General features: G+C 42.2%; 60 protein-coding genes and 1 pseudogene (2 of these 61 cut by a window edge). 23 read left to right on the top strand and 38 right to left on the bottom strand.

Annotated elements, in window-relative coordinates; all coding sequences use genetic code 11:
- A protein-coding gene (locus PQO05_RS10240; RefSeq protein ID WP_273632738.1) for a nucleotidyltransferase family protein crosses the window boundary here: on the top strand, positions 1–230 show its final stretch. Its footprint begins 349 nt before the window's first position; only the last 230 of its 579 coding nucleotides appear in the window; its start codon lies beyond the left edge, outside the window; its stop codon occupies positions 228–230.
- Here PQO05_RS10240 and PQO05_RS10235 read toward each other — a convergent pair.
- The 10 genes from PQO05_RS10235 to PQO05_RS10190 form a co-directional block, all read right to left on the bottom strand.
- A complete protein-coding gene (locus PQO05_RS10235; RefSeq protein WP_273632736.1) occupies positions 219–2,540 on the bottom strand; it encodes a xanthine dehydrogenase family protein molybdopterin-binding subunit in 2,322 nt (773 codons plus the stop codon). The two genes, PQO05_RS10240 and PQO05_RS10235, sit on opposite strands and share 12 nt — an antisense overlap.
- The gene (locus tag PQO05_RS10230) at positions 2,537–3,520 is read right to left on the bottom strand and encodes an FAD binding domain-containing protein (protein WP_273632734.1); all 984 of its coding nucleotides are present in this window, start codon (positions 3,518–3,520) and stop codon (positions 2,537–2,539) included. Before PQO05_RS10230 ends, PQO05_RS10235 begins: the two co-directional genes overlap by 4 nt.
- 10 nt (positions 3,521–3,530) lie before the next feature.
- A complete protein-coding gene (locus PQO05_RS10225; RefSeq protein WP_273632732.1) occupies positions 3,531–4,169 on the bottom strand; it encodes a (2Fe-2S)-binding protein in 639 nt (212 codons plus the stop codon).
- A gap of 948 nt (positions 4,170–5,117) precedes the next feature.
- Positions 5,118–7,292 carry a TonB-dependent receptor gene (locus tag PQO05_RS10220; RefSeq protein WP_273632730.1) on the bottom strand — a complete coding sequence of 725 codons (2,175 nt, stop codon included), beginning with the start codon at positions 7,290–7,292 and terminating at the stop codon, positions 5,118–5,120.
- A 106-nt stretch (positions 7,293–7,398) separates the two neighbouring features.
- Positions 7,399–7,713, bottom strand: a complete 315-nt coding sequence (locus tag PQO05_RS10215) for a hypothetical protein (RefSeq protein WP_273632728.1) — start codon at positions 7,711–7,713, stop codon at positions 7,399–7,401.
- Positions 7,714–7,857: 144 nt separating this feature from the next.
- A complete protein-coding gene (locus PQO05_RS10210) occupies positions 7,858–8,133 on the bottom strand; it encodes a transcriptional repressor (RefSeq protein WP_273632727.1) in 276 nt (91 codons plus the stop codon).
- A 50-nt stretch (positions 8,134–8,183) separates the two neighbouring features.
- Positions 8,184–8,945: a hypothetical protein gene (locus tag PQO05_RS10205; RefSeq protein ID WP_273632724.1), complete on the bottom strand. Its 762-nt coding sequence runs from the start codon at positions 8,943–8,945 to the stop codon at positions 8,184–8,186.
- A 59-nt stretch (positions 8,946–9,004) separates the two neighbouring features.
- Positions 9,005–10,267, bottom strand: a complete 1,263-nt coding sequence (locus PQO05_RS10200; RefSeq protein ID WP_273632723.1) for a sensor histidine kinase — start codon at positions 10,265–10,267, stop codon at positions 9,005–9,007.
- Positions 10,264–10,941 (bottom strand): response regulator transcription factor, encoded by a 678-nt coding sequence (locus PQO05_RS10195; RefSeq protein ID WP_273632721.1) that lies wholly within the window; start codon positions 10,939–10,941, stop codon positions 10,264–10,266. Before PQO05_RS10195 ends, PQO05_RS10200 begins: the two co-directional genes overlap by 4 nt.
- A gap of 65 nt (positions 10,942–11,006) precedes the next feature.
- A complete protein-coding gene (locus tag PQO05_RS10190; RefSeq protein WP_273632719.1) occupies positions 11,007–12,626 on the bottom strand; it encodes a PAS domain S-box protein in 1,620 nt (539 codons plus the stop codon).
- Positions 12,627–12,790: 164 nt separating this feature from the next.
- Between PQO05_RS10190 and PQO05_RS10185 the strand changes: the two genes are divergently transcribed.
- Complete coding sequence (locus PQO05_RS10185; protein ID WP_273632717.1) at positions 12,791–13,276, top strand: VIT1/CCC1 transporter family protein; 486 nt, start codon at positions 12,791–12,793, stop codon at positions 13,274–13,276.
- Between the two features lie 4 nt (positions 13,277–13,280).
- The gene (locus PQO05_RS10180) at positions 13,281–13,952 is read left to right on the top strand and encodes a cytochrome b/b6 domain-containing protein (RefSeq protein ID WP_273632715.1); all 672 of its coding nucleotides are present in this window, start codon (positions 13,281–13,283) and stop codon (positions 13,950–13,952) included.
- Positions 13,953–13,955: 3 nt separating this feature from the next.
- Here the strand turns inward: PQO05_RS10180 and PQO05_RS10175 are convergent, their stop codons facing one another.
- The 5 genes from PQO05_RS10175 to PQO05_RS10155 form a co-directional block, all read right to left on the bottom strand.
- Positions 13,956–14,645 (bottom strand): VIT1/CCC1 transporter family protein, encoded by a 690-nt coding sequence (locus PQO05_RS10175; protein ID WP_273632713.1) that lies wholly within the window; start codon positions 14,643–14,645, stop codon positions 13,956–13,958.
- Positions 14,646–14,647: 2 nt separating this feature from the next.
- Entirely contained in the window at positions 14,648–15,877 is a 1,230-nt protein-coding gene (locus PQO05_RS10170) for a DUF3570 domain-containing protein (RefSeq protein ID WP_273632711.1), read from the bottom strand.
- A 17-nt stretch (positions 15,878–15,894) separates the two neighbouring features.
- On the bottom strand, positions 15,895–16,008 hold the full coding sequence (locus PQO05_RS10165; RefSeq protein WP_273632709.1) for a DUF4266 domain-containing protein: 114 nt from the start codon (positions 16,006–16,008) through the stop codon (positions 15,895–15,897).
- 115 nt (positions 16,009–16,123) lie between these two features.
- Positions 16,124–17,080 carry an FAD:protein FMN transferase gene (locus PQO05_RS10160; RefSeq protein WP_273632707.1) on the bottom strand — a complete coding sequence of 319 codons (957 nt, stop codon included), beginning with the start codon at positions 17,078–17,080 and terminating at the stop codon, positions 16,124–16,126.
- Complete coding sequence (locus PQO05_RS10155) at positions 17,067–17,498, bottom strand: thioredoxin family protein (RefSeq protein ID WP_273632705.1); 432 nt, start codon at positions 17,496–17,498, stop codon at positions 17,067–17,069. Before PQO05_RS10155 ends, PQO05_RS10160 begins: the two co-directional genes overlap by 14 nt.
- Positions 17,499–17,634: 136 nt before the next feature.
- Between PQO05_RS10155 and PQO05_RS10150 the strand changes: the two genes are divergently transcribed.
- From PQO05_RS10150 to PQO05_RS10140, 3 genes and pseudogenes are all read left to right on the top strand, one after another.
- Entirely contained in the window at positions 17,635–18,609 is a 975-nt protein-coding gene (locus tag PQO05_RS10150; RefSeq protein WP_273632703.1) for a group II intron reverse transcriptase/maturase, read from the top strand.
- A gap of 112 nt (positions 18,610–18,721) precedes the next feature.
- A pseudogene (locus PQO05_RS10145) lies at positions 18,722–18,937 on the top strand (tyrosine-type recombinase/integrase); the annotation flags it as partial.
- 345 nt (positions 18,938–19,282) lie between these two features.
- A complete protein-coding gene (locus tag PQO05_RS10140) occupies positions 19,283–20,170 on the top strand; it encodes a LysR family transcriptional regulator (protein ID WP_273632701.1) in 888 nt (295 codons plus the stop codon).
- Between the two features lie 40 nt (positions 20,171–20,210).
- Here PQO05_RS10140 and PQO05_RS10135 read toward each other — a convergent pair whose 3' ends face one another.
- On the bottom strand, positions 20,211–21,098 hold the full coding sequence (locus PQO05_RS10135; protein ID WP_273632699.1) for a helix-turn-helix domain-containing protein: 888 nt from the start codon (positions 21,096–21,098) through the stop codon (positions 20,211–20,213).
- Positions 21,099–21,162: 64 nt separating this feature from the next.
- The gene (locus PQO05_RS10130) at positions 21,163–21,981 is read right to left on the bottom strand and encodes an SDR family NAD(P)-dependent oxidoreductase (RefSeq protein WP_273632696.1); all 819 of its coding nucleotides are present in this window, start codon (positions 21,979–21,981) and stop codon (positions 21,163–21,165) included.
- A 306-nt stretch (positions 21,982–22,287) separates the two neighbouring features.
- On the opposite strand from PQO05_RS10130, the gene PQO05_RS10125 reads away from it, so the two are divergent.
- The 8 genes from PQO05_RS10125 to PQO05_RS10090 all read left to right on the top strand — a co-directional run bounded on the left by PQO05_RS10125 (position 22,288) and on the right by PQO05_RS10090 (position 28,034).
- Complete coding sequence (locus PQO05_RS10125) at positions 22,288–23,037, top strand: MBL fold metallo-hydrolase (RefSeq protein ID WP_273632694.1); 750 nt, start codon at positions 22,288–22,290, stop codon at positions 23,035–23,037.
- Between the two features lie 21 nt (positions 23,038–23,058).
- Positions 23,059–23,583, top strand: coding sequence for an FUSC family protein (locus tag PQO05_RS10120; RefSeq protein ID WP_273632693.1), 525 nt, complete (start codon positions 23,059–23,061; stop codon positions 23,581–23,583).
- A gap of 117 nt (positions 23,584–23,700) precedes the next feature.
- Positions 23,701–24,381: a GNAT family N-acetyltransferase gene (locus PQO05_RS10115; protein WP_273632691.1), complete on the top strand. Its 681-nt coding sequence runs from the start codon at positions 23,701–23,703 to the stop codon at positions 24,379–24,381.
- A gap of 138 nt (positions 24,382–24,519) precedes the next feature.
- A complete protein-coding gene (locus PQO05_RS10110; protein ID WP_273632689.1) occupies positions 24,520–24,732 on the top strand; it encodes a hypothetical protein in 213 nt (70 codons plus the stop codon).
- 256 nt (positions 24,733–24,988) lie between these two features.
- Complete coding sequence (locus PQO05_RS10105) at positions 24,989–25,600, top strand: NAD(P)-dependent oxidoreductase (protein WP_273632688.1); 612 nt, start codon at positions 24,989–24,991, stop codon at positions 25,598–25,600.
- A gap of 43 nt (positions 25,601–25,643) precedes the next feature.
- The gene (locus tag PQO05_RS10100) at positions 25,644–26,222 is read left to right on the top strand and encodes a TetR/AcrR family transcriptional regulator (protein WP_273632686.1); all 579 of its coding nucleotides are present in this window, start codon (positions 25,644–25,646) and stop codon (positions 26,220–26,222) included.
- A 92-nt stretch (positions 26,223–26,314) separates the two neighbouring features.
- Positions 26,315–27,184: an alpha/beta fold hydrolase gene (locus PQO05_RS10095; RefSeq protein WP_273632683.1), complete on the top strand. Its 870-nt coding sequence runs from the start codon at positions 26,315–26,317 to the stop codon at positions 27,182–27,184.
- A gap of 7 nt (positions 27,185–27,191) precedes the next feature.
- The gene (locus PQO05_RS10090; protein ID WP_273632681.1) at positions 27,192–28,034 is read left to right on the top strand and encodes an enoyl-CoA hydratase/isomerase family protein; all 843 of its coding nucleotides are present in this window, start codon (positions 27,192–27,194) and stop codon (positions 28,032–28,034) included.
- Between the two features lie 102 nt (positions 28,035–28,136).
- On the opposite strand, the gene PQO05_RS10085 is transcribed toward PQO05_RS10090, so the two are convergent.
- The 10 genes from PQO05_RS10085 to PQO05_RS10040 all read right to left on the bottom strand — a co-directional run bounded on the left by PQO05_RS10085 (position 28,137) and on the right by PQO05_RS10040 (position 37,402).
- Positions 28,137–28,925 (bottom strand): SDR family NAD(P)-dependent oxidoreductase, encoded by a 789-nt coding sequence (locus PQO05_RS10085; protein WP_273632679.1) that lies wholly within the window; start codon positions 28,923–28,925, stop codon positions 28,137–28,139.
- 168 nt (positions 28,926–29,093) lie between these two features.
- Positions 29,094–29,663: a sigma-70 family RNA polymerase sigma factor gene (locus tag PQO05_RS10080; RefSeq protein WP_273632677.1), complete on the bottom strand. Its 570-nt coding sequence runs from the start codon at positions 29,661–29,663 to the stop codon at positions 29,094–29,096.
- 39 nt (positions 29,664–29,702) lie between these two features.
- Complete coding sequence (gene trxB / locus PQO05_RS10075) at positions 29,703–30,659, bottom strand: thioredoxin-disulfide reductase (RefSeq protein ID WP_273632675.1); 957 nt, start codon at positions 30,657–30,659, stop codon at positions 29,703–29,705.
- Between the two features lie 11 nt (positions 30,660–30,670).
- The gene (locus PQO05_RS10070; protein ID WP_273632673.1) at positions 30,671–31,114 is read right to left on the bottom strand and encodes a protein-disulfide reductase DsbD domain-containing protein; all 444 of its coding nucleotides are present in this window, start codon (positions 31,112–31,114) and stop codon (positions 30,671–30,673) included.
- A 28-nt stretch (positions 31,115–31,142) separates the two neighbouring features.
- Entirely contained in the window at positions 31,143–31,655 is a 513-nt protein-coding gene (gene msrB, locus PQO05_RS10065; protein WP_273632671.1) for a peptide-methionine (R)-S-oxide reductase MsrB, read from the bottom strand.
- Positions 31,656–31,662: 7 nt separating this feature from the next.
- Positions 31,663–32,301, bottom strand: coding sequence for a peptide-methionine (S)-S-oxide reductase MsrA (gene msrA, locus PQO05_RS10060; RefSeq protein WP_273632670.1), 639 nt, complete (start codon positions 32,299–32,301; stop codon positions 31,663–31,665).
- Between the two features lie 25 nt (positions 32,302–32,326).
- Positions 32,327–33,451, bottom strand: coding sequence for a TlpA disulfide reductase family protein (locus PQO05_RS10055; protein ID WP_273632668.1), 1,125 nt, complete (start codon positions 33,449–33,451; stop codon positions 32,327–32,329).
- Between the two features lie 15 nt (positions 33,452–33,466).
- The gene (locus PQO05_RS10050) at positions 33,467–35,155 is read right to left on the bottom strand and encodes a protein-disulfide reductase DsbD family protein (RefSeq protein WP_273632667.1); all 1,689 of its coding nucleotides are present in this window, start codon (positions 35,153–35,155) and stop codon (positions 33,467–33,469) included.
- Between the two features lie 85 nt (positions 35,156–35,240).
- Positions 35,241–36,710, bottom strand: a complete 1,470-nt coding sequence (locus PQO05_RS10045) for a HAMP domain-containing sensor histidine kinase (protein WP_273632665.1) — start codon at positions 36,708–36,710, stop codon at positions 35,241–35,243.
- The gene (locus PQO05_RS10040) at positions 36,707–37,402 is read right to left on the bottom strand and encodes a response regulator transcription factor (protein WP_273632664.1); all 696 of its coding nucleotides are present in this window, start codon (positions 37,400–37,402) and stop codon (positions 36,707–36,709) included. The genes PQO05_RS10045 and PQO05_RS10040 overlap by 4 nt, the downstream gene beginning before the upstream one ends.
- Positions 37,403–37,652: 250 nt before the next feature.
- Here PQO05_RS10040 and PQO05_RS10035 point away from each other — a divergent pair, with 250 nt between their 5' ends.
- Both PQO05_RS10035 and PQO05_RS10030 read left to right on the top strand, forming a co-directional pair.
- Positions 37,653–38,957 carry a spondin domain-containing protein gene (locus PQO05_RS10035; protein WP_273632662.1) on the top strand — a complete coding sequence of 435 codons (1,305 nt, stop codon included), beginning with the start codon at positions 37,653–37,655 and terminating at the stop codon, positions 38,955–38,957.
- A gap of 58 nt (positions 38,958–39,015) precedes the next feature.
- A complete protein-coding gene (locus PQO05_RS10030; RefSeq protein WP_273632660.1) occupies positions 39,016–39,549 on the top strand; it encodes a carboxymuconolactone decarboxylase family protein in 534 nt (177 codons plus the stop codon).
- A 36-nt stretch (positions 39,550–39,585) separates the two neighbouring features.
- Here PQO05_RS10030 and PQO05_RS10025 read toward each other — a convergent pair whose 3' ends face one another.
- Positions 39,586–39,879 carry a putative quinol monooxygenase gene (locus PQO05_RS10025; protein ID WP_273632656.1) on the bottom strand — a complete coding sequence of 98 codons (294 nt, stop codon included), beginning with the start codon at positions 39,877–39,879 and terminating at the stop codon, positions 39,586–39,588.
- A gap of 201 nt (positions 39,880–40,080) precedes the next feature.
- Here PQO05_RS10025 and PQO05_RS10020 point away from each other — a divergent pair, with 201 nt between their 5' ends.
- From PQO05_RS10020 to PQO05_RS10000, 5 genes are all read left to right on the top strand, one after another.
- Entirely contained in the window at positions 40,081–40,281 is a 201-nt protein-coding gene (locus PQO05_RS10020; RefSeq protein ID WP_273632654.1) for a hypothetical protein, read from the top strand.
- A 67-nt stretch (positions 40,282–40,348) separates the two neighbouring features.
- Positions 40,349–41,038, top strand: coding sequence for a peroxiredoxin-like family protein (locus PQO05_RS10015; protein ID WP_273632652.1), 690 nt, complete (start codon positions 40,349–40,351; stop codon positions 41,036–41,038).
- On the top strand, positions 41,013–41,501 hold the full coding sequence (locus PQO05_RS10010; RefSeq protein ID WP_273632650.1) for a thioredoxin family protein: 489 nt from the start codon (positions 41,013–41,015) through the stop codon (positions 41,499–41,501). The genes PQO05_RS10015 and PQO05_RS10010 overlap by 26 nt, the downstream gene beginning before the upstream one ends.
- A 92-nt stretch (positions 41,502–41,593) precedes the next feature.
- Positions 41,594–42,196 carry a sigma-70 family RNA polymerase sigma factor gene (locus tag PQO05_RS10005; protein WP_273632647.1) on the top strand — a complete coding sequence of 201 codons (603 nt, stop codon included), beginning with the start codon at positions 41,594–41,596 and terminating at the stop codon, positions 42,194–42,196.
- Positions 42,197–42,198: 2 nt separating this feature from the next.
- On the top strand, positions 42,199–42,495 hold the full coding sequence (locus PQO05_RS10000) for a zf-HC2 domain-containing protein (RefSeq protein WP_273632646.1): 297 nt from the start codon (positions 42,199–42,201) through the stop codon (positions 42,493–42,495).
- A 243-nt stretch (positions 42,496–42,738) separates the two neighbouring features.
- Here PQO05_RS10000 and PQO05_RS09995 read toward each other — a convergent pair whose 3' ends face one another.
- On the bottom strand, positions 42,739–43,596 hold the full coding sequence (locus PQO05_RS09995) for an SDR family oxidoreductase (protein ID WP_273632643.1): 858 nt from the start codon (positions 43,594–43,596) through the stop codon (positions 42,739–42,741).
- A 104-nt stretch (positions 43,597–43,700) separates the two neighbouring features.
- Complete coding sequence (locus PQO05_RS09990; protein WP_273632642.1) at positions 43,701–44,288, bottom strand: Crp/Fnr family transcriptional regulator; 588 nt, start codon at positions 44,286–44,288, stop codon at positions 43,701–43,703.
- Between the two features lie 195 nt (positions 44,289–44,483).
- Here PQO05_RS09990 and PQO05_RS09985 point away from each other — a divergent pair, with 195 nt between their 5' ends.
- Positions 44,484–45,077: a Crp/Fnr family transcriptional regulator gene (locus tag PQO05_RS09985; protein ID WP_273632640.1), complete on the top strand. Its 594-nt coding sequence runs from the start codon at positions 44,484–44,486 to the stop codon at positions 45,075–45,077.
- Between the two features lie 96 nt (positions 45,078–45,173).
- A complete protein-coding gene (locus PQO05_RS09980) occupies positions 45,174–45,941 on the top strand; it encodes an oxidoreductase (RefSeq protein ID WP_273632638.1) in 768 nt (255 codons plus the stop codon).
- Positions 45,942–46,518: 577 nt separating this feature from the next.
- Here PQO05_RS09980 and xseB read toward each other — a convergent pair.
- The 8 genes from xseB to PQO05_RS09940 all read right to left on the bottom strand — a co-directional run.
- Positions 46,519–46,728 carry an exodeoxyribonuclease VII small subunit gene (xseB, locus tag PQO05_RS09975; protein WP_273632636.1) on the bottom strand — a complete coding sequence of 70 codons (210 nt, stop codon included), beginning with the start codon at positions 46,726–46,728 and terminating at the stop codon, positions 46,519–46,521.
- Complete coding sequence (gene xseA / locus PQO05_RS09970) at positions 46,703–48,082, bottom strand: exodeoxyribonuclease VII large subunit (RefSeq protein ID WP_273632634.1); 1,380 nt, start codon at positions 48,080–48,082, stop codon at positions 46,703–46,705. Before xseA ends, xseB begins: the two co-directional genes overlap by 26 nt.
- The gene (locus tag PQO05_RS09965) at positions 48,082–48,564 is read right to left on the bottom strand and encodes a hypothetical protein (protein WP_273632632.1); all 483 of its coding nucleotides are present in this window, start codon (positions 48,562–48,564) and stop codon (positions 48,082–48,084) included. The genes xseA and PQO05_RS09965 overlap by 1 nt, the downstream gene beginning before the upstream one ends.
- A gap of 627 nt (positions 48,565–49,191) precedes the next feature.
- Complete coding sequence (locus PQO05_RS09960; protein ID WP_273632630.1) at positions 49,192–50,151, bottom strand: NAD-dependent epimerase/dehydratase family protein; 960 nt, start codon at positions 50,149–50,151, stop codon at positions 49,192–49,194.
- Between the two features lie 7 nt (positions 50,152–50,158).
- Entirely contained in the window at positions 50,159–51,577 is a 1,419-nt protein-coding gene (locus tag PQO05_RS09955) for an alpha-L-fucosidase (protein ID WP_273632628.1), read from the bottom strand.
- An 8-nt stretch (positions 51,578–51,585) separates the two neighbouring features.
- Positions 51,586–53,889 (bottom strand): GH92 family glycosyl hydrolase, encoded by a 2,304-nt coding sequence (locus PQO05_RS09950; RefSeq protein WP_273632626.1) that lies wholly within the window; start codon positions 53,887–53,889, stop codon positions 51,586–51,588.
- Positions 53,890–53,913: 24 nt separating this feature from the next.
- Entirely contained in the window at positions 53,914–56,199 is a 2,286-nt protein-coding gene (locus tag PQO05_RS09945) for a GH92 family glycosyl hydrolase (protein ID WP_273632624.1), read from the bottom strand.
- A gap of 364 nt (positions 56,200–56,563) precedes the next feature.
- Positions 56,564–56,789, bottom strand: partial view of a RagB/SusD family nutrient uptake outer membrane protein gene (locus PQO05_RS09940; RefSeq protein ID WP_273632622.1) — the 3' portion only. 1,424 nt of this gene lie beyond the right edge of the window; only the last 226 of its 1,650 coding nucleotides appear in the window; its start codon lies off the right edge, out of view — the gene reads right to left on this strand; the stop codon is at positions 56,564–56,566.

Genomic DNA, 56,789 nt, shown 5'->3' with positions numbered 1-56,789 from the left:
CAGAAACTCAGAAGGCAATTGTTGCTTGTGCATACAATGGCACAACTGGTGTACCCGTCTTATTCGACAGTAAATTATTTGGAGAGCTACTATTACTTAAAGGTAAAGAAGGCGCAAAAAAAATCCTAAAAAATCACGCTGCTGAAATTGCAGAGGTTGTATTTGAAAAAGGGGGCATCGATATCGATACCCCGGAAGATTATGAAAACCTTTTAACCCTAAGCGATTAATTTATCAGGTGTGATCGGGAGGTCTCTAACCCTCTTACCAGTGGCGTTATAAATTGCATTAGCTATGGCGGCCGCCATACCGGTAACGCCTATCTCACCGATGCCCCTTGCGCCGATCGGTGAAATATATGGATCTGGCTTAGCAATGAACTGCACGTCAATCTCGGGAATATCCGCATTAACAGGAACTAAGTATTGCGCCATATCGCGTGTTACGATGCGGCCGTTATTCGGGTCATATCTGGTCTCTTCCATCAAAGCCATGCCCATACCGAAAATAATTCCACCCATGATCTGGTTAGTAGCGGTTTTCAAATTCATTACCGTGCCGATATCCATTACGCTGGCAATCTTTTCAACGCGAATAGTTCCCAGGTCAGGATCAACCAGTACTTTGACAAACTGCGCACCAAACGAATGGAATACATAGTCTTTACGGTCAGTTTTTTCATCTGCCTGCACAGCGGCATTGCTTTTGCTTTCCTCTTCTATTTTGGCTTCCGGACTTCCATCGGGTGCCGGGGCAGATTGCTGCTGACGGGTTGACACATTAGTTTTAGCTTGTGCTTCAACTTTATCGATTCCTTTACGGCGTAATACATCTGCGAAAGATTCGCCCGTGTTAGCATTACCTTTTAACTGAATGCGGCCATTGCTGGCGACGATGTCTTCCTCTTTTGTGCCGTGTAACGGCGAACTTTGATCAGCGATGGCCATTTTAATTACTTTGCTTACCGCGCCCAAAGCCGCTGCCCTGATCGGTGGACCCACACTGGCCGAAACCTGTGATCCTCCCGACTGTGCACCTTTAGGGTAAGAACTGTTTCCCAGCTTAACTTTAACTTTTTCCACAGGTAAACCAAAAGCATCGGCAGCAACCTGTGTCATTACGGTATAAGTCCCGGTGCCGATATCCTGGGTGCCGCAAAGTATTTCTGCATGCCCATCCGCAAATAGTGTCGCCTTAGCAGATGACGCGCTGCGGTTAGCCGGATAGGTTGCCGTTGCCATACCATATCCAACTAATAAGTCTCCCTGTTTGGTTTGGCCGGGTTCTGCTTTTCGGTTGTTCCAACCTATCGAATCCGCACCCCGCTGGTAACACTCTTTTAAATACTTGGAGGAGAACTGCTTTTTCTTCTGCTCGTCCATGTCAGAATGATTTGCAATTCTGAATTGAACAGGGTCCATTTTTAACTTGTGGGCCATTTCATCCATCGCCACTTCCAGCGCGTAAGTGCCGACTGATTCACCGGGTGCACGCATGGGGCACGGGGTTCCACGGTTAAGCCTTACCAGGCTGTGTTTAACCTCGACGTTAGGGCTGCTGTAGATCATCGGTGTAGCGACTCCGGCGGTTTCTACAAATTCGTCCACGAATGATGTTTCTGAAATGGTATCGTGCTTGATGGAGATTAATTTGCCATCGGCACCTGCACCTAAGCCAATTTTTTGCTGTGTTTGTGTCCGCCTGCCGGCTGCTGAAAATACCTGCTGTCTTTTTAACTCGATCTTTACAGGCCGGTTAAATTGCTTCGCTGCCATCGGAGCCAGTAATGTATTGGCCCAGGTAAACCCTTTTGAGCCGAAGCCACCACCAATATATAGAGCATATACTTGCGTATTTTCTTTTGGGATACCCAATATAGTTGACAGCAATCCCTGTACCCCCATAACGGATTGGGTTGCATCGTAAACGGTTAATTTATCGCCGTTCCATTCTGCGATGGTCGCGTGTGGTTCCATGGCTGTGTGGCTATATACCGGAGTGGTATAAGTTTCATCAGTGGTTACTGCTGCAGTTTTCATGGCTGCGTCTGCATCGCCCCTTTTTTCCTGTGTTTTGGCGCCGCCCAGGCCAGAGCCTGGTTGATAGGCCATAGCAAAGTTAACTTCAAAGCCGACAGCGGGTTTTTGTTCATCGTAAGTTACCTTAATCAGCGCCGCAGCCTGTTCAGCTTGTTCGGCTGTTTCTGCCACCACTACAGCAATGTACTGGCCACCATAAAGCACCCGGTCATTTTGCAGGGGTAACAGATCTTTCTCCGCAAATTTGCCATTGCCCGGGTCCGAACCCGCCGGCGAGTGCAGCATCATGCAGTTTTCACTGGTCATTACGCCAATAACACCCGGCATTTTTTGTGCCTGCTGTACATCTATATTTTTTAGCCTGCCTTTGGTGATTGTACTCAGAACAGGCACGCCATAAGCCAGGTTCTTGATCTGGTACTCCGCCGCATAAGTGGCTGCTCCCGTTACTTTTAACCTGCCGTCAACGCGGTCTATCGGCTTTCCAAGCGACTCGTTCATGATAAACCCTCCACGGTTTTTAAGGCTCGTACCAATGTACGTTTCGCCAGTTCAACTTTAAATGCGTTGTCTTTGTATGGTTTTGCCGAAGCCAAAGCTAAATCTGCGGCTTTTTTATAAGTGTCAGTGTTTGCCGGCGCACCAATTAGGGCCTTTTCTGCTTCCAATGACCGCCAGGGTTTGGTACCGACGCCTCCTAACGCTATTCTTGCCCCTTTAATGATACCGTTTTGAACATCTAATGCAACGGCGGCTGAGGTCAGTGCGAACTCATAAGATGCCCGGTCGCGTACTTTCAAATAATGTGATTTGGCAGCAAATGGCAATGCAGGAATTTCGATATGTGTGATTAATTCATCCTGCCTTAAGTTGTGCTCTAAATGTGGTGTTTGGCCGGGGAGTAAGTGGAACTCACTAAATGGAATCGTTCTTATTCCCTTAGTTCCCAGTACGTGAATTACAGCGCCCAAAGCCGCCAATGCCACGCACATATCCGACGGGTGAGCGGCTATACATTTATCACTGGTTCCCAAAACAGCGTTCATCCGGTTATAGCCGCTGATCGCAGCGCAACCGGAACCAGGCAGGCGTTTATTGCAGGCAAAGTCTGTATTATAAAAATATGGACATCTGGTACGCTGCATCAGGTTACCGCCTACAGAAGCCATATTTCTTAATTGTGGCGAAGCACCCGACAGTAAAGCTTCCGACAGTAGCGGGAAATGTGTTTTGATATAAGGATTGTAAGACAGATCGCTGTTCTTGACCAATGCGCCAATTCGGACACCGCCATTGGGCAATTCTTCTATTTTATAAAGCGGTAGCTTATTGATATCAATAACCTTGCTGGGTGTCTCAATATTCAGTTTCATCAGATCAAGCATGTTCGTTCCGCCTGCTATGAATTTGGATCGGCCGGTACCTGCTGATTGTATTGCAGCTGCGTTGTCTTGTACCCGGATTAGTTTAAATGGTTCCATAGTCTTAGGCTTATGCGTTTTGAACTTCCTTTATTGCGGCTACAATATTTTGATAGGCCCCGCAACGGCAAATATTACCACTCATGAGCTCTTTGATATCTGCGTCTGTTTTAGCATGGCCTTCTTTAACTAAACCCACCGCCGAACAGATCTGCCCGGGTGTACAATAGCCGCACTGCAAACCGTCGTGTTTCAAAAATGCTTCCTGCATGGGATGCAATTGGTCACCATTTGCTAAACCTTCAATGGTTGTAACCTCGGCTCCGTCGCACATTCCAACCAATGTAAGGCAAGAATTAATACGGCGGCCATCCACCAATACTGTGCAAGCGCCGCACTGACCATGATCGCAACCTTTTTTGGTTCCCGGAAGCGCCAGCTTTTCCCGTAAAGCATCTAACAGCGTAACCCTGGAATCCAGGTTCAGTATTTGTTTTTTTCCGTTGATCGTCAGACCAACCGTCGTAATCTCCGCAGGTGCAGCAGCTACAGCCTCTGTTTCTCTTGTTGCTTCAGTTGCTCCCGCCAATAACGGAGCAAGGGTTAGTCCGGCACCCGCTACACCCAACTGGGACAAAAATCCGCGCCGGGTTGTGCCTCCTTTGGATTTATTATAATCTTCAGGTGAGTTATCTATAGTATCCGCCATAACAATGATTTGTAACAGATAAACATTAATTTTAAGGCAAATGTTTATTCTAAAACGGAAATTGGAGTATTCAGAATTTGTCTAAATAATGGGTATAAGGACATTATATTTGGGGGCCAATTCATTAGCCAACGTTCCAAACGAGCTCACTCAGTCGTTTGTAATTTGGTTTTTCAATGATTGATGGAAGCTATTTGAGACTGCAATCGACTATAATGGTAAACACTGGTTTGATACTACGACTAGGGTAGAATTGATCTTTTTGCTAGGCAATTTATTGGCGAAAGAAAATCGACAAATTGCACGTTCTAAGCTGTCCGATTCGGTAGACTGGATCTAATTCAACCGACTTGCTAGAAATCTAAGATTATTGTTTAATTAAAACTCAGAAATTAGTCATTTGAGCCCAATAGAATGCTCTATAATGAGTGTATCTTGAACCACTTTATGGAGGATTTGAGATTAGCTTCCTTAAGACTGTAATGTAATATCTGGTTCGAGCCCACTCTGTAGACGCAATCTAAGTTCTCCGGACTGGGCAGAATTCGGACCAATTAATTGAGCAACCGAAGATTTTGAATGAATTAAAAGTTGAGTAAAGGAGCTCGATTCCTTCATTTTCGAACTATTTTATCAATGATTAAAGAAATTTCGCTTTGCTATAAATGGTTCGAGTCCTGCTCGGGCTACCCATTGAAACAAGTTATAATTTTTCGGTAGCCCCAACAGGACTAAATTCGAACCGCTTAGTGCAAGATCTACAAATGTTTGCTAACGTTTAGACCTTGATTCGAGCCCAATAAGACTAAATTCGAACCGCTTTCATAATGATTTGAGAGCCATAGCTTTCCTAATGGCAATCGAAAGTATTGTGAATTAATTGAGATTTCGGTATTCAAGGAGAATTTGACCTACCTGCTTCTTAATTGCCAAATTTTATTATTATTTTCAATTCAACAGTTTAATCCTTAAGCCACAATTGACAACAACCCCTTCAATGGGTGTATAAATATCCTTAAAGATTGGATTAGTAACATTACCCGAATAAATATTATCCCAACGGGTTTGCCTGCGGTCTGTAAGATTTTCTGCGTTAATAAAAATGTCAAGATGCTTCCACATTTTTTGAACTAAGAGTCCAAAAGTGATATAGGCTCTACCTGTAGTACCATCGCTTAGTAATTGTTTACCGGTATAAAAGCTTTCAGCACCTATCCTCAAGCTATTTTCAATTTCGTATGTGGCATCGAAGCTAAACCTGTTTTTGGGCGTTAATGGTTGTGTACCAACCTGATTAAGAGCTTGCAGCTTTGTATCGGTATAAGTATAGCCCAAATAAAAGCCCAGTTCATCCATTGTTAGTTTTAAATTAGTTTCTGTACCCTGCGTACTGATGTGACCAGGCGAATTGATAAAACTATTATTGACAAGAATGAGTGGTTTATCCACGTACGTGTAAAAGAATAACTGATTGATATTAATGAAGGCATCGCCTATTGCTCCACGATAATTTATGTCACCGTTGGTACCATAAGACTGCTCAGCCCTGGTTTTGCCAATGTTCAAGGGTTGTAAGTGCTGGTAACCTTCTTGTTCTGTTTCATCGTTAAAGAGCGTTGGCATTTTGTATCCAAGCCCTCCACCTACCCGGCTGGTAAAATGCTCATCGATTTTAAACAAAGCATTTAAACGGGGCAATATAAATACGCCATCGGATTTATTGCCAGGCGCGGGTGTATTATAATCCAACCTTAAACCGCTCTCGAGTGAAAACCATCTAGTAAACCTGTAAGTATTTTGAGCAAATGCACCAATAGTGGTCAGATCATATTTAAGATCGTTTTGTGAATCAGGGACTGTAAAATGATCGGTTACCCAATTTAAGCCGGTAACCCAATTAGCTCGTTTGCCATTTTTAACATAATTAATCTCACCGTAGGATGATAACTGTTTGCCTGTAAAACTAAAAGCGGGTTCATCAAGTTGCCGATCAAAATACCCCACCGTGTTTTTAAAATTGATTTGACTGGTACTGTCAATTTTATGCGTAAAGGATAACTGAGTAGAAAAACGAAAAGTTTTATTTCGCTCAAAGTATTGGTGAACCTGATCTGCATGAACATCCACAACCTGCATATCTCCTCCATAACGGTTTTCATAAGTTGTGTTCACTCCAAACCAACCGGTATTATGCTCATCGGCATATAAAAATATCTTGGGATTTAATGTAATCCGATTAATTTGCGGTATAGCTGTAAAGCCTGTCGATGCGGGGTCGTAAGCACCATTGTAATTGTAGGAACCCAACATAGTTGCGCCCACATGTTGCCATTTCTGCGAATAAAATATGCTTGCATCGGCTCCTTTAGCGCTGGTGCCATTTAGTAGGAAAGTTAACTCAGGTGTTTTTACAGGTGTCTTGCTAATTAAATTAATTAGCCCTGCAATTGCGCCACCACCGTATAAAGTAGAAGCCGAGCCTTTTATATATTCGACTTGTTTTAGATCAAGCGGACTAATCTGTAACAAGCTCAACCCACCCGAAGATCCCTGATACATAGGCATGCCATCCTGGAGTAATTGAGTAAAGCGGCTATCCAGTCCCTGAACACGAAAGTTTGCTGTACCGCTTACAGCAGAAGTTTGCTGTACGTTTATACCTGTCGATTCGGCTAATAACATTTTAATATTACCGGGACTCATCGCACTTTTTTCATCAAGCTCTTCCGCAGGTAGAGCTTCTATACGTGTAGGTATATCCCTTAGGTTTTGGTTGGTACGGGTTGTTTGGATGGTTACCTCGTCCAACTCATCAGTCTGTGGCTCTAAGCCAAATTCTATTGGACTATCAGGATGTGACAACGGAAATGTCAAAGTTTTTTCCTGACTGCTAAAACCAACGTAGCTAATTTTTACTTCAAATTTTCCGTTGGGGATATTTTTAAGTGTAATTAGTCCGGCAGAGTCACTGACCGTATTAAGCGTTAAACCGGCAATATTTGCAGAGGCCCCTTTAAGCGGTTCTTTCGTCCTATCATTACGAACGATGGCCTTAAATGTATTTTGAGCGTAAAGGCAATTAGCAATAAAAAGCGTAAATATAAATAGGAAAGTTTTTTTCATAATCGTGGAGCCCGTGTCTTAGACTATGCTCAATAAAGCACACCAAAAACCAGAGGCATTAGAAATAATGCGATGAATAATAAAATGAGTAAATGATTTAAATAGCTTAGGCTAAAGGCGGCCTGAAACACTCATTTTGATAATCGGTAGTAGCTCGATGTTTATAAGGCATCGCCCTCACTTTCTCTTTGATAGGTAAAGGTGAAAATCCGAAAACAGTTAACTGGATTTCAGCCAGTATGGGATTTGCCTGATGCTGAAACTGAACGCTATTGCTGCTGTTTTGTGGTTTGTCATTTTGGTTGTTCCCAAACAACTCCTTTCCATGCATCAGGTAATCGCCCACAAAGTCTAATATACCCAGTTCGTCTTCAGTGGTAATCCTGGTGTAGTTTCGGTACATGTCTGGAATATCACGCATTAATGAAAAATCACCTAATGGCAATATAAAACCGCTTATTAAAAATAAGCAAGCTAAAAACCCACTGACAGATCGTTTCAGCATTCCCGTAAAGATACAGAGGTTATAGATTAATTAATAATAAAAGCGGTACAATCTCCTGCATCATTTCCTAACCATCCGATACGCGTTTCTATTGTATTTAAGGATTTGCTTTTCTATGATACCGTTTTCCATAAAAAGTCTCAGCCTGCTATAAAAAGTACTAATACTTATACCTAAGCCTTTCTCTTTCATTTCTAACCAAAGCGTTTCCGCATCTGTATAATCGGGATAATCACCCATTAACTGAATGATCAGGTCGCTAATTTCATTATACTGTTGCTGACTTTTGGTAAGGCGCAATGAAGCAGATTGATGTGACCTTGAGTGGCTGAGCATAATTTAAATTACCTTGTTAACTATAGAATGTTTTCTAAATGTGCTGATGGTTAAAACCGTCGGCCTATAATAATCTTAAATATCAGCTTATCTGTACTATCTGTAAACCCGGAACCAATACCTCCGTTAAATTCCCAGTCAGGACTTACATTCAGGTCTGTGGCAATAAACAATTGTTGCTCTTCCTGTTGATAAGGGTAATAATGAAAAAATGGCCCGGTGCTACCGTAATATTCTAACCCCAGAGCAACAGCTTTTGTAATATCGTAGCTACTCTTAACATTGGGCGAGAAAATCATTCCCCGGTTAGCATCTGGCCCAACAAAACTTTTCTCCAGTGTTGGATTAACAGATATATATAGCTTATTCCATTTCTTATCAATAATTGGCCTGATCTCTAATGTAGTTGTATTGGCAGAGAATTGTTTCTTCTGAAATCCAAATTCTGTAGAGATACTTACTCCAAATGGCCAGTTCCAACTTAAAGGGGCTGCTACCCTTGGCCTGATATGCGAACCAACATAGGCTGTGCGCCCGTCGTTACCTATGGAGTTAAATAAATAAAAACCGGTTTCGAACCACGGTGTCCAGCCGTGGGTAATTTCAATGGTTTCGTGTACTACATGATTATCCGGCAATTCACCATTAGAACCTGTTATACTCCCATTAGCGGTATAATTGCTGTGGAGTTCAATCATTGTTCGCCCTTTCTCCACAGTTTCAGAGCCATATACCTGTATTTCGTAATTGTCTTGTGCCCTTAGTTTAATTGTGGTTGAAAGAAGAATCAGCAGAAAAAATAATCTCTTCATTAATCAATGCCTATTGTTTAGCGGCAATGATAAAGGACGATTTTGAGGACAATCTGAAGCTATAAAACAGTTGACGGTTCAAAGACAATTTCAAAGGTATGCATGGATTCGTGATAAGAATACGCCACCTCCCAGCCATACATTTTACAAATATTTTTTACTATTGTTAAGCCAAGGCCGGTGCCTTCTGATTTTTTACCCTTTTGAAACCTATCGAATATCCGCTCAGCGTTAAGTGCATTGGGGCTTCCGGTATTTTGGATCAGTAATACATCTTCAAACAAGGTTACTATTAACACGCCTTTATTGTTATTGTGCCTGATAGCATTGCTAATTAGATTATTGAACAAAATATCGACCAGGTACTTGCTTACTATAACCTTGCGTGATATCAAGTTTGCAATCACATTTAATTCCTTAGTTTGGGTGAGCTCCTGAAATTGTCTGAGCTTATCCCTTAACAGCTTTGTCAGATCTATAACTTCTGTATCGTCTATCAGGTTATTTTCGATTTTAACCAATAACAGAAGCGAATGATTAAGCCTCGAAAGCTTACTGGTAGCACCATAAATATCATTGATTTGCTCAAATTGTTCTGGCTTCAGTGTTTCATCCTGAATTAAGGTATCTAACTTAGATGTGATCACGGCCAATGGGGTCATCATCTCATGCGAAGCATTTTCGGTAAACGCTTTCAGATTTTGAAAATCATCTTTCACCCTTAACGACATTATTTCTATCGCCTGATCCAGCTCATTAAATTCATCTACCCTGGTAGTCAATAATTGGTGTTCCGAATTTTCGGATACATTAAAGTCTTTTAGCTGATTTAACAGCCTGTAAAATGGCTGCCATAACCCATTTAACACATACCTGTTGGTTAAAAACAAAATTAGCACCAAACAAGCCATTAATACGAGCGTGATGATGGCAATTATTTGGATCAGGTACTCTGTACTCTCCCTTGATATAACGATGGTGAATTTGTAGGTTACCCCATTCAGAACAACTGATCCTTCTGCGGCACGTCCATTTTCTGATTTTTGTTCCCTGGGGTTTTGATATAGGGCATCGAAAAACCGTGTATTTATCCCGTGATTAACTTTTAAAAAAGTGGTCTGATCTCCGTTAAAATCTGCTTTCGGTAACTGATGATTTGTGTTTATATATTCGAAAAGCTCTTCTATTTCTTCATCCAAATCGCGGTCGAGCTGATTTTGCGCAATAAAATTGATAGCAAAAAAATAGATAACCGCCCCCACCAATAATACGATTACAGATACAATAATACTTGCTTTATTGTAATGGGCCGATAATTTCATACCGCACTAAATTTATAACCAATGCCATATACAGATTTCAGATAATCATTAGCCGATGCATCCAACAACTTTTTACGTAAATTTTTAATGTGGGTATAAATAAAATCAAAGTTATCATGCATATCCATTTCATCGCCCCATAGATGCTCAGCAATTGCATTCTTCGATATTACCTTTCCTTTATTGGCAATAAAATATAGCAGCATATCATACTCTTTTCGGGTTAATATAATGGGCTCATTATTAATCTCAACACCCCGGCCAAGCAGGTCAATTACAATTTCGTTAAAAATTAGCCTGTTGTTACTATTAGCTGCCTTACGGCGAAAAATGGCCTCAACCCTGGCTTTAAGTTCGGCTAAATGAAATGGCTTGGTCAGGTAATCATCAGCCCCGGTATTTAATCCTTTAACCTTATCATCTAAAGAGTTGCGGGCAGATATAATCAGCACCAACTCATCTTTCATCTGTTTTTTCAGGAAATTTAAAACCGCAAACCCTTCGCCGTCGGGCAAACCGATATCAAGCAAAACACAGTCATAAGTATAGCTTGCCAGTTTAGATATGGCCCCCGCTAAATCATTGCAGCTTTCGCAAATATTGCCATCTTCATTTAGATAAGAAACAATATTATCACGCAAACCTTGCTCGTCTTCAATAATCAGAATCTTCAACTGGCTTTTTAATCAAATATAAATTTTGATATTGGAGTAAATCTGAAGTTACTATTTATTGCCATTTAATTTTCGGGGTACTTTTCTGTAATATAATTTGATTTATCGTTAATTTCTTTGATTTTGTTATCTAATTCTTGTGTAGATATGTCAAGATATTCCAGAACCTGTATCCTTTCATTTTCGTCTTTTGAGGATTTCAATAACGGGATGAGTCCCATAATACGCGCCAACGGCCCTCTTACCATGTGCGATTGCACCCACGAAATTTCTCTGAACACTTTATTCTGATCTTCCAAAGATTTTAAATATAGTTTCCGTTCGGTAATATCCCGACCTGTAATACACGCACCAATAATTATATTATCCTTTCTTACGGGTGTAACCGTATATCTTATCCAGGAGACTTTTTTAGGACTGGTTAGATATTTGCGATCATATTCTACGGTTTCACCTGAATGTACTTTGTGCATAATTTGATGAAAATAAGGAAGCCTGGACACTTCGATGTAATCAAAAATGCTCTTGCCTGCTTTAAAAGCATTTTGCCTCTTATTGAAACGGATAGAGTACTCGGCTCGCGGATTAAAAGTTATAATCTTTCCAGCCTTATCTATCAGTACAAAACCATCGAGCGTGCTTTCAAAAATGGCTTTTAAATTCATCTCAGATTCCTCCACCCGTTTATTGGCGTCAAATACCTCAAGCTGATATTCTACCTGTTTGGTAATATCTGTCGCTAACACAATTCGGGCCTCGTAGCCTTCAAAATTCAATAAGTTGCTTTCTATTTTTACATAAATAGCGCTTTTATCTTTTTTGATATGCATCGAATTACCATCATAATATTTTCCTGAAATCTTGTTTTTTTTAACGATATCTTCAATCTCGGGCACCTCTTTCGCGGGCCTGATATCTCTTATGGTCATAGATAAAAATTCTTCTTTGGCGTAGCCATAGTGCCTAACTGCTGCCTCATTTACATCCAAAAACCTTAGCGTATCAGTATCAAAAAGCCACATAGGTAAAGGACTTTTGTAAAAGATGCTTTTGTATTGTTCCTCTAAATGAGTTTTCGTCAAAATAGTAGACTGAAGGCCTTGAAAAATTTTATCGATAAGCAAAACGATTAAAATACTGGCAAAAATTAAATTGGTGCTAAAAGCAATCCATTTAACCGGCGTATACTCCTGGATTAAAGCAGAACCAAAAAGTCGCTGACTTATTACCAAAGCAAAAAAAGCAAGCAAAATCGCGTTGATAAACGTTAATAAATAAGCATGGCGGATCGGGAATATAAGCGAGGCAAGAACACTAATAAAGAACAAATAAAAAACACCCGGCCCTAAATACCCCAAAATATTAATCAAGAAAATAGACAAAATATAGAAAATGCTAATGACACCTACCTTACGGGTTCGTATAGACATCCTTTTTGAAAATGTAAAGAAAAGCAATAAAAAAAAACAAAATAAGTCGATTGCAATTATTACGGGAAGCCCTTCACGCGCTGCCATGAAAATTCCTGGCGTTAATGCCACCAGACTAATGGGTGTGCAATAAATAAGGAAGTTTAAAAACAATTGATTTTGCCAATAACGCAGATTTTTATCATCGGTTCCCAAGTCAAAATCCAATCTGCGTTTTACAAAGGTTTGGTATTCAAGAAATACTATTTTTAACATCCGATTATCGTTACCATTTATTTAAGCAATATATCACAAATAGCCCTTCTCAAATTGCTTCTCGATGAATATAAATTTTAATATTGGAGTAAGTCTGAAGCTTGTATTTATTTACTACAGATTTGCTTCAAATTCGGTCGTTACTTTAAACCCAAATCTGCTTCATGAATAAAAAAAACGCTGCTACATTTGTAATACAAAAAGTCCAGCCAGGTCTGCTTGGCCTGATGGATGGCTCAGTATCTACGCTGGCACCCATATTTGCGACGGCCGGGCTAACCGGGCAACCTATCAAAGCCTTCTATGTAGGATTGGCGGCTTCACTTGGCGCGGGTATCAGCATGGGGCTTGCCGAAGCATTATCTGACGATGGTACCGTAACCGGCCGCGGCAGCCCGGTTGTTAGAGGTAGTATTACCGCATTTGCAACTGCACTTGGTGGCATGTTGCATACGCTTCCTTTTTTGATAGGTAACCTTCAACATGCGCTGCATTTGGCTTATGCCGTAGTAATTTTCGAATTATTGGCCATTGCTTTTATCCGTTACCGGTTTATGAAAACGCCGTTAGTATCAACCATTTTGCAGGTAATAGTTGGCGGAGGGATTGTATTTGTATTGGGGATATTTTTAGGCAAAGCAGGAACTTAATGATATGAGCACTATAGAACCTATTCGCAAGGATGTACAACATCCCGCACAAGTAAAAAAATATTCAGCACCGCTGCGTTTGTGGCATTGGGCTAATACAATTGTTATCAGCGGTTCGCTAATAACTGTATTAATAAATTCAACATTAACTGACGACCATAACACATCCTCTTTTATGCAGGATGCATTTACAAAGGCTGGTGCTACGGTTACGGCAGAGCAAGCTAAAACTGTCGCACATGCGTTAAGCGATAAAACCTGGGATGCACATATCTACTTTGGCTACGCTTTAGCAGCATTGTTGTTCTTTAGGTTAATACTGGAGCTTTTTCAACTGGCAGATCAGAAGTTTATCAGGAAGTTAAAAAGCACATGGCATCAATTTCAAACCATTAAGAAAAACCGGGAAGCTGCCAGGCATGAGCTTACCGTAAAAGCTATTTACAGTGTGTTTTATCTGCTATTGTTTATTATGGTTGTAACCGGTTTATTCTTAGCTTTTGAGGATGCCCTGGCTGCTTTTAAATCAATAAGGCATACCGTTAAAAGCATACACGGGTTTTGTATGTATTTGATTCTGGCTTTTATTGCCGTGCATTTGGCAGGTGTATTTTTGGCAGAAAGAAAAGAAAGCAAAGGTATTGTGTCTGATATGATTAATGGCGGGAGCCAATAATAATCATTTTCCTGTTATCAGTTTAGCCATCAGGAAGGCGGCACCAGCTGCCAGCGCGCCAATAATAACAACCTTTAAAGCACCGCTTAACGCGGGCTGACCCGTCATTTTACTCTTAAAATAACCAAAGATAAACAGGCAGATGAGGGTAACCCCACAGGAATAATACAAGGCCTGCTGCGCATGATTAATAATGATGTAAGGAGAAAGCGGAATAATGCCGCCAACGATATAAGAAACACCGATAGTTATCGCACTTTTAGTTGCCCTATTGGCATTAGGTTCTTCGAGCCCTAACTCATAGCGCATCATAAAGTCTACCCATTTCTTTTTGTCCTTAGCCATTTCATCGGCTATTTGTTGTTGCAGAGGTTTAGAAAGACCAAATTCAGCAAACACTTCCATTACTTCGGCTTTTTCCTGTTCGGGCAAACGCTCTACTTCATCATACTCCCGTTTTAATTCAGACTGGTAATGATCTGCCTCTGTGCGGCCGGCAAGGTAACCGCCCAAACCCATAGCTATGGAACCTGCTACTATTTCGGCAATGCCTGCCGTAACAACCAGCGTTGATGAACTGATAGCCCCGCTTAGCCCAGCAGCCAAAGCAAATGGTACGGTTAAACCATCAGACATACCAATAACAATATCCCTGATGGTTTCTGAACTGGTTACATGATGCTCGTGATGCATGGTTATTTAAACTTCATTGCTAAAGTTACAATATTGCTGTTTAATCCCGTAGAGCGCATATAATGCCCGTATCTTAACTCCAACGAGTTGAACCGCTGCCAGCCAAATACGCCTTTTGGCGGTGCTAAACGAAGGTTTGCACCTACGAAATTGCTGTGCAGCGTTGATAGATCATAATCGCTGGTATAATAAGTATCTGTTGGATTGTGCTGGCCATAGGGTGCAAAATACCGCGTGCCTGTTTGGTAATTGTACCTATAATATGGGCTGACTGATACAAACGACGAGAACTTAACAGGCACTTCTATCTCGGCTGTATGGGCTCTTATACCCCAGTTATCCATGTAGTAACGGTAAAAAGTACGGATCACAAAATGATCATCCAGGAAATAATTAAACCGTAAACCAATTGGCAGTTTATATCTACCGCCTGGCAGGTTCTCTGCGCGCTCAGATCCGTCTGTAAAATAATCACGCTGGTATCTGGTAGCCAGTAATCCTTTTTGATACGATGGTTCTACAACAATTAAAGCCTGCAAACGCGTGCTCAAAACCTGAGATAATGAAAAAGATGTACTAAACGAGTTTCGCGGTGCAGACGGATAATCCCAATGTTCACGCTCTTGCTGTGCGTTAGGATTGTAACCCGTTCGCAATTCTATCGGCAATATCACCTTCCAGGTATCCAGGAATGCCTGCGCTTTAAAATCGAACTGTGTGTTTTTATCTTTTGATAATCGGGTCAAATTAAAACCAGCGCCAAACGATTGGTAATCAAATTCGTGAGAATATGAGCCTGTAAAACCGAATGAGTTACCGGTTTTCTCGTTTAAGCTTGTCCAATTTAAGGATGGATACACACGGGTATCCTGCATTGATGCTGATGAGATAGTGCTTGGATCAATCTTATCAGACGATGCCGAGGTATAATGATCTACACCTAATTCAAAAAGGTAGGTATTTTTTCTACCGCTTTTACCGTACTTCGAAAATTGTACATCAAGCGTGTTGGCGAAATCGGTTAACTTTTCTGTACCTATCCCTCCAGTTACCGCAGAGTTATTACCGTTTTGGTGATAATAACCCGATACGAAATTCACCTCATCGAGGCTTAATTTACGCGACTGGTAATTAGATGTATCTTTAACAGCTTGCTTTTCGGTTTGCGTTTGCGCATGGGATGATAATATGCCCATGTATAGCATTAAAACGCCTAAATAAATTTTTCTCATTTAGTATTTGACGTTTATTAATTACAACCGCAACCACCACCACTTTTGCCACCGTTGGCACCCGAAGCACCTTCGCGGTAAAGCTGAAAACTCTGCTCAAATTTTTGAGATTTACGCGCAGACAATTCCATCTCCGAATCATTAATCCGGTTTTTTTGATAGGCCTTAACCGAGCTACAGGAGCTTAACCCGCAAATTATACAGCAACATACTAACAGGATTAGAACAGGGGCTTTATGTATCATCTTAATTTTTGATATTGATATTATGTGAACTATGAATTTTATTGTTGTCGTCTACAATAATGCAGGCCATGTGCTTGAGCTGATTAATAAGATCAAGGCCTACCCTTACGCCCATTACCATTACAGGCGTGGCCATAGCGTCAGATAGTTCGGCACTTGGACTGATGATGCTTACACTCTTTATGTCGCTAACGGGTAACCCTGTAGTTGGGTCAATAGTATGCGAGTATTTTTTACTATTGATGGTTACGTACTTTTCGTAATTGCCCGATGTTGCGATGGCCATACCGCTGATGTTTAATCTCGAAAACGGCACTGTGCTTTGGTCCGGATCAGCAATGGCAACAGTCCAGGGTGTGCCGTTGGGCTGGGTTCCCCAGCTCACTAAATCACCTGCTGCGTTTACAATGCCACTTATAACACCTTTTGCCTGTAATAGCAATTTTGCCTTATCGGCAGCATAACCTTTGCCTATCCCACCAAAACCTATGCGCATCCCCGCTTCTTTCAGGAAAACCGTATTATTAGAGGCGTCAAGAATTACATTTTTATAGTTGATTAAACGCACCGATTGTTTAGCCACTTCTGCACTTGGCAACGAAGTCATACCTTGGTCGAAATTCCAAAGGCTTTTATCAATTGAACCGTAAGTAATATCAAAAGCGCCTTGTGTTAACTCAGATATTTTTATCGAGCGGGCTATTAAACCAAAAACTTCTTCATCAACTTTAACCGGCTTAATACCTGCGTTCCGGTTTATCTCATTGGTTTGACTGTCATCGCTAAAGGTAGTTAGCAGTTTTTCTATTCGTTGAACCTCCGAAATGGCAGAATCAATCTGTTTATTAGCCCAATTTTCATTGTCTGCAACCACCGTAAACTCAAAACGGTTGCCCATAAGTTTGAGCACGCGTTTGTATGCAGCCAGGTTACCGACTTGTATTTCAGCGGGCTTCATATTTCTTAACGTCTGTTACAAACTGATCTGGTGTTTCATCAGGAAAGCCGTCCCAGGCTTTCAATACCTTGCCATTTTCATCAACCAGTAACGTGTAAGGAAATTTACCTTCAGCATTATATTTTTCTGCCAGTGCCTCGTTAAGTTTTACTTGTTCTTTACTGGGTTGATTTTTCTTTTGGCGTGGGAAATCAGCGCGCACCAGAAGCAAATGATCTGCCGCATATCCCTCGAAGTTTGACGATTCTAATATCTCTTTCCTTAAGCGGATGCATGGGCCACACCAGTCGGAACCTGAGAAATTGATGAGTATTAATTTATGTGTTTTGCCTGCCTCAGTTTTTGCAGTGTTAAAATCGCCCAGCCAGGTAACAGATGGAGCGAACAGAGTAAATAGTATAATGCTTAGTAACCTCATTCTTATAGGATTATTATCTCGTACTTAAACGAAATGCGTAATAACAATATTACAAACAGAATCTGAAGCTAATCTGAAGTTCAAGTCTTCTTGAATTTTTTTAACAGATTTTAACAATAGTTCTTGTACTCGCGAAATGCGTAAGCAAATGCTAGATATTCCAGCAACAAGGGACATGGACGACACGTTCAAAAGATTGAAGTACATAAGGTATGCTGATGACTTCCTCATCGGAATGGTCGGCAGCAAGGATGAATGTGAGAAAATCAAAGCGGACATTACGACTTTCATGAGTGAAAAACTCGAATTGGAAATGTCTGAAGAGAAAACTTTGATTACCAATGCACAGGAACCCGCAAAATTCCTTGGATACGAAATCAATGTACGCCGGTCTATGGACCACACGCGTACTCGGTGCGGACTACAGCGCCGCCCGTGGTCAGGAACAATTGTCTTAAAAGTAACTTACGAAACCGTACTTAAGCGACTTCAATCCTACGATGCTGTGTTTATCACACAGGTAGACAGGAAACAAACGCTTAAACCCTCGTCTCGCAAGTATATGGTGAATAGACATGATGCAGATATCATGGCGCAGTACAATCTTGAGCTGCGGGGATTCTACAACTACTATTCCATCGCAGACAATATCGGCTATTGGGGATGGAAGTTCAATTACTTCATGAAATATAGCATGCTCAAAACGCTCGGCCGTAAGCACAAAAGAACCGTCGGACAAATACTTGAGAAGTATAAAGACGGAACGGATGTGGTTATCCCCTACAGGGATAACAAAGGCAACGGGAAACAAAGAGTGTGGTATAATGGCGGTTTCAGATGCAAACGTTTTACAGACATCTACGAGGACAATCGTTATGACAGCATGCCCAATACCATGTATCTTCCTGCCCCCACACTTGTGGAAAGGCTCAAAGAGAGAAAGTGTGAACTATGCGGTGTAATAGGAGACCTCGTGATGCATCACGTGCGCAACATCAATCAGCTTAAAGCTGACACCAGATCGAATGCAATGATGATCAAACGCCATCGTAAAACTCTTGCAGCCTGTCACGATTGTGATGCACTAATCCATCAAAGCTATGACAAGTAAAGTTATGTTGACAATGGAGAGCCGTATACATGGAGACATGTACGTACGGTTCGGGGGCGGGTTAACGGGAACTTACCACCGCGAGGTGGCAAAGCGCTGTTGGCCTAGCCTACTGAAGGAAATTGCTGATGGTTGCAGGATTAACAAGAACCTTACATTTCATATTGCCAGGCATACTTTCGCGACCACAGTAACCTTGAGTAATGGTGTACCCATTGAAACGGTCTCAAAGATGCTTGGCCATACGTACATTAAGCAGACCCAGCATTATGCAAAAATGCAGGACTCCAAGGTAAGCAAAGAGATGATAAAGTTGGAAGAGAATTTGTTGGATGAGGTTAACGTGGAAATGGAAAACGATGAAGTAAGAGACGTTACTTATCTTAGCATGTACCATGCAGTAAGAGGATCATCGGAGCGTCCTTGGGGCCGGCCTCGCGGTAAAAGATATGGAGACCTCTGGCCTCAACTGTTTGATAATGTATTGTTCCGGCACTGCTTGCGCTGTCTGCGCAATTGCCTGCTGACCGAACGCGCCTAGTGCGATGCACAGTGCCAGGAATGTTTGTGATAATTTTTTCATCGTTTTAATTTTTTGTGCAAAACAAAAATTATCCCCATATTTGATTATTAAAAACGATTATAGTAATTACAACTATCATCATTAGTGATTATGTATACCAACGATATTAAAATATTTGAAGCGGTTGCGGCCCACGGAAACTTTACGAGAGCCGCTGAAGCGACATTTACCGTTCAGTCCAATGTCACCGCAAGAATCAAGAGCCTGGAAGAAGAATTTGGTGCTGAACTTTTCGACCGGAGTGCGCGCAAGGTGGAGCTGACTGCGGCTGGAAAAATCCTAATCCAGTACTTAAAGCAGATCGGACACCTGATGGACGAAGCCAAAAAAGAGCTGACGAAAAGCGGGCAGATTTCAGGCAGTCTTAAAATCGGCTGTGTAGAAACGACAATGGCGCTTAAAGCCCCGGGGATTATCAGTCAGTTTGCTGAACAGTACCCGGAGGTCGACCTGGAATTCAAATCTGCCATGCGCACGGAACTGATCAATGACGTATTAAATTATAAGCTTGATGCAGCGTTTGTATCAGCGCCGATCAGTAACCCGGAATTGAGCCAGATCGTGGTGAAGAACGAAAGGATTGCTATCCTGACGCCGGCCAAACATAAAAAACTGGAAGATACACTACGTGCGGTTCCGCTGAAAATCGTTGTATTTGAGTTAGGCTGTATCTTTCGCTCCAGGCTGGAATCGTTTTTAAGCAGTAAGGGAATTGTCGAATACAAGCGGATCACCGTTAATTCGCTGGAAGGGATCATCAATTTTGTGGAAGCCGGCTTAGGTATCAGTATGCTCCCTGAGGAGCTTGTTCAGGAATATTATTCCACCCGGAAACTTAACCTGTTCCCATTAAGTAAGGACCTGGGTACGATGACCACCCTTTTGGTCACCAGGTCGGGGGTGCCGCTGTCAAGAGCATTTAACGCATTTATTGATCTTTATAAGGCATCTTCGGAGAGCTCAGGAGCATTGGTTTAACCATGTCCACACCGTTTTTGTATCAGGACATCCCATTCATTTAATTAACTATTTTCTTGAACTGATTGGGACTGTAACCGGTTTCCTTTTTGAATAAGCGAGAAAAATAAGAAAGGCTGTCAAAGCCCAATTCAAAAGCTATTTCAGAAATATTCTGTTCTCTGGATTTCAGCCGGTCCTTAGCTTCCCGGATCAGGTAGAGATGAATCAGCTCTATAGCTGATTTCCCGGTTTCCTGTTTTAAAAGATCGCTCAGGTACCGGGAAGACAAGTTGAGCCGGGATGCCATAGCAGCCACGGTCGGCAGCTTTTTATTGCCGGAATAATCTTCCCCGAACCAGTCATTCAGCAGGTGTTCAAATTTTGAAATCACTTTACCTGACAGATCGATCCGGTTTACAAACTGTCTTTTATAGAAACGCTGGGCATATTTGAGAATGGAATCTACATGGGTCAGCATAATATTACGGCTGTACTCATCAGGATTGTTTTGATATTCCACATCGATAAGGTTGTAAAGATTCCAGATAAACCCTTCTTCACGTGGCGAAAGATGCAGTGCCTCGTTTGCTTCGTAATCAAAAAAACCATATCTGCCGATCTCTTCCCGCAGACTGTGCCCGTTTAAATAATCCTCATGAATGAAGATAAAAAATCCGTCTTCTTCCACCTCAATGTTCCTGAGTTCCACCAGTTGACCTGGTTTTATAAAAGACATCGAGCCGTTGTCGTGATCGTATTTGGTACGGCCATACAAAAACTGACCTTTATGCAGCTTTTTAAAACCGATAATATAGAAATCCGTCGTAAACTCACCCTCGCCCATAGGGCAGGTGCTGGTGCATCTGTGCAGGCAAATGGAGGGGTGCTCAGGTGAACCCAGGCCGTTGTCACGCCGCATCTCCGTAATAGATTTATAATGTTTCATTGGATTAAAAAAAACAAATCTACGCCCTTGCGGGGCGCAGACCGTCATTTGTGATTCATTAATGTTAATTACCCTGTGCCGAAGAAGAAACTTCTTTCCATTCTTCCCATTCAGCGAGACGTTCCTGGTAAACCTTTTGTATCCATGGATACGCAACACTGCCGAGGATCAGCCTTAACGGCGGGTTTTCGCTGTCAGCCAGTTTTAAGATGGCTTCAGAAGTAGCAGCAGGATCGCCGAACGGACGGTCTCCAAGCAACGCGCCGAGTCCTTCTCTTACCTGTTCATATTCCGGCATCACCTGGGAATTCGCAGCTGAGGCACCTGCCCATTCCGTATTAAATCCGTTAGGCTCAACCAAAGTTACGTTGATTCCAAATGCCTTTACCTCGCTGGCAAGCGTTTCGCTCAAGCCTTCAACGGCAAATTTTGAGGCATTATATAATCCCATAACCGGTAATGTAACTTGGCCCAGTACACTGGAAACCTGGATAATATGACCGCTTTTTTGTTTGCGCATAAATGGCAGAACGGCCTGGCTCAGCCACAATAAACCAAAAAAGTTGGTTTCAATCTGCTCTCGGGCTTCCTTTTCCGACGTCTCTTCAACAGTGCCAAACAGGCCGTAGCCTGCATTGTTGATCAAAACGTCAATGGTACCAAACTTTTCAACCGAAGTTTTCACAGCCGCGAAACCTGCCTCACGGTCGTTTACATCCAGTTCAAGCGCCAGAAAATTTTCACCGTACTGATCGGCGAGTTCCTTTAGGGAACTGATATTTCTGGCGGTGGCCGTTACCTTATCACCGCGTTTTAAGAATTGTTCTGCCCAGATTCTCCCGAATCCTCTTGAAGCTCCCGTAATAAATATTGTCTTTGACATTTTCCTTTAATTTTGAATCAAAGGTAGATCGGGAAATGATGCCGGAGTTTGAACAAAAGTAGCCAATGTTTGAACGAATTTACGTTTGTCCGCCTTTGCCGAACTAATGATACTAAGAACGTAATTTACAATCACGATTAACGATTGAGTCAATCATTTTAAATCGTTTTCAGAAATTGTCTTTAACTGTAATTTTGTAGCGGGCAAACCGAATGCGTTTTTGCAAAGAAAATAAGCATGATCGTAAGCCCTTGAATATATTGGTACTATAAAATAATCTTAAAAGAATACTAAAGAAATAAGATCATGGAAAAAAATTTCAATGTTATTTATTTGGGAGGTCCAACCGTTATCATAGAGATCGGCGGATTAAGACTGATGACAGACCCTACGCTTGATCCCGAGGGTGAAACATTTATGATCGGCGACAAACCGGGTTACTGGAAAACTGCCGGACCTGCAACTTTGGAAATCGGCCATATCGACGCAGTTTTGTTAAGCCATGACCAGCATAAAGATAATCTTGACAATGCTGGACGCGAGTTTATAAAAACTGTTGCCAAGACCCTGACAACCCACGTTGGTGCAGAACGCCTGGGCGGTAACGCGATTGGACTTGCTCCGTTTGAAGCGGTTAAATTAAATGACGAGGTAACCATTACAGGTACACCGGCACGTCACGGCCCGGCCGGGACAGAACACATCACCGGCGAAGTTACCGGTTTTATTATCGAGACAAAAGATATCCAGATCTATCTGACAGGTGATACTGTTTATTATGAAGGTGTAAAAGAGATTGCGCAAAAGTTCCAGCCGGCTTATGTATTCGCATTTGCCGGAGCTGCACAGGCCCGCGGTCCTTTCAACCTGACTATGGGTGTGAATGATGTCCTTGATACCGCTTCTGTTTTTAACGATGCAGTTATTATCCCGCTTCACTTCGAAGGCTGGTCGCATTATACAGAATCCGAAAAGGAATTGGTTCAATCGTTCGAGGCCATAGGCATCGGACACCGCTTCAAACTTTTGGAACCTGGTGTTACCGTTACCCTTTAATACCAATTGATCAGCCCCTGGATGTTTGATTTTTTTCAAATTACGATGAGCAAAAAGTTATTATTTGCAATTTACCTGGTAGAGTGTGTTATCGGGGTTGCTATTGGATTCTATTTATTTCACCAAAGTCCTGAAGTGGGTTCATGGGTATTGATATCTACGATTATGGTATTGGCACCGGACCGCGAGGAGGCCAACAAGTTCGCTTTCAACCGTATTAAAGCTAATTTGGTCGGAGCTGGTGTCGGACTTATTCTTGCGATTATCCATCCAATGAATGTACTGATGATGGCATTGGGCGTTGTGCTAGCCGCAACATTTTGTGAACTGTTAAACTTAAAAACAGCACGCCGGTCGGCCACTGTTGGTGTGATCCTGATCTCATTAGCCCCCGCTGGAAAGCACTTCTATGAAGTGGCCGGCGAAAGGGCAATTGGTGTGGTTGGCGGATGTACCCTTGCTATGCTGCTCACGCTGGTCATGCACAGCCTGGTTAAATTTATTTTGAGGCCAACTCAGGACAATAAAGTCTTTCCAATTTTTTGATGCCCCGAAATATCTGACAAAGAAAGCTTTACCTACAGTAAGGCTTTTTTTGTTCAATCCGCAGACCACAACAAGCTGATCAGAGCGGAAATTACAGCATAATTAAACTTTTTTACGATGAGATATATACTGGATAACCCAGCCTGGAACGCTTTAAACACCGGCAACCGGCATTTCGCTGTAGGAGCTGAAAAAGCAAAACATTTCATGAAAACCGTATCAAGGTATGCTGGCATGCTGACGAATTCGGCTAATAATTTAGATCAGCTTTATGAAAGTCATAATCCTGGAGAAACAATAGCTGTTTTCAGTACATCCCCATTAAGCGCAAAAAATCCGTTCAAGGAAGTTAATCGGATACGGGTTGTACAAATGCTTTTCGAAGCGCCGGTACCTGCCCCGGTAGAGGACGTTAATCTAATTAAGCTCACCGACGAACATATACCGGCCATGCTTGAACTGACCAGGCTTACCCAGCCGGGGCCGTTTCTCAGCCGGACCATTGATTTCGGAAATTACTACGGCATCTTTGAAGGTGAAACCCTAATTGCGATGGCCGGGCAGCGTTTAAAACCCTATCCGTATACGGAGATCAGCGCCGTATGCTGTCATCCTGAACATATTGGAAAAGGTTATGCCAGCCGGTTGATAAAACACCAGGCGCGGTTAATCCGTGAAGCCCGCAGTTTTGCTTTTTTGCATGTTGCTAAAGGAAATACTAAGGCCATTGCCTTATATGACAAACTTGGTTTTAACAAACGCAGGGATTTGGATATCACTATTTTGGGAAAAGAATAGGGCAATGAAAATTTGTTGTCGACGTAACATCAGCAAATTTTAAGGCCCTGCTAAGCATTATGAAGCAAAAATAAATAATTCAAATAGTTTTGTAATGTTCATTACAAAACTATACATTTGACCGTTTTAAAGACTGAAATGAAAAAAATTGGATTGATGATGGTCGTTCTTAGTGCCACCATTACCGGCCTTTACAGCCAGGTTAGAAAGGTTGTGCCTAAGAATGACAATGAAAAAAATGTCGTTGCTTTTTTCGAAGCGGGGCTGAATAAAAAAGACTTTGCAGATGCCTCGCATTATATAGGCGCAACCTACATCCAGCATAATCCGAAGGCTGCTGACGGCCCTTAGGGGCTTAGTAATTATCTTGCTTTCTTAAAACCCATTTTCCAAAATCACACTGGACAATCACGCAGGTGTTCTCTGAACGGAATTACGTCATTATTCATGTACATGAGATATTGACTCCGGGGACGAAAGGCAATGAATTTATCGATATTTTCCGTCTTGATCTTGGCAAGATCGTAGAACACTGGGATGTAGTGCAGCCTATCCCAGCACAGGCGGCTAATGGGAACACAATGTTTTAAATTTAAATTATATCACTATGAAAATTGCAATTATCGGCGCTACCGGCAATGTCGGCCAGCGACTTATTTCAGAAGCGGTAAACCGGGGCCACGAGGTGACAGGGATTGCCAGAAACATCGGAACGGACGAAGAAACCAGCCAATTTAAAAAGGTGCAGGGAAATGTTGATGACCCGCAGGCTCTGGCTGAAACCCTGAAGGGAAACGACGTAGTGATTTCCAGCGTTAAGTTTTTGAGTTCCGAACCGAATAAACTGATCGAGGCTGTTCGTTTATCAGGCGTTAAACGTTACCTGATCGTAGGCGGCGCTTCAAGTTTGCAGTTCAGCCCCGGCGTAACTGTTCTGGATTCAGGTCATGTTCCGGACTGGGCTATTGAAGAGGCAAAAAGCGGCGTTCGTTTCCTGGAAATTCTCCGCGGTGTCACCGATCTTGACTGGACTTTCCTGAGCCCGGCAGCGTTATTTACCGATGGACAACGTACAGGTGAATTCCGTCTGGGCAAAGATGACCTGTTAGTTGGCGCTGATGGAAAAAGCTGGATTTCCTACGAAGATTTCTCTGTAGCTATGTTGGACGAGATCGAAGAACCGAAACATCTGAAAACAAGGTTCACTGTAGGGTACTAAATGATGGCAATATTTCCTTATTTTGTAAGAAAAACCTATTGAAATGAGACCCAGGATATTCGATGAAGAAGAGGTGTTGGATAAAGCTTTAACAGCTTTTTGGGGACGCGGGCTGACAGCTACGTCTGCAGAGGATTTGTTAAAGGCAATGGGTATTGGTCAGGGCAGTCTTTACCATAGTTACAAACAAGGCAAAAAGGAAGTTTTTGAAAAAGCGGTCAAACAGTTCCACAGGAAAACATTTACTGTATTTAAAAATAAGGTAAATGGAAGCGATCAACCTCTGAATGTAATCAGGCAATTTTTTATGAATATGGCGCTTGCCAGTCACGAAGAGCATTTGAAAGGGTGTTTAATGGGTAATACCATTGTTGAAATGTCTTTGCTTGACCAGCATCTGGAAAAAGAAGCCGTCATGATTTTGAAGGAAGTTGAACAACTATTCTCGGAAACAATTGAGCGGGCTCGGTCAAATGGTCAGCTTAAAAGCAAGACACCGTCGATGGTTCTTGCCAGGCAGCTTATTACGCTTTGGAACGGCCTGAATATCACGCGGAGAATGTATCCCGATAACGATGTGATGAAGGAATTGATTACTGCAGACCTCGAAATTTTAAATTAATAAAGAGACCCGTTTCTGCCAAATACCGGTTAAGAAACGGGTCTTTATTTCATTAGTACTGTAATGAGCATTACAATTCAATCTCTTTTAAAATGAAAAATCAAGTAAAATATCGTTCCGAAAACGTGGACGGGATAAATATTTTTTATAGGGAATCCGGAGACCCACCGAATCCTACCATTTTATTTTTCCATGGATTTCCATCGTCGTCACATATGTACAGGGACCTGCTGACAGCCCTTTCAGCATCTTACCATGTGATCGCGCCCGATTATCCTGGATTTGGACACAGTGACGCGCCGGGTTTGGCTGATTACGATTATTCTTTCGATCAGTTATCCATTACCATGGAGCGCTTTATCGACCAGATAAACTTAAAAAAATTCAGCCTCTTCATGCAGGATTACGGCAGTCCTGTTGGATTCCGGATCGCTGCCCGCCGTCCTGAGTTAATTCAAACGCTGCTTATTCAAAATGCTAACGCCTATTTCGAAGGGCTTGGTCCAATGGTTCAGGCAATCGGTGAACTGGAGCGTGCCGGCGATTCTAAAGGTTTGGAAGCTGCGACCCTGGGTATGATGACCTTAGAAGGAATTAAAAATATGTATATGGAAGGTGCGGCGCATCCTGAAAGAATTAATCCGGATTCTTTCCTGTTTGACTCATTACTGATGGAGCGTAAGGGAATTAAAGAAATTCAGGCTGCGTTATTTGCCAATTACGGCACGAACTTTCCGCTATATGCCGAATGGCAAAATTATCTGCAGACAGAACAACCGCCTGCGCTGATACTTTGGGGAAAAAACGATCAGATTTTTGTGCCTGCCGGCGCGGATGCCTATCAAAAAGATCTTAAAAACGCGGCAGTCTACAAGTTTGACGGCGGGCACTTTGCTATTGAAGAGTACCACAGCGAGATGATCCCGATTATTGAACATTTTCTGCAAAAATTCACTAAATAAGAAAACTATGAATACCAAAGAAATTGACCGCAGGAGCTTTCTTGCCGGAACGCTTAAAGCTTCCGCAAGCATGGCAGTTGCAAGCCTGGTACCGGGAATAGCTGTGGCCTCAACAGATAAAAACTTCAAGACTTATAAAACGATTGATCTTACCCGGACACCAGAGGGCGTAGTGATCATGAAACTGCACACCAATCAAAAAGAGTTTATTCTGACCCTTGATGCCTATCAGGAACTGGCTGACGCTTTCGATGAAGTAAACAAAGATTTCGATAACAAAGTCCTGCTTTTAACCGGAACTGGCAGCTACTTCATTAAAGAGGCGGATTTTACAACATTTGGTGATTTGTCTAAGCCTGCCCAATGGTATAAAATATCTGCACTGGCAAAACGCATGCTGAAAAGCGCCGTAGGTGTCCAGATTCCGGTTATATCGGCGGTGAATGGCCCTACACCATTGCGTTCAGAAATGGCTTTGCTGGCCGATGTTGTTATTGCGGATGAAAATGCCTGGTTCCAGGATAATCACCTGCAATTCGGTGTTGCACCCGGTGATGGCATTTTTGCCGTATGGTCCCGGCTATTAGGTGTCAACCGTGCCAGACAATTTCTGCTGCTAGGAAAAAAATTAAGTGCCCGTGAGGCTTTGGACTATGGCGTGATTACAGAATTGGCTAACGGAAAAGGCGTGTATGATTCAGCGTTAAAAATCGCGACCTCACTTGCTGCAAAACCTACGATAACCCTTAGGAGCTCTCGTCAGTTAATGACCGGCAAGCTCGCATCGGAGATAAATGAAGAAATGTCGGCAACCTGGCCTTTGGAAGAATTGAGTGCCCTTTCAAAGTAGATAAGTATTTGCGCTAAATTGGCTGAACCTAAAAAAGCGCCTGCGGAAATCTGCAGGCGCTTAACATTCAACTCAAAAACAACTCATTAAAAAATGCTGTACTTACATTGCCCTATGTTGTGAGGCTCTTTTAGACATAGCTTCATACATACCTTTAACCTTTTCATCATACTCCAGGGGATTTTGAAAATTTAAGATACGGTTGTTCAGCATCTGCTCACCGCCCCTGAAAACATCGATTGATTTTTTTTGAAGGCCTTCAATGGTGCTTTTCGCTACCGCTTCCGCAGTGTCCATATTGGAAGTGTTTGCTGTTGTCATCATTGGGGTATCAGTGGCAGTTGGATAAACCGTCATCACATGAATTGGGTAGTCCTGTAATTCCCGACGCACCGCTTCTGAGAACTGCCTTACCGCAGCCTTTGTGGCAGCGTAAGGGGCATAAAAAGGAAGACCAATGATCCCAAGACCTGAAGACACATTGATGATAGCGGCCTCACTGCTTAATTTTAATAATGGCAGGCAGTATTTCGTTAAAAGAATCAGACCGGTCACATTGATATTCTGCTGGGCAATAATATCTTCATCGCTGATGTCTTCGAGTTTTCCGGCGCTTACTACACCGGCATTATTGATAAGGATATCAAGTCCCGCCCACTTAGATTGAATTTCGGCAGAAATTTGCTTAATGATATCCAACTCGGCAACATTTCCCTCAAAAAATAGAAAGGAAATATCAGTGAACTCCATTCTTAGCTGTTCAAATTTTTTCGGGTCACGACCGACAACGGCAATATGTTTTGTGCCTAACGAGACTAATTCAGCGATAATTACTTTACCTATCCCGCTCGAACCACCAGTGATCAGGACTTTCTTTTCTTTAAAATTCATGTTTTTTCTATTAAGATTGCAGACTAATTATAACAAAATACCCCGTATGATCCGGTTTGTTTAATTAGACGCTTAAACATCCATGTCCTTACAAAAGGTTTAATGTTTTTCGATTATTCCATTTAAAGATTTTAACTGCGGTTAACCGATGAGTCAACCGCTGTCCGTTCAATTCCAGAATTTTTGAAGACAGGCCCTCAGGTTTACTTTTGAGCGGTGAATAATAACCCAAAAATTAGCATCCGATACTTTCAGCTCTGAGCATATCGTTTCCTTGGTTTCGTCGTCCATATGTTTCATCGTAAAAACAGACAGCCATAAAGGCGGCAGTTTCTTCATGCATAAATCAAGAATGCGGTTTAACTCCTTGTTGTGCAACGGGTCATTTTCTTCGACGCCAAACGGTTCAGGCCAGTGCTCTTTTTTCCAGTTATTCAAATTCGGATCGAAAAATTCGGTTTCATCGTCTGATGCCGAAAAGTTTACGGCAATACCCGATCTTGATTTTTTTCGGTACAGGTCATATATTTTATGCTTTAATATGGCCGTGAGCCAGGTTCTCTCAGAACTTCTGCCTTCAAATTTATCAATCCGTTCGAGCGCCGATAAAAAAGTTTCCTGTACCAAATCGCGTACCTGCTCTTCGTCTGCGATGCGGGTAATCGCATAAGCATATAAATAATCGGCATGCAGGTCAACCCATTGATGTGGATGGAGGTTTTGTTCGTTAGTCAGCATTTCAGCGTTTTATAGGTGTAAAGCGAAGTTTTAATGAGATTAGGCAGTAACGATATGTTCCTTTGCAGCCAGGTAGCGTTCGGCATCGATGGCGGCCATGCAGCCGCTGCCGGCCGCTGTAACGGCCTGCCGGTATATGTGGTCCTGGGCGTCACCGCAGCAAAACACGCCCTCAATATTTGTCGTAGTCGATCCCGGCATCGTTTTTATATAACCAACTTCGTCCATGTGAATCCAGCCTCTGAAAATATCAGTATTCGGATGATGTCCGATGGCAACAAAAAATCCCGTGACATCGAGGTGATGCTCTTCGTAGGTCTTGTTATTGATGACTTTGACACCGGTAACATTCAGGCCATCGCCTAAAATTTCTTTCGTCTCCGTGTCGTACAGCAACTCGATATTAGGCGTACTTAATATGCGGTTTACCATAGCTTTTGAAGCGCGGAACTCGTCCCGCCTTACCAGCATGTATACTTTACGGCAAAGTTTAGCAAGATAGGTAGTTTCTTCTGCAGCCGTATCTCCCGTGCCTACGATGGCCACGTCCTGGCCTTTAAAGAAAAATCCGTCACAAACAGCGCAGGCCGAAACGCCGAAGCCGTTATATTTCTGTTCAGATTCCAAACCGAGCCATTTTGCTGACGCACCCGTCGAAATAATCACCGCATCCGCCGTAATAACTTTGCTTTCATCCACTACTACTTTATGCGGCAGGCTGGAAAAATCAACGGATGTAATATAACCAAAGCGGATATCCGTCCCTAGTCGCTCGGCCTGTTTACGGAAGTTTTCCATCATTTCGGGGCCCTGAATACCATCAGGATAACCTGGATAATTTTCAACTTCGGTGGTTTGTGTCAGTTGACCGCCGGCCACGATACCGGTATAAAGTACGGGCTTTAAGTCAGCGCGTGCGGCATATATGGCAGCAGTGTACCCTGCCGGGCCTGATCCTATGATCAGGCATTTTACGTGTTCTGTATCTAGAAACATTTGTTAGGCTATTATAGGTTAACTGAAAAGTCAATATCATCCGGCGGCAGGCATTTTTGATTATTGCAGGTCATGTATTCCAATTTCCCGTGAAGCACGCTCTTAGCTGCTTTAAGCTTTATTCTTTGCTGAAAGATGACCGAATTTTCAAAGTATGATACATTCATATTGAATGCGCTTTCAAATTTGGTATGCGGCTGCGGCTGGCTTGGCGTGCCAATCAGTGAATAAGCTATTCCCGGCAAAAAAGTAAAAGAGGTTTTTATCGGGCCGCCGTCTTTTTGATCCAGAGAATAAATGTGCCAGCTTTTCTGGATATCCGCTTTAAGAAAGATAACGGCCTCGTCCTTGCTTTCTTTTTTTATCGCGAAGGACCATTTAACTGGTTTTTCGATTTGACTGAAAGCGTTCGTCCCTATCAGGACGGCCGCTAAAACAAACAGTAACTTTTTCATTTTCTATGATTTAAATTTTAAACATTAATTATTTGTCGGGCTGAAAATCCAGCGAGATTGAGTTCATACAATATCTTTTGTAGGTCGGTGCCGGTCCATCGTCGAAAATGTGGCCTAAGTGTGAGCCGCAGCGCGCGCAGATCACTTCAGTACGGTCCATGCCAACGGAATGATCTTCGCGGTAGATCACGCTGTTTTTCCTTATCGGTTCAAAAAAGCTCGGCCATCCGCAGGTACTGGAAAACTTGGCGTCAGATTTAAAAAGCTCGTTTCCGCATACGGCACAGTAATAAGTTCCTTTGGCATTTTTGTTCCAGTACTGACCGGTAAACGGTCTTTCGGTAGCCTGCTCACGAGCGGTGGCATAAAGCGCCGGCGGCAGGATCTTTTTCCATTCGGCATCAGAAACATTCAATTTTTTTGTGTCGGTATTGGAATAATAAGGATTGTTGTCATGCCCGCTGGCAGACTTTAAATGTTGGGCGAAAGCGCCGGATGTGATGCTCAGCATGAGGGCGGCTATAAAGATGATCGATTTCATGGTTTGTTTATTTTGAGGTTTTTAATTTATCTGCGAAGGCTTTTCTGAATTTGTCCAGTTCGGGCTGTATCACATATTTGCAATAAGGAACACTTCCGTTTTTGCTGAAATAATTCTGGTGGTAACCTTCAGCCTTGTAAAAAACGGTGAACGGTACTACCTGGGTGACCACCGGTTTTGGATAGGCCTTTTCTTCATTGATCTTTTTGATGTAATACTCTGCCTTTTGCTTTTGGGTGGCATTATGATAAAAAATAGCCGAACGGTATTGCGTACCTACATCATTACCCTGCCTGTTTAATTGTGTAGGGTCGTGATCTGTAAAAAATACCTGCAGCAGTTCGTCGTAGCTGATCTGTTTCGGGTCGTAAACAATGTTGCAGGCTTCTGCATGTCCGGTAGTTCCGGTACAAACCTGTTCGTAGGTTGGGTTTACAGTATGTCCTCCGGCAAAGCCTGAGGTTACTTTAACCACGCCGCGCAGTTCCTTAAACTTCGCCTCTGTGCACCAGAAGCAACCTGTTGCAAGCGTGGCGGTGTCTAAATGCGGTGGGGTAGTCAGATGGCTCAATTCTTTTGGTGACCGGGCAAACGCTGCGCAGGCAGTTGTGACCGTTAACAGGATATAGCAAATGATCTTTTTCATTTCGATTATATTTAAGGATTAATATTTAGTGAATAGCTTTTGTCAGGAATGCTTCCAGGTCATTGCCGCGTACATTCTTGGCAGCGATTTTCCCCTGTGGGTCAATAATGAAATTTGAAGGGATTGCCTGGATCTGATACAATTGTTCTGTGGAACCTTCAAAGCTTTTTAAGTCTGATGCTTGTGTCCATTCCAGATGGTCGTCGCTGACGGCCTTCTGCCAGGCTGATTTATCTTTGTCAAGTGATACGCCTAAAACATTAAAGCCTTTCGCATGAAATTTCTGATATTGTTTTAAAACGTTCGGATTCTCCTGGCGGCAAGGAACACACCACGAAGCCCAAAAATCAACCATTACATATTTACCTTTATAATCTGACAGTTTTACCGGATTGCCGTCTGCGCCTGTGATTGTAAAGTCAGGTGCTTGATGACCCACCGAAAGAGGTTTAGCTTTTTCCATTAATTTGATAAAGCTTTGCACAGCCGGATTTCTGGCTAATTCAGGGTTTCTTTTTATGCGATCTGCATAAGCAACAAGCTGCTGTTCATACTTAACGGCGTCCAACGCTGTCGATGCATAAAAACCTGCAAGCGATCCTTTGTTATCGTCGATGAATTTTAAAACGGCGTTACTATAATCAGCCAGGTTCTTTTGAAAAGCCGGCATGAAAATCTTTAGCAGCGAATCAGGCTGCTCTCCGGCCTTTTGCGACTGTTGCTGAAATTCAGCAATAACCTTGTTATTTCTTTCCGTATAGGCCTTTGTAAACTCATCAAAGGTTTTAATTTTTGATGATGCATCTGAGCCACTTACAGTATAGTCGTGCCGGCTGTCGGCCAGATCAGTTGCTAATTCAATTGCATCGCCGTTTTGAGCAACAAGGGTAAAATGGGTGGTGTCAGCTTTAAGTTTATAAAGATTAACAGACTTTGCGCTTCGTTTAAACCTGTAATCGCCGCTGCCGCTAAGGATGGCAGAATCTACCACCCGGAATTGTGCTGTACTATCCGCCTGAAGCAGGTACACTTCTTTAATTTTTGATGGATTTTTTACAGTTCCGGAGACCGTAAAAGCCGTGTTATCCTTACAGGAAAACATTAAGCTGCTCATCATTATCACACCTGATATTATTGCGGTATTTTTCATGATTTCTATTGTTATTTATTTAAAAAGATTAAGACCTGATTGCAGGTATTTGGCAAAGCTGGAGGTATCATAGTCTGCACCTTCAGGTGTTACCAGCACACTTTCAGTAACCGGATTAAGCAGTACATAATAAGGCTGCGAATTGGTGTTAAAGCGGGTTGCCTGGATATCACTGTTCAGGGCACCGATATTCGTTACCTTACGATGGCTGAAACTGCTTACATACTGCTCATTTGCCGGTAGTCCTGTTTTATCATCCACATAAAGCTGGATAAGCACATAACTGTCTTTTATTAATGGCAGCACTTTTTTATCCGGCCATACAGTTGCTTCCATCTTACGGCAGTTCACACAGGCATGGCCTGTGAAATCAATAATCACCGGCTTGTGAACTTTTTGCGCGTAAGCGATCCCTTCTTTATAATCAAAAAAGGGGTTCAGATTTAAAGGCTTGTCAAATAAGTTCGCATACTTATGCGGGGTCAGGTCAGCCGAAACAGAACTTGCGGCGGTGTTATTTCCACCGGAAAGGGTCGGCGTATATAAGTCAAAATCCTGGCTTGATTGCGGTGGAAGAAAAGCGGCAATTGATTTTAATGGAGCACCCCATAAGCCAGGTACCATATAGACTGAAAATGAAAGCACGATGATAGCCAGGAATAGCCGGGGCACTGAAACATATGCTACATCGGAATCATGGCCGAATTTTAATTTACCCAACAGGTAAAAGCCTGTTAAAGCGGCGATTACTATCCAAAGTACCAGGAACACTTCCCTGTCGAATAAATGCCAGTGATAAGTAAGATCTACATTGCTCAGAAATTTCAGTGAAAGGGCCAGCTCAAGAAAGCCTAAAAATACTTTAACACTGTTTAACCAGCCACCTGATTTTGGTAGGTTGTTTAACCAAGACGGGAAAAGTGCGAACAAAACAAATGGGAACGAAAGCGCTATAGAAAAACCTAACATCCCAACAGCAGGCCCTAAACGGGCACCGGAAGTTGCCGCCTGTACCAATAAGGTACCGATTATCGGGCCTGTGCAGCTAAATGAAACCAAGGCAAGTGCCGCAGCCATAAAGAAGATGCCCGCAAAACCTTTTCTTTCTGTATTCTCTTCTGCCTTGTTGGCCCATTTATTGGGTAAGGTAATTTCGAAGGCCCCGAAGAACGAAGCCGCAAATGCTACTAATAAGAGGAAGAAGACAAAGTTGAAAATACCGTTAGTAGATAACGCATTCAAGGCATCGGCACCAAAAATTATGGTGATCAGCATGCCAAGTCCGACATATATCAGGATGATAGAAAGACCATAGATTGCAGCATCCAATATTCCTTTCTTAGGATTGGAGTGTCTTTTGGTAAAAAAACCGACCGTTAACGGCAACATTGGAAAAATGCAAGGCAGCAATAACGCAGCCAGTCCACCGATAAAACCGGCTATAAAAATGGTCCATAAACTTAGAGGGGCCTTTGCCGGAGTAGAAGGCTGATGATTTACGGGAAGTTTTTTTACTTCCTGCGGTTTTACCGCTGCATTAGTGGTTACAGTCGTATCCGCTGCTATTGGGGTGAATTGAACTCCGGCAGTACTAACACTATCGGTTTGTGGAGAAGGGGCCGCATAGGCGGATACCGAAAGCAGGCAAAACAATGCCAGGAATACCGGCAGTTTTTTAAGGTGATTTTTGAAGTATTTTTTCATGAGCTTTTTTGAAAACTTGATGTTTCAAAATTCGCTCATTCACCCCTTACAAGTTATCACAGAAGTATAACGTATCCTCCGTTTATCATACTTTTTTAGATGATGATTTGTAGTTATCTATACTGATTGTAAAGCAGTTAAACTTTTCATCGCTTGTTTTTGCAAAGAATGAGAAGTTGTGCAGCCGCAGAATACGCTTGACAAGTGCAAGTCCCAGGCCTGCTTCTTTCGGCCTGTGAAGAGCATCCTCTGCTGATAAATCATTTACCCAGCTTAATATAGGGTTCGGTAATGGCTGACCGCTGTTTTCGAGCTGAACAATTAATTTTTCCGGACCGCGCGCCAGTGAAATTTTAATAATTCCATTGTCAGGCGCGTATTTAACAGCATTTTCCAATAAATTCTGAATAACCCGCTCCATCATATTAATGTCGGCATTCACCCAGGAATTATCTTCACAGTTCTCACAGACAATCTGAATATTCTTTTTCTTCGCCTGAAATTCCGCTCCCTTAATATTTTCCTGTAATATCTCTGAAAATATAAATGGCTCTTTCTTTGGCTCAAAGTTAACAGCATCCATCCGCGAAAGCTCGAAAACCTGCAATACCAATTTTTCTACCTGTAAGATTTTGTTAAGGACCATTTCGAGATAGCTTTCCTGAGCAGCCTTGTCGATATCACTTTCTATCAGCAGCGTTTCGGTATATCCCCTTGCCACAGCAAGCGGAGTGCGCAAATCATGGGAGATATTCGCGAGAAAATTCTTGCGCTCATCTTCCAGTAGTTTAAGCCTGGAGAAATTACTATCCAGCATGGCCACCATTCTATTGAAGGCATCTGCAATCGGAAAAAAATCATCCTTTTTCACGACATCGAACCGCACATTCAGATTGCCGTCCCTGAATTGATTTAAAATATGGATAACGTTATTATATCGTTTTTGAAGACGGCTGGTATACAAAAAGCTGAATATCACGGTTACCAGGATTAACAGAAAGAATCCCTTTGTAGCCCATCCGCCTACCTGTGACTTGAAAACGAATTCGGCAACGTTGCGGTATTCCTTACTTACAAGGATCACATAAATATAACCGATGTTTTGGTCGTCTACCATAACCGGCGCGGCAGAAAATATTTTAGGGTTGTCAGGGTCTCTTGGATCAATATTTTTGATCAGGTGAAGATGGTCGTTTAGATAGGCTTCGATCTTATCAACGGGTACTTTTCGTTGTTTAATTAGGGAATCGGGTGCAAAATAGTATTTGACATTGCCCATCGTATCCAAAAAATATACCTCAGTATTCGGGCTGATGATCATTGTATTTTTAAAAACCGAATCTGCCTTTTTATGATCAATACCTTCTTTTGAAAAAGGCGAGGATAAGGTAGCAATTCGACTGGCAATATCTTTGTTCAGCAATTGCGTGCTGGCCTGGTAATAATCACTGGTTGCGCTGTAGGTTACATAAACAAACAGTATCGCCAGTGAGGCTATAATCAGGAATATAAATATCCCGATACGCGAAAAAATTCCTGTTGACCTGGTTTTCATTCTATAAATCTGTAGCCGATACCCCAACTGGTGAGTATGTACTCCGGGTTATCCAAATCTGTTTCAATTTTGATTCTTAATCTGTTAATATGAGCGGTAACTGTATGTTCATACCCGGAAAAAGTATACCCCCAAACATTTTCCAATAATTCCTGGCGCGTGAATGCTTTCCCGGGGTTAGATGCCATCAGTACCAGCAAATCGAATTCTTTTGGGGTAAGATCAAGCCTGTTTCCTTTTAATGTGGCTTTTCTCAGATTCAATTCAATTAGCAAGTCCTTGACCTTTATTTCTTTAACGGCTTCGGCAATTATTTGCTGCGGGATTAGTTCGGCTCTTCTGATTAATGCTTTTGCCCTGGCCATCAGTTCCCTGATACCAAATGGTTTGGTAACATAATCGTCGGCCCCCAGTTCAAGGGCAAGAACTTTGTCTATCTCTTCAGATTTTGAAGTTAGCATTAAAATAGCACTCGAAACTTTATGGTCCCTGATGCCTTTGCAAACCTCCATGCCATCCAGATCCGGCAGGGTTAGATCCAAAATTATAAGCTCAAAATTCCCAATTAAAGCTTTTTCTAAGCCTTCGCTGCCACTGGCAGTAGCAACAAGGGTATAGTTAGGCTCCTTAAAATGAAGCTGTAGAAGTTTGGTTATTTCAGGATCATCTTCGACTAATAAGATATTCTTCATCCGGTAAAATATTGACTAAGGTAATAAATGTAAATTGTGATTCATGAGTCCGGTAAATCCATTGCCGGGTAATCTGCTGCAATGCAGAAATAGATAGTTTAGTCGCATAAAAACAGTCTCCCTTACAATTATTTTCGACTTTTTTTTCTTTTTCATCCGGATCGTCATTGAAAAGTCACGAAGGCTTTTTTCATAAATTTTATTGTAAGAACTGGCCGTACCCGTCGACCAATCATCAAATTTATAACTTATGAACTACAACAATTTCTTAAAAACGGGGATGATTCTTTTTTTGCCATTAGCTTTCACAGCCTGCAAAAAAGATAACAACAGCGCTACCGGCATAGCAAATCAACAAACGACAATTACTGTAGAGAACGTATTGAAATCTCAGCCCTTGGTTGAGTCAGGAACTTTCCAGGGAACAGGTTCTCCTGCCCTCATTCAACCAGGACAATCAACAACTATTACTTTTTCCGCAGCAAAAGGCGAAGCACTGACATTCGCTACAATGTATGGTGCTTCCAATGATTTATTCTTTGCGCCTGCCAATCCGGGCATACAAGTTTATGATTCAAATGGCAATCCAATTCAGGGAGATGTTTCCGCGCAGGTAAAACTATGGGATAATGGTACAAGGGTAAATCAAAAACCCGGCGTATCAGTAACTCATCCGGGCACAGCCGAATCCAAAAATATCAGCGAGGTAGTTGGTACGGATGCACAGGGTAACACTTACCTGGCCGCGTCAAAACTGGTAACGGCCACGTTAAAATACAATGGTAATTCTGTCTTTACCCTAACGCTTCAAAATAACTCAGGTGGTACAGCAAATGAAACCCCTTTAAGTCCGGGTGTGTGGGCAGTTTCCTATATTGTAGGCGGCACTTTACAGGCTCCCAACCCTCTTTTTGTTAACGGGCAACCAACAGCGAATGGTTTAACAGGCATAGCTGAGGCTGGTGATAACACTTCCCTTAATGCCTATGTAAAATCTATCACCGGAATTTTTACACCGTTATCGCCAATTTTAGTAGTGGTATATAACGGCATAGACAATCCTATCTATAAAAACGGTGAGTTGGATCGTGGCCAGGGCTTAAAGGCAATTGCACAGCAGGGAAATGCAGATACCTTGGCCGCTTATCTGAAAGGAAAGCCTGGTATTAAAGCAGTTTATGTTTTACCTGCACCAACCACCAAAGTTTTGTTACCGCAAATCAGCGGTCAGCCTGGTGGAATTGTTTCCCAACAATTGACAGTGAGTACAGGAGACAGGTTAGCTATCGCTACTATGTACGGTTTTTCCAATGATTGGTTTTTTGCTTCTGTCGACAATGGCGTAGACCCAACTCAAAAAGGTGATATCTCTACTTCGATTAAATTATACGATGATGGCACCGCGGTAAATCAGTTCCCAGGGGCGGGTATTACACAGTTCAATCTGGCAGGAACGCCATTGAAATTGAGCCAACCAATATCCGCAGTTCCTAACCCCAATCCGTTTACAACTTTACCGGACATCACCGGAATTATAAAAGTAACCCTTAAATAATATATCAAACAAAAACGACCGGCCTGAATTTCCAGGCCGGTTTTCTATTTAAAAAATAATGAAAACATTCAAAGCACCATCGAAGTCGGAAGTTTCAGAAACTAATCAGCACATATTTGACAATCTTGAAAAGAACCTGGGCATGGTTCCCAATCTTTACGCTTATTTCGGAAAAAATGAGACGGCTCTGGCTGACTATCTGGCTTTACAGTCGCGTAAAAATACGCTCAGCGGTAAAGAAAGAGAAGTGATCAAACTGGTGGTTAGCCAGGTTAACAATTGCATTTATTGCTTATCAGCACATACAGTGGTGGGCAAAATGAACGGATTTACGGACGATCAGGTTTTGGAAATAAGAAAAGCCGCTGTCACTTTCGACGCCAAGTTAGCAGCGCTGGCCATTTTTGTAAAACAAACGACAGAAAGCCGTGGCGAGCCATCCCCTGACTCGGTCGAGGCGTTATTTAATGCCGGTTATAAAGAAGCCAATCTGATTGATATCCTGATTGTTATCGGGGATAAAATTATTAGTAATTATCTCCATAAAATCACAAAATTGCCGGTAGATTTCCCGGTAGCACCTGAATTATAACAAAAAAAGCTTCGGTCTGAGGACCGAAGCTTTTTTTTATTTAACAGCTAAAAGATCTACCTGTTCAATAATAGGGTCTTTAGCAAGCAACTCGGGTGCCTTAGCCATGAGCGCCGCTGCAATCTGGCCGCCTAAATGAGCTTTTCTGCCTTCTTCGGTCTCAAAAGTATCGAAGATACCAAATGTAGAAGGACCGATCTGCAGTGCATACCAGCTTATTGTTTCAGCTTCCTGCTCTGCAAGCGGCAATGCACTTTTAATAAAGTCAGCCACTTCCTGTTCTTTTCCTGGTTTAGCCTCTAAGCGGGCTAATAATGCGAATTTTACCATTTGTTTTTTTGTTTGATAAATGTTTATGCTATTAAAATACGCTAAATGTATTTCTATACTATTAGTCGAGTGTTAGGCTTTCTCCTTACACAGTTTTTTTATCTTCCAGGAAATCCACGGTATAACAAAGGAAAAATAAATACTGAAAATGCTGTAAGGTTTTCAGCGGCAAGCCTACTAATCAGTTAAACCACAAAAAAAATGAAAACAAAAAATTTAAAAATGATGTGCGTTGCTGCTGTAGCGGCATTATTCTTAACTGTAAATGTACAGGCACAGGACAAAATGATGAAAGACACTACTAAGAAAATGTCTAAAATGGATCATAAAAAAATGTCCAAAAAGAAAATGAGCAAAATGTCTGGCGACAAGATGATGAAAAAGGATAGTACAAAAATGTAAATCCTAAAAGAGCGGGTCCTCGTGGCCCGCTTCTTTACCAATTTCCAATAATCAATTACTAAAGTTCATGAAAATAAACCTCAACAAATTTCTTTTTTGCGCAATATTTCCTGTTGCACTATTAACTTTTCCCTGCAAAGCCGAGGTAGTGGCTAATCCTGCAACTGATACTGTAATGGCTAAAGCGATGATCCCGGCGAAACCAACTGATGTCAGCCCTCTGCTGATAGGGGAATCAATCCCCGCGGTAGTTGTACCTGATGCCGGCGGAAAATCTTATAATCTGAATGAAAAAATTAATGAGCGGCCGACAATTCTGGTATTCTACCGTGGTGGCTGGTGTCCGTTTTGTAATAAAGAATTGGCCGGACTGCAGGCGATTCAGGGAGACCTGGTGAAGATGGGTTACCAAATAATCGCCATCAGTACGGACAGCCCAGACAACTTAAAGAAAAGCATTGGCAAACACCAATTAACCTACACCTTGTTGTCTGATGCAGATCTTAACGTATCAAAACAATTCGGCATTGCTTTTAAAGCGCCTGCGGCGTATAGCAGTACCCTGGAAACAGGATCAAACGGAAAAAACGTTGATAAGCTTTTACCTGTACCATCAGTGTTTATATTGAATAAAAAGGGAGTTATCCAGTTTGAATATATCAATCCGGATTTTAAACAGCGGATCGGACCTGATTTATTACAGGCTGTTTCAGCAGCATTAGTTAAAGAAAATGCAACAAAAGAAAATGGTAAATGAAATGCTTTCAACATATATCAGGCAGGCGGCAAAATTAATTTTTGCCGGTGCTTTCTTATTCCTCTCAGCTCAATTTTCAGTGCATGCACAAGCTAAAACTCCGGTAACCAAACAGATACATTTTGCGGATCAGCAGTGGGAAAAAACTTTGCAACTCGCTAAAAAGCAGCATCGACTTATTTTTGTAGATGCATATGCTGTATGGTGTGGCCCGTGCAGGGACTTAAAAACCAAAACTTTTCGGAATTCGAAGGTAGCATCTTACTTTAATTCACATTTTGTAAACGTATCGTTAGATATGGAAAAAGGAGAAGGTCTGAAATTTGCGGAAAAATACGAGGTAGACAGCTATCCAACCCTCCTGCTTATTAACGGTGATGGAAATGTGGTAAGTAAATCGGAAGGTTTTTTTACCGCAGATGAACTTAACAGCTGGGCAAAAAAAGCGGAAACTAAAAGTTAAGATAAGGACAAGTTTCTTTTACAATTTGTAATTGATAGCTGTATAATTAACAAACTATAACAACGATTTTAATTTCTGCAGAAAACTATATTATGCATAAAGATACGCCTGCTGAAAAATACAATGATATCATGTCAGATAACCTTAATCCTGGCAGTTGGGTTGATGAACATGCTGATCATTTATATGCATATGCTCTAAGTCGTTTAAACGATAAAGAGATTGCACGTGATTTAGTTCAGGAAACATTTCTGGCAGCATTGGAAAAATCGCACACTTTTAAAGGCAACAGTACAATTCGTACCTGGCTGATCGCCATACTGAAATATAAAGTTATCGACGTATACAGGAAACGGGCGCGAATAAAAATGGGGGGCGATATTACAGAAACGCTCAATGGTCAGATAGAATATTTTGATCCGGATTTAAATAACTGGAAAAAGGAGCACTGGCCTAAACCATTTGGTATTGAAACATCCGACCCAATTCACAATAAGGAATTGAGTGCTGTCCTGCAAAAATGCATGAAAAAGCTTCCTCCATTGTGGTTCGCTGTATTTACGATGAAGCACATGGATGATGCACAAACTGAAATTATTTGTACGGACATGAATATTACGCCTTCAAATTATTGGGTTATTATTCACAGGGCAAAGGTAAACCTGCGCTCTTGTCTCCAACAGAACTGGTTATAAATATGAAAAAGGAACTGAAAACTGATCTTGAGATAATTGCTTATAACTGTAGGAAAGCGACATTCCTAATAGAAAAAAAACAGGATGAGCGGTTAAGTAATAGGGAAAAGCTGGAATTAAAGCTTCACTTAGCCGGCTGCTATATATGCCGCGTTTATGAACAGCAGAGCCTGATGATTTGCGCTATGGTTCATAAAATGGTCAACCCCGGACCAACCAAAGAGATTTTCCTGGACGATGATTTTAAAAATAGCCTGAAAAAGAAGATCGCTGAAAAATCGATCAGCAGGGATAATTAATATTTGCTTCATCTTTCGAATGGCGATAATCAATAAGTGACAAGGATATCGCAAAGAGACTATCCTATCCTAAAATTGAAGAGGATAATATAAAACTCCTTTACAAGTAGAACTTACCGAGACTTATTTATAGATAACATATTAAAGTAAATCAATTTGGGAGACACGGAAAATAATACGGCGGTTAAAAAAACCGCCGTAACCTAAATTAAATCTGATGATTTATGGTAATATCAAGTTCGCTTAGCTTTGGTATTTCGCCAACCACCTATCTTTGATTTCGGCTCTATAATTGATGAATTCAAGATCTGTGCCTTCAGCAATGGCATCTAAAGGATACCGAAGTGGACGGGTTCCACTTTCCATGTTAACCAATTTCAAAACGCCGTCGGCGACGGTTTGAGGATTAACTTGATACTCTGCCATTTTTTTATGAAAAGCCGTTCCAAGAGCATTTAGCATTTCAGAAGCCTCAGGCTCGTATTCTTTGGCAATTTCAGGATTGTCGGCGTGTATACCAGCCTTGCTTCCATTATTCATTTCCGTTGGATAAGCTCCAGGTTGTATACTGACGTTTTCAATGTTAAATTTTCTTAATTCTTCCTGGAGGCCTTCAGTTATACTTTCCACACCGAATTTAGCAGCTAGATAAGGTATCATAAATGGTAAAGTATGACCGCTTGCTCCAGAGGTTATGTTTATAATCAATCCGTTTTTTTGCTTTCGCATAACCGGTAAAACAGCTTGGTAGGTCCGAATTACCCCGTAAAAATTAACTTCGAACATTGCCTTAATTTGATTTATTGAATAGGCTTCCAATAGCCCAAAACCATTTACCCCTGCATTATTTATTAGAATGTCAATCGTGCCATATTTCCTTAACACGAGCTCGAAGGCTTTCGTCACTGATGAATCCTCAGTTACGTCTAAATCCACAACTTCCACGTTGGTCAATGCCTCTAAATCTTGGGCAACAGACTTGTTTTTTCCGTCAGTATCTCGCATTCCAGCTAACACTTTGTGTCCTGCATTGGCGAGGGTGGTTGTCATTAGTTTACCAAATCCTGTACTTGTACCTGTAATTAAAATGATTTTGCTCATCTGTTTTGATAGTTTTAAATTCTATAAATCGATGAGACAAAGGTGTACAGACGGACAAGGTATTTCCATTGATAAAAGACAAGAAATTTCTTGTCTTTTATCAATTACAAAACTTTATTTTTTTTGGTTACTTTTCTAACCCGGCTTAGTGTGGCAGGCGTAATTCCCAAAAATGAAGCGAGCATATGTTGGGGAACACGGTTTGCTAAATGGGGATATTTGCTAAGATAATTCAGATACCTTGCCTCAGCGGAAAGGCTGATGTTGTCATGAATTCTATTTTGAAAAGCAACAAGACTCCTGGTAATTAAAGAATTAGTAAAATCCATAAACCCAGGAATACTCGTTTTTAACATATTGAAATTATCGTCTTTTATCAATATTACTACAGATTTTTCAATCGCTTCAACGAAGTTTTTGGATGGGTTACCAGATAGGGTGCTTTCAGGATCGCCTGCCCACCAATTTTCAATTGCAAAAAAAACAATATGTTCTAAACCATTTTGATCTACCCGATAACTTCTCAATAGTCCTTCACAAACAAAAACGTGGTAAGGCCATAAATCCCCTTCTTGGATCAAAAATTGTTTTTTTCTGAGAGTTTTAATTTTTACAGCAAATTGTACTAATTCGATATCTTCCTTAGAAAGTGTAATTTTTGCATTTAAGTATTCTATGAACCTATCAAGCATTTTTATTTATTATTGAAATTGAGGTATTGATAAAATTAGGAAAACACTTTCATTCTTTAAACCATAGTCTTTTATATAAGAGTATGCTCAATCATTCAACTTAAGTTGTTGACCCTTTAACGTAATCTAGTAAAGAGAGTGCATTATTTTTACTTTTATAGGATACCCTTCCGTGCAAAGTAATAATTTTGTTAAATGCCAAATGTACAGCCGCTTGTAGATCATATTAAGAAACAAATGGATTTATCGCAAGACGAGGAAGAATACTTGACTTCGTTACTTAGTGTTAAAACATTCAGAAAAAGACAATTTGTAGATCAACCTGGATATGTTTCCCGGTACCGAAATTATGTAGTAAGTGGAGCACTTAGGGCGTATGTAATTGGTAGTGATGGCCAAGATCACACGATTTCACTTGCCATTGAAGATTGGTTTATCGGAGATCCCGGAAGCTATATGTCGCAGGAATCTGCAACACTATTCGTCGAAGCTATGGAAGATTGTACTTTGATCCAGTTAAGTTTCGACAACGAGCAATTGTTAATGGAAACAATGCCTAAATTTGAACGCTATTTTAGAATAAGAGCACACAAAACAGCCGTTAATTTTCAAAAAAGAGTACTATCCAATATTAGTGAAACCGCAGAGGAACGTTATGAAAACTTCATATCAAAATATCCGCAACTCGTTTCACGATTTCCTTTATATGTTATAGCATCTTACCTGGGAATGTCCAGGGAGTTCTTGTCAAGAATTCGAAATACCCGTTCGAATCAGAAAACAGTGTGATTTAGTTCACACGAATTTGGTGATCCAGTTCCTTTATGAGGTTAGGTCGATTTATCAATTTTGCATAGTCAATATTGACGTGGATTAAATACTATAATGATGCAAGATTATTCAAGCGAATTCTCAGGTAGGAAAGTTTTTATCACCGGAGGTTCACGTGGCATTGGTGCTGCGATAGCTCAAAGATTATTAGATGGTGGCGCTCAAGTGGCAGTTTCTGCGCGCTCAAAAACCGAAGATATTCCTTCAGGTGCGATCTTTATTAAAGGTGATATAAGTACTGCTGAAGGAGCCAATGTCCTGGCAAAGGAGGTTCTGGAAACATTAGGTGGAATAGATATTCTTATCAATAATGCGGGTTCTGCAAGGGTGCATTTGGCTGGTTCTGCCGGCATTCCTGATGAAGAGTGGTTGGATGCCTTAAATTTGAATTTCCTGTCGGCGGTAAGAACTACAACTACGTTACTTCCGGCACTGAAAGAATCCTCAAATGGATCCATAGTTAATATTTCTTCCGGCGGTCCAAATGCTTTTATGGCCCCGTTGCTTCACTATGGGGCAGCTAAGGCCGCTCTCAATTCCTATTCTCTGGGTTTGGCAGCAGAGCTGGCTCCTAAAATCCGGGTTAACGTTGTAACTCCAGGTATGGTTATAACACCGGGCGCTGATGAGATTAGGAAAGTATTTACCGACGCGATGGGGGTTCCTGAAGGTGCGATGGGTGGGATGGTTCCACTTGGCCGAATGGGAAATGCCTCAGAAATTGCAGAGGTTGTAGCATTGTTAACATCTGACCGGGGAAATTGGATTACAGGCCAAAACTATTTCGTCGACGGCGGGATGGGTAACATTGGCAGAAAGTAGTTCAGCAAATGAGATTTACTGCTAGGGACAAATCCTAATAACGATTTGTCCCTTTTTAGCAATTGAAGTTTTCAAATTAATTCAAACCATAAACGACGTCAACAATTCCTGCTTTTAAGCTAAGGACGTATTTTGTTAATGTCAGGGATTCTTTGGGGCGGATCAATTTAATAACGGCTTCTTCACCTTCATCAACGATAGTCCAATCTTTCTTGATATAAATATCAGTCGTTTTCCTTCCCTGATCAACATGGTTTAATGAGTTTTACCGTTAATATCCGGTAAGGCGAATCCCGGCGCCCGCTTATTAAGCAACATTTCAGTCTCCCTTTGCCATCAGCTGCCTCTTTTACCGCTGCCGACGTCACTGGAAAAACGCTGATAACACCTGAATGGGCCGAATCATGTCCATAGAGAATCTGTTACCCCAAAACTTCCGTACGCTGTCAAATTTTAGAACCTGATAATGATTTTGACTATAAACTGATGGAAAAATCAAAATTTCGACCAGGACACTTACTTGAAATGCAGGGACGACCTGCGTTGCGGCTGAAATATTCAACGCAAACAGTCTGCATTATTTTGCTTTTTGCTCCATCTGTTCGATGATCTTGTTAACATCGGTTTCCGTGGTCTGTAATTTCGCTTTGCAGAAATTAACAAGGAATGCCCCGCGTTTCACTTTTTCTGCCAGCTCGTCGACGGAAATCGTTTCTGATTCCATCGCTTCCGCAATATCACGCAGCTCTGCGTAAGCTTTTTCATAAGTTAAAGTCTCTTCCGTCATAAGCTTTCTTGTTATTTACTATAACTTCAATTTCCTCACCCGCTAAGATAATATCAATTTGGTTACCAGGTGAAACCGATGCCGGGTCACTGATGATCTTTCCGTTTTGCCTAATAAGTGCAAATCCTTTTTTCATCACATTTTCCGGTGACATCAAACGAATTAATGCCGCATAATTATTAATATGCCCTTGTTCCGTTTTTAAAAAATACTGGCTGGCATAGCCCATCCTGCCGACCATACTTTGCAGGTCTTTTTGCTTTTCATAAAGCATTTGCCCGGGACGCCGGGCCAGGACAGATGACAATGCACTTAAGTCCTGTTTTTGGGCAGACAAATAATGGCCTGCACCGGTCAGAAACTGCTGACTGACCTGGCTGAGGAGCCTGTTTTGCCTGGCGAGTATTTGCTGCGAACGGATGATCATGTTCTTTTCAAAGGATAACAACTCATCGCTAAAAGCCCGGTTATGCGCCACGATCATTTCAGCTGCCTTCGTCGGTGTTTTGACAGCTGTATGGGCCATCAGGTCAGCCACCGTTTCATTTTTCTGATGGCCTATGCCGGTAATAACCGGGATAGGAAAGCGGGCAATCGCCCTTCCTATACTATATTGTTCGAATAATAGCAGATCGGTTTGAGCGCCCCCGCCACGGATAAGGACAACTGCGTCATAATCGTTTTGCGCATTATAAATGGCAATTAACTGGTCAACGACAACTTGTGCATTTAATTCACCCTGAACGACACTATTGTAAGTATCCGTCCGGAACCGGTAATTAAAAGCATTGTTATTCAGGGTATGTAGAAAATCTTCCAGGCCGGCAGAGGTGCTGGACGATATAACGGCAATATTTTGTATAACTGCAGGCAATCGCAGTTGCTGATTCGACGTGCTGTAAACGCCATTGTTCAGCCGGATATGTTCCGTATTATCTTTGACCAACCGTAACAAAGTGGCCTGTTTCTGCTGTTCAAGCGCCCCTAAGGTAAACCCGGTGTCAATGTCGGTTAACGTAAGTTGCAGGCCGTAAACCGCATGATAAAATATGCTGACCTGCACTAAGACACGCAGATCATTACCAAATTTCTGCCCGGTCGCCTGTTCGAACGCAGCAATTCGGCTGCTGCCATCCGCCCAGGACCTGGTCGGTATCCTGGAAATTAAGGCCGCCGAACCTTGGTCTTTTTCGACGAGGTCAAAATAATGATGACTGCTGGCTGGTTTAAAACTGTGATTCGCAATATCAGCCACAACCCAAAAGGATTGCTGCTTAAAAACTTCGTCAATGACCTGGTATATTATACCAGCCAGTTCTGACAGTCGGATCGGGGTGGCTGTATCCAGGCTCATTAATGTTTATGTAAATGGCCGATCAGGTATCCTATCAAAAATGCAATGATCACGATCCCCCACCAGATGTATTGACGGACCTTCAATTGATTGATCACTTTAGCCAGTTCAGCTATTTCCATTTCGTTCGAAAGTTTCAAGTTTTGAAGTCGCATATTTTGCTGCTGTAGCTTATGGAGCGTGCCACCAACTTCCACGGGCTTCTCTTGGGCCAGCCAGTAACGCCGGGTAAAACCACCTTCTTGCAAAAACTTCTCTCCTTTCGGCTTCAGCACCAATTTTTCCGGCAATTCAAAATCCCCGTGCTTACCGGCTTCTGCAACTAATTCCTCCCTGGCCAAAACCTGCACCATAATAAACGCGGTGGCCTCATCCTGGTCAAAAAGTTCCAATAACTGAAAGCGCGTCAGGCTATCCGGAATTCCAAATGCTTCCAGCATGGCATCCAGCATCCCGCATTCATATTCGTTCAGGTCAGTCATCAAACAAAAATAACAATAACTTTCCTTGTAGAAACAGAACTTAAATCATCGTGCGAATTAAACAGTTGTCAGGACGGTAGCTGTATTAAGTCCTATTTTTGAAAGTAAAATAACCCGAAACTGCAACGTTTAGCCGGCTAAGACGTCTACTTTAAGGTCATCTTAAAAAGTATTTTTATAAAGCGCCAACTATAACAATCTTTTTAAAGCCGGCCACTTAAACCGCTAAAGCTCATCATGAAACAAGCGGAGCTGAAGTACATGTTGGTTCTCTTTTCGAGGATAAATACAGACCATGATCTGGCTGATACCCTTGGCACGAGCAGAAATGATTGAAATGCGATTACTTGCTAGTGAATATGATCAATTTCAGGCCTTTAAAGGAACAAAGAACTATTTAACCGGTATCACGGCCCCTTACCCGGTCGACAAAGCGTAGGAACTAAATGATGAATCTTACTAATCAAACTTTTTTCAGCACGATGATAAGCTGATGTTCATTCTTGATTGGGCAGAATTAAAATTTTAGCAAATGATAAAGGGAAGGATACCATTAGCGCTCCTTCCCTTATCACGTAATTATTTCATTCTTAACCGGGTCAGATTTTCTGTATCGACTAAATCTAATTAATTTGTTATATTCAAAAGTTCCAAGTCCGATAAATGGGCGATCATTTCTGAGGTCATACGAGCCAGATCAAATTCTACTTTCCAACCCCAATCATTTTTGGCGTCCTCATCGTCGATGGAATTCGGCCACGAATCTGCTATATATTGCCTGAAGTCAGGCACAAAGTCGCACTCGAAATCAGGATAATATTGCTGCAGCTGTTTAAACAGTTCCCCAGGAGTAAAGCTTAGACCGGAAAGATTATAGGATGTACGAACTTTAACTTGATCAATTGGCGCTTCCATCAACTCAATGGTGGCCCTGATAGCATCATCAATATAAATCATGGGCAACGTTGTATGCTCAGCCAAATAACAATTAAAACGTCGGCCGCTGATGGCCGTGTGAAAAATTTCCACCGCATAATCTGTAGTGCCACCACCTGGTAATGATTGATAACTGATGATACCCGGGTAGCGAAGCGACCGGACATCGAGCCCATAACGACCAGCATAATAATTCAACATATTTTCGGTAGCCACCTTGCTAACCCCGTAGATTGTTGATGGATTTAGAACTACATCCTGCGGCGTTAAATCAGCTGGAACATTTGACCCGAACACAGCTATGGAACTCGGAACAAATATTTTATGCAGCTTAAATTCTCTGCCGATCCCCAATACGTTCAACAAGGATTGCATATTCACATTCCAGGCCCAAATCGGGTCGGCCTCCCCTTTGGCAGATAAAATAGCCGCCAAATGATAAATCTGTGTGATGTCGTGCTTTTTGACGAGATTAGCAAGTGACTGTTTATCCGTTGCATCAACCTGTTCAAAATACGATAATGGTTTTGAAGGCAAAGCAAGGTCCGATGCAATGACCTGTTCTTCACCATAAATGGACCGGAGTTTAGGTAATAAAGCAGAACCAACCTGTCCGTTTGCCCCGATTATTAGAATTTTATCAATTTTCATAACAACCCTACCGCTGCTCGTTATAAATCTCAAACTCGGCGATAGAAGGCTGATGATCGGCATCTAAAATCGTAATCCTCGCCTTCGTTGCTTTGACGCGGTCAAACCTGTGGATCTTAATTGTATGGCCATCTTCGCCATTAAATACTGGTTTCCACGCGCCATTCTGATAAACTTCCAACCTATAACTTTTAATATTCGATTTTTCTTCTGCAATTACAATTGCGTTAAAATCTTCCTCTTTCTTAAAATCTACCTCATACCAGGCATTTTTGGTAATTGTTGGGTTAGATACCCATGAAGATCCGAAGTCATCATCGTTCGCAAAATCCATAATGGCAGAATCGTCGCTCCAACTCGAGTTGGCCGGTTGCTTTTTGGCCAGATTATGCGAAATGATCGGCGCCTCCATTTGCGGTAATTGTGCCTTGGTGCCGTCATTATGCCACAACTCGCCAATCTTCTTTAAAGCGGCGAGGGCATTATCGTCCATTAAACCGTCGCGGTTTGGCGCCACATTTAAGATGAAATTGCAATTTTGTTTATTTAAAGGGATCAACGTTTCATTTACCAATTTAACCGGATCTTTCACCGGTGTAGTTGGATGGCTTGTTTCCCAGAACCAGTTTTGTTGTAGCGGTAAACAAGCTAAAGACGGCAAGCGGTTTCCTTTATCAGAAATGCGCTGCCCTGCTCCCATTTCATAAGTCTTGATGTCTGAGTAATACAATGCCTGCTGCGGGTATTTAGCTCCATTTAAATCCATCAACAGGCAGTTAGGCTGCAAAGATTTTACCAGATGGTAGATTTCTTCAAAAGGCACATCGTCATAAGATATTCTCGACCATGGGGCATCCCAGCCGTCAATAATCAAAGCCTGTATAGGGCCGTATTTGGTCAGCAGTTCTGTCAGTTGGGCTTTGACCATTTTAATATGGTCGGGGGTTATACAATTTGGCCTTAATTTGTGGTGGGTATCAAGGATAGAGTAGTAAAGAAATACTTTTAAACCGTTTTTGCGAAAGGCATCAGTATACTCTTTCACAACATCCCGTTTCAGCGGGCTGTGCATCACATTATAATCCGTTGTTTTGGTATCCCAGATACAAAAGCCGCTGTGGTGTTTGGTAGTGATACAGCCATAACTCATATTGGCCGATTTCGCTGCCTTTGCCCATTGATCGCAGTTTAATTTGGTTGGATTGAAGGCAGATGCCGGCATTTCCGGATCCGGCCAATCCTGGTTGGCATAAGTGGGTATGTTGAAGTGAATAAACATCCCAAAACGCAGGTCCACGAAATCCTGCTGTAACTCAGATAGCGGCCTCACCGGCGAATTATCCTTTTGCGCTTTTAACAGTGACGGAATAAAAATTCCCAGAAATAATAAAATAGAAGTTGTTTGCTTGATCATATTTGTTTTCATATTGTAAATCAGTTATTGATATAGCCCCATCCCGCCGGTCTGGCCGCAGCTTGGGTGCCCCATGTTTTGTTGGGCTTAGCGCCCATTATAAATTCCAGCGTGCTGCCATTCATGATATCGTTCTGCGTGATATAGGTCTTGTTATAAGTACGTCCATTTAATTTAACCGATTGGATATACCGGTTTAGCGTCCCGGCGTTTTCCACATTAACCTTAAAAGTTTTACCGTTTGGTAACCGGATAGCCGCACTTTTCAGGATCGGTGAGCCAATGGCATAAACACCGTTGGCAGGGTTTACAGGATAAAACCCCATAGCACTGAAAATATACCAGGCGGACATTTGACCGCAATCTTCATTTCCAGCATAACCGGAAGATGACGTGTCGTATAATTCATTCAATACTTTGGAAACATAATACTGGGTTTTCCAGGGTTGTCCCGAGTAGTCATACAGGTAAGCAATATGATGACTTGGTTCGTTACCATGCGCGTATTGCCCTATAAAACCGGAAGCATTACCGTTTACATTACCGGGCTTATTGGCCAGAGTAAAAAAGCTGTCGAGTTTGGCGGTGAAATTCTTATCGCCCCCCATCAGCTTAATCAGGTCGGGTACATTTTGCGGCACATACCAGGTGTATTGCCATGCATTAGCTTCGGTGTATGGACTACCACCGTTGCCCCCGTAACTAAGCGGATCAAACGGGGACAGCCACTTGCCATCTTTATTCCGGCCCTGAAAAAAACCTGTTTTAGGATTGTATAAGTTTTGATAAAAAGCTGATCGCTTAATGAAGTAGTCATAGTCTTCAGTCTTCCCCAGTTTTTTGGCGAGTTGTGCCACACACCAATCGTCATAAGCCATTTCTAAAGTGATAGATACAGACTGCGATTCAATATCTTCAGGGATATAACCATATTTCTCCCAGGCCGTAAACGGTGATCCCGGGTGATCTGTCATAGATGAAGCCTTTACTGCTTCATAAGCTTTTCCAGCGTCTATACCCGGAATACCCTTTAGGACGGCATCGGTAATAACTGGAATAGCATGATTGCCGATCATACAATAGTTTTCCTCACCCCACAATTGCCAGATGGGCAGGTAGCCATAGGTGTCGTACTGCCTGACCATGGTATTGATAAACGCTGCAGATTTTTCCGGCTGTGTCAGGGTATATAAGGGATGGGCCGCACGATAAGTATCCCATAAAGAGAATGTAGAATACTGCACCTTATCCGGTGCGTTGCGAATGGTCATGTCAGTCGCCTGATAATCGCCATTGACATCAGCCATGTTATTTGGCTGCGTAAAGGCATGGTACAAACCCGTATAGAAGATCTGCTTTTGCTCAAGCGTCCCTTCTACCTTTATTTTGCCCAGCTCTTTCTCCCACGAATCAGCGCACTGCCGGCTTACCTGTTCAAAATCCCAGCCTGCAACCTCACTGGCCATGTTCATTCTGGCATTTTCAATGCTTACGGGTGAGACCGCTACCTTCACCAGCACCTGTTCCTGATCGGTCGTACTGAAGTTTATCGCTGCTTTTACAGCCGTTCCGTTAATTACGTTAACAGCATGGGGTTTGCTGTTTCCATTAGCCATCAAGACACTATCGAATGGTTTGGAGAATTCCGCATGGAAATAAACTTTGCGTAAACTTGCCCATCCTGTGATGATCCGATACCCCTCTAAGGTGTGGTTATTAATCACCTTAATTTCGGCACCTATAACCCGGCATTCCCAGTAACCGCGCTTTTTATCCAGCGAGTGGTCCATGTCCAACACAATATGGGATTGCTTACTTGCCGGGAATGTATAACGGTGCATACCGGTATGCCCCGTAGCGGTCAGTTCTGCGTTAATGCCGTAATCCTTCAGCAGTACCTGATAATAACCGGGCCGGGCAGTTTCCTGGTCGTGCGAAAATGAGGAACGATAACCGCTCCGGTTGACTTTGGCATTTCCAGGGTTCAATTTTATTTCACCGGCAGACGGCATTAACAGTACGTCAAATAAGTCGGCTACGCCCGTACCGCTGAGGTGGGTATGGCTGAAACCCACTATTGTTTTGTCGTTATAGTCATAACCAGATGCCGGGTCGTCCGGAGCATCACGTGTATCCGGGCTTAATTGTATAAACCCGAAAGGCATGGTGGGCCCGGGAAAGTTGCTACCTGAGAGGCTATTGGTATCTACAGCGCCGGTGCCTATCAAAGGTTTCACGTATTGTACAAATTTTGTTTGCTGGTTGTTTTGGGCCAATACCCACGACCAGCAAAAAGTAAAAAGGAGGATAATCGATCGTTTCATTTTAAATTTTATAACTGTGCCGACTTATTTATCGTTCGACAGTGAAAAAGGATAGTCAGTAGGTTTAATACCCCTTTGCTTATTGGGAATGTTTTGCATTTGCATGTCAATGGTTGCGCCGTCAAACAACTTGTGATGACTCAGCCAGTTGTGTTCGTATGGCTTACCATTAAATTTCACGGATTTGATATACCGGTTAGCGTCCGAATTATTTTGTGAGCTGATGATTACCGTTTTGCCATTTTCGAGGTTCAACGTTATCTTACCGAAAAGCGGGGCTCCGAGTACATATTGATCTGAGGCCGGGCATACCGGGTAGAATCCGATTGCTGAAAATACGTACCATGCAGATGTCTGACCGTTATCCTCATCCCCGCAGTAACCATCAGGGGTAGCTTTGTATAATCGGTTCATGGCTTCACGGACCCAATATTGTGTTTTCCATGGTTCACCTGCGTAGTTATATAAGTAAAGCATGTGTTGTATAGGCTGATTTCCGTGCGCGTACTGCCCCATGTTCATGATTTGCATTTCGCGTATTTCATGGATCACGCCCCCGTAGTAACTGTCGTCAAAAACGGGTGGAAGAATAAATACGGAATCCAGTTTATTTACAAACTGCTTGTTGCCGCCCATGAGGTTAATCAGACCTTGCACATCATGAAAAACGCCCCAGGTATAATGCCAGCTATTACCCTCGGTGAAAGCGCCTCCCCATTTAAACGGATTAAATGGTGTTTGAAACGAACCGTCTTTGTTTTTACCACGCATCAGGCCCGTTGAACGATCAAAAAGGTTTTGATAATTCAGGCTTCGTTTTTTATACAGGTTAATTTCCGCAGCTGGTCGCCCAAGCTTTTTGCCAAGCTGATAAATAGCAAAATCATCATAAGCGTATTCCAATGTACGCGCTGCGCTTTCGTCGATTTTAACATCATAAGGGACATAACCCAACTCATTATAGTATTTGACGCCGTACCTGCCAACTGCTGATATCGGGCCTTCATGATTAGCGCCATGCAGCAGCGCCTGATATAAGGTGTCAATGTTATAACCACGAAGCCCTTTCAAATAAGCTTCAGAAACTACAGATGCAGAGTTATTACCTACCATAATATCCGAGTAACCAGGACTCGACCATTCGGGCAGCCAGCCCCCTTCTTTATAATCATTCAGCAACCCCCGCTGCATCTCCTTGTTAATAGCAGGGTACATGAGGTTTAAAAATGGATACAAAGCACGGAAAGTGTCCCAAAAGCCAGTTCCGGCAAACATATAGCCGGACAACACTTTCCCATTATATGGGCTGTAATGCACCGCCGCTCCACTCGCGTCGATCTCATATAATTTATTAGGGAAAAAGAGAATCCGGTAGAGACACGAGTAAAAGGTTCGCATCTGGTCTACCGTGCCCCCAGCTACCTGTACACGGTTTAAGGTTTTATTCCAGACTGACTTAGCTTTTATCCTTGTTGTCTCGAAATTGTCGTCTCCCAATTCGCGTTTCAGATTGAGCTCGGCTTGTTCGTAGCTGATGAAAGATGAAGCTACTTTAAGATGTACCTGCTCCCCTGCTGTTGTTTTAAAATTTACGACAGCGATGGCATGATCTTCGCTGATTTCAATCGTCCTGCCGTCTGATTTATCGTTGGCGGTATGCCGGTTTACGACGAAAGGTTTGTCAAAATAAATAACAAAGTAGTTTTTAAAATTGCCGGGGACGTTACCACTATTCCTGGTACTGTAGCCGGATATTTTTTGATTAGCAGGATCTATTTTCAGATAAGAGCCTTTGTCGAACGCATCAATAATAATATGTGAGCTGTCAGATTTGGGAAACGTGATCCTGAAACTGGCAGCGCGTTCGGTTGGTACAATTTCGGTGGTAACGTCGTAGTCGGCCAGGTAAACACTGTAGTAATAGGGCTTTGCGGTTTCGGCTTTGTGCGAAAACCAGCTGGCGCGTTCGTCTTCTTTGATTTTAATTTTTCCTGTTTCGGGGAAAATTGAAAACTGACCGTAATCATTCATCCATGGCGACGGTTGATGCGTTTGCTTAAAGCCGCGTATTTTATTGGCGTCATAGGTATATTGCCAGCCGTCGCCCATGGGCCCGGTTTGGGGCGTCCAGGTATTCATCCCCCACGGCAAAGCAATAGCAGGATAAGTATTGCCATTTGACAAATCACCGCTAGACGCTGAACCCATTAAGGGGTTAACCCATTCAACAGGATCGGTTATCCGGTCAACCCGCTGCGCTACAACCGGCAAGGAAAAAAGTAGCGGGATAAGACACTTAAAAATTTTCATCAGTATTAGGAATTTCGGGTAAATTAAATGGCTGATTGACAAAATAGGCGGTCATTGCCCCTGCCGCACAAGCTATTGGTGCAGCCTAACAAAGTTTTCACCTGCCTGCTCCGACTACATGGTATATTTGATCTTTTCATTGGATTCGCCTGAAATTTGATCTTTCAAAATCTCAAACTACTTTTCGCGGCCGTAAAATGCTGCAAGTTTACCGGACAGGCTTTACATACGCGCGTTGAAAGCATTCATTTAAATCCATGCACGACAATTAGGTGAGCATGTAATAATTATGTATTTCATTTTTCTTTATAGGAATCTGAGTAATAGATAAAGGAGGGCAGCTAATCCAGCCGCCCTCGTGAAATTACTTCCAAAGTGGATTTTGCGTTAAAATACCTTTTGATGCATCAATAGCGGACTGAGGGATCGGCCATTGATAAAATTTAGGATTATTGAAAAAACGCTGCTCAATAACCGTTTTCGGGTATTTATTAATGTGCCCGTTAGCTGTACTGATATCCGAGATACCGGCAGATGCATCCACTGTATAAATCGGTCCTTGCATTACCTGCTCACCGATCCTCCAGCGC

The organism is Mucilaginibacter jinjuensis, from assembly GCF_028596025.1.
In the GTDB taxonomy this organism is placed as follows: Bacteria; Bacteroidota; Bacteroidia; order Sphingobacteriales; family Sphingobacteriaceae; genus Mucilaginibacter; species Mucilaginibacter jinjuensis.
The sequence above is the reverse complement of the archived record's forward strand: the minus strand, read 5'-3'. Positions and strand labels throughout refer to the sequence as shown.

Bases quoted from the DNA above. Each gene is read 5' to 3' on its own strand.
- PQO05_RS10235 (WP_273632736.1), bottom strand. From the start codon at position 2,540: ATGAACGAGTCGCTTGGAAAGCCGATAGACCGCGTTGACGGCAGGTTA.
- PQO05_RS09985 (WP_273632640.1), top strand. From the start codon at position 44,484: ATGCCAAATGTACAGCCGCTTGTAGATCATATTAAGAAACAAATGGAT.
- PQO05_RS10155 (WP_273632705.1), bottom strand. From the start codon at position 17,498: ATGAGGTTACTAAGCATTATACTATTTACTCTGTTCGCTCCATCTGTT.
- PQO05_RS10175 (WP_273632713.1), bottom strand. From the start codon at position 14,645: ATGCATCACGAGCATCATGTAACCAGTTCAGAAACCATCAGGGATATT.
- xseB (WP_273632636.1), bottom strand. From the start codon at position 46,728: ATGACGGAAGAGACTTTAACTTATGAAAAAGCTTACGCAGAGCTGCGT.
- msrB (WP_273632671.1), bottom strand. From the start codon at position 31,655: ATGAAATCGATCATCTTTATAGCCGCCCTCATGCTGAGCATCACATCC.
- PQO05_RS09995 (WP_273632643.1), bottom strand. From the start codon at position 43,596: ATGAGCAAAATCATTTTAATTACAGGTACAAGTACAGGATTTGGTAAA.
- msrA (WP_273632670.1), bottom strand. From the start codon at position 32,301: ATGAAAAAGATCATTTGCTATATCCTGTTAACGGTCACAACTGCCTGC.
- PQO05_RS09965 (WP_273632632.1), bottom strand. From the start codon at position 48,564: ATGACTGACCTGAACGAATATGAATGCGGGATGCTGGATGCCATGCTG.
- PQO05_RS10055 (WP_273632668.1), bottom strand. From the start codon at position 33,451: ATGAAAAATACCGCAATAATATCAGGTGTGATAATGATGAGCAGCTTA.
- PQO05_RS10125 (WP_273632694.1), top strand. From the start codon at position 22,288: ATGGAAAAAAATTTCAATGTTATTTATTTGGGAGGTCCAACCGTTATC.
- PQO05_RS09990 (WP_273632642.1), bottom strand. From the start codon at position 44,288: ATGCTTGATAGGTTCATAGAATACTTAAATGCAAAAATTACACTTTCT.
- PQO05_RS10040 (WP_273632664.1), bottom strand. From the start codon at position 37,402: ATGAAGAATATCTTATTAGTCGAAGATGATCCTGAAATAACCAAACTT.
- PQO05_RS10015 (WP_273632652.1), top strand. From the start codon at position 40,349: ATGAAAATAAACCTCAACAAATTTCTTTTTTGCGCAATATTTCCTGTT.
- PQO05_RS10010 (WP_273632650.1), top strand. From the start codon at position 41,013: ATGCAACAAAAGAAAATGGTAAATGAAATGCTTTCAACATATATCAGG.
- PQO05_RS09950 (WP_273632626.1), bottom strand. From the start codon at position 53,889: ATGAAACGATCGATTATCCTCCTTTTTACTTTTTGCTGGTCGTGGGTA.
- PQO05_RS10025 (WP_273632656.1), bottom strand. From the start codon at position 39,879: ATGGTAAAATTCGCATTATTAGCCCGCTTAGAGGCTAAACCAGGAAAA.
- PQO05_RS10090 (WP_273632681.1), top strand. From the start codon at position 27,192: ATGAATACCAAAGAAATTGACCGCAGGAGCTTTCTTGCCGGAACGCTT.
- PQO05_RS10225 (WP_273632732.1), bottom strand. From the start codon at position 4,169: ATGGCGGATACTATAGATAACTCACCTGAAGATTATAATAAATCCAAA.
- PQO05_RS10100 (WP_273632686.1), top strand. From the start codon at position 25,644: ATGAGACCCAGGATATTCGATGAAGAAGAGGTGTTGGATAAAGCTTTA.
- PQO05_RS09960 (WP_273632630.1), bottom strand. From the start codon at position 50,151: ATGAAAATTGATAAAATTCTAATAATCGGGGCAAACGGACAGGTTGGT.
- PQO05_RS10005 (WP_273632647.1), top strand. From the start codon at position 41,594: ATGCATAAAGATACGCCTGCTGAAAAATACAATGATATCATGTCAGAT.
- PQO05_RS10070 (WP_273632673.1), bottom strand. From the start codon at position 31,114: ATGAAAAAGTTACTGTTTGTTTTAGCGGCCGTCCTGATAGGGACGAAC.
- PQO05_RS10230 (WP_273632734.1), bottom strand. From the start codon at position 3,520: ATGGAACCATTTAAACTAATCCGGGTACAAGACAACGCAGCTGCAATA.
- PQO05_RS10020 (WP_273632654.1), top strand. From the start codon at position 40,081: ATGAAAACAAAAAATTTAAAAATGATGTGCGTTGCTGCTGTAGCGGCA.
- PQO05_RS10105 (WP_273632688.1), top strand. From the start codon at position 24,989: ATGAAAATTGCAATTATCGGCGCTACCGGCAATGTCGGCCAGCGACTT.
- PQO05_RS10140 (WP_273632701.1), top strand. From the start codon at position 19,283: ATGTATACCAACGATATTAAAATATTTGAAGCGGTTGCGGCCCACGGA.
- PQO05_RS10210 (WP_273632727.1), bottom strand. From the start codon at position 8,133: ATGCTCAGCCACTCAAGGTCACATCAATCTGCTTCATTGCGCCTTACC.
- PQO05_RS10045 (WP_273632665.1), bottom strand. From the start codon at position 36,710: ATGAAAACCAGGTCAACAGGAATTTTTTCGCGTATCGGGATATTTATA.
- PQO05_RS10215 (WP_273632728.1), bottom strand. From the start codon at position 7,713: ATGCGTGATATTCCAGACATGTACCGAAACTACACCAGGATTACCACT.
- PQO05_RS10160 (WP_273632707.1), bottom strand. From the start codon at position 17,080: ATGAAGCCCGCTGAAATACAAGTCGGTAACCTGGCTGCATACAAACGC.
- PQO05_RS10165 (WP_273632709.1), bottom strand. From the start codon at position 16,008: ATGGAATTGTCTGCGCGTAAATCTCAAAAATTTGAGCAGAGTTTTCAG.
- PQO05_RS10205 (WP_273632724.1), bottom strand. From the start codon at position 8,945: ATGAAGAGATTATTTTTTCTGCTGATTCTTCTTTCAACCACAATTAAA.
- trxB (WP_273632675.1), bottom strand. From the start codon at position 30,659: ATGTTTCTAGATACAGAACACGTAAAATGCCTGATCATAGGATCAGGC.
- PQO05_RS10000 (WP_273632646.1), top strand. From the start codon at position 42,199: ATGAAAAAGGAACTGAAAACTGATCTTGAGATAATTGCTTATAACTGT.
- PQO05_RS10120 (WP_273632693.1), top strand. From the start codon at position 23,059: ATGTTTGATTTTTTTCAAATTACGATGAGCAAAAAGTTATTATTTGCA.
- PQO05_RS10095 (WP_273632683.1), top strand. From the start codon at position 26,315: ATGAAAAATCAAGTAAAATATCGTTCCGAAAACGTGGACGGGATAAAT.
- PQO05_RS10050 (WP_273632667.1), bottom strand. From the start codon at position 35,155: ATGAAAAAATACTTCAAAAATCACCTTAAAAAACTGCCGGTATTCCTG.
- PQO05_RS10080 (WP_273632677.1), bottom strand. From the start codon at position 29,663: ATGCTGACTAACGAACAAAACCTCCATCCACATCAATGGGTTGACCTG.
- PQO05_RS09980 (WP_273632638.1), top strand. From the start codon at position 45,174: ATGATGCAAGATTATTCAAGCGAATTCTCAGGTAGGAAAGTTTTTATC.
- xseA (WP_273632634.1), bottom strand. From the start codon at position 48,082: ATGAGCCTGGATACAGCCACCCCGATCCGACTGTCAGAACTGGCTGGT.
- PQO05_RS09955 (WP_273632628.1), bottom strand. From the start codon at position 51,577: ATGAAAACAAATATGATCAAGCAAACAACTTCTATTTTATTATTTCTG.
- PQO05_RS10150 (WP_273632703.1), top strand. From the start codon at position 17,635: ATGCGTAAGCAAATGCTAGATATTCCAGCAACAAGGGACATGGACGAC.
- PQO05_RS10135 (WP_273632699.1), bottom strand. From the start codon at position 21,098: ATGAAACATTATAAATCTATTACGGAGATGCGGCGTGACAACGGCCTG.
- PQO05_RS10200 (WP_273632723.1), bottom strand. From the start codon at position 10,267: ATGAAATTATCGGCCCATTACAATAAAGCAAGTATTATTGTATCTGTA.
- PQO05_RS10130 (WP_273632696.1), bottom strand. From the start codon at position 21,981: ATGTCAAAGACAATATTTATTACGGGAGCTTCAAGAGGATTCGGGAGA.
- PQO05_RS10180 (WP_273632715.1), top strand. From the start codon at position 13,281: ATGAGCACTATAGAACCTATTCGCAAGGATGTACAACATCCCGCACAA.
- PQO05_RS10220 (WP_273632730.1), bottom strand. From the start codon at position 7,292: ATGAAAAAAACTTTCCTATTTATATTTACGCTTTTTATTGCTAATTGC.
- PQO05_RS10030 (WP_273632660.1), top strand. From the start codon at position 39,016: ATGAAAACATTCAAAGCACCATCGAAGTCGGAAGTTTCAGAAACTAAT.
- PQO05_RS10085 (WP_273632679.1), bottom strand. From the start codon at position 28,925: ATGAATTTTAAAGAAAAGAAAGTCCTGATCACTGGTGGTTCGAGCGGG.
- PQO05_RS10170 (WP_273632711.1), bottom strand. From the start codon at position 15,877: ATGAGAAAAATTTATTTAGGCGTTTTAATGCTATACATGGGCATATTA.
- PQO05_RS10110 (WP_273632689.1), top strand. From the start codon at position 24,520: ATGAAAAAAATTGGATTGATGATGGTCGTTCTTAGTGCCACCATTACC.
- PQO05_RS10035 (WP_273632662.1), top strand. From the start codon at position 37,653: ATGAACTACAACAATTTCTTAAAAACGGGGATGATTCTTTTTTTGCCA.
- PQO05_RS10185 (WP_273632717.1), top strand. From the start codon at position 12,791: ATGAATAAAAAAAACGCTGCTACATTTGTAATACAAAAAGTCCAGCCA.
- PQO05_RS10190 (WP_273632719.1), bottom strand. From the start codon at position 12,626: ATGTTAAAAATAGTATTTCTTGAATACCAAACCTTTGTAAAACGCAGA.
- PQO05_RS10115 (WP_273632691.1), top strand. From the start codon at position 23,701: ATGAGATATATACTGGATAACCCAGCCTGGAACGCTTTAAACACCGGC.
- PQO05_RS09945 (WP_273632624.1), bottom strand. From the start codon at position 56,199: ATGAAAATTTTTAAGTGTCTTATCCCGCTACTTTTTTCCTTGCCGGTT.